34 protein-coding genes (1 of these 34 running past the window's edge) are annotated in these 57,671 nt (G+C 44.6%); 15 read left to right on the top strand and 19 right to left on the bottom strand.

The features are described from left to right. Together F0228_RS16620 and F0228_RS16615 are read right to left on the bottom strand one after the other, a co-directional pair. On the bottom strand, positions 1 to 1,552 hold the 5' portion of the coding sequence (locus F0228_RS16620) for a transporter (protein ID WP_171730816.1). Its footprint begins 227 nt before the window's first position; 1,552 of the gene's 1,779 nt are visible here — the first part of the coding sequence; the start codon lies at positions 1,550 to 1,552; the stop codon falls past the left edge of the window. 732 nt (positions 1,553 to 2,284) lie between these two features. Beyond that, a complete protein-coding gene (locus F0228_RS16615; RefSeq protein WP_171730817.1) occupies positions 2,285 to 3,004 on the bottom strand; it encodes a FadR/GntR family transcriptional regulator in 720 nt (239 codons plus the stop codon). A 266-nt stretch (positions 3,005 to 3,270) separates the two neighbouring features. Here F0228_RS16615 and phnD point away from each other — a divergent pair, with 266 nt between their 5' ends. The 3 genes from phnD to phnE all read left to right on the top strand — a co-directional run bounded on the left by phnD (position 3,271) and on the right by phnE (position 6,643). Continuing rightward, complete coding sequence (phnD, locus tag F0228_RS16610; RefSeq protein WP_171730818.1) at positions 3,271 to 4,227, top strand: phosphate/phosphite/phosphonate ABC transporter substrate-binding protein; 957 nt, start codon at positions 3,271 to 3,273, stop codon at positions 4,225 to 4,227. A 69-nt stretch (positions 4,228 to 4,296) separates the two neighbouring features. Beyond that, positions 4,297 to 5,802 (top strand): phosphonate ABC transporter ATP-binding protein, encoded by a 1,506-nt coding sequence (phnC, locus tag F0228_RS25970; protein WP_345775985.1) that lies wholly within the window; start codon positions 4,297 to 4,299, stop codon positions 5,800 to 5,802. 10 nt (positions 5,803 to 5,812) lie between these two features. Further along, positions 5,813 to 6,643 (top strand): phosphonate ABC transporter, permease protein PhnE, encoded by an 831-nt coding sequence (phnE, locus tag F0228_RS16600; protein WP_171730820.1) that lies wholly within the window; start codon positions 5,813 to 5,815, stop codon positions 6,641 to 6,643. Between the two features lie 95 nt (positions 6,644 to 6,738). Here the strand turns inward: phnE and F0228_RS16595 are convergent, their stop codons facing one another. From F0228_RS16595 to F0228_RS16585, 3 genes are all read right to left on the bottom strand, one after another. Beyond that, positions 6,739 to 7,539 (bottom strand): fumarylacetoacetate hydrolase family protein, encoded by an 801-nt coding sequence (locus tag F0228_RS16595; RefSeq protein ID WP_162884342.1) that lies wholly within the window; start codon positions 7,537 to 7,539, stop codon positions 6,739 to 6,741. Positions 7,540 to 7,895: 356 nt separating this feature from the next. Then, positions 7,896 to 10,064 (bottom strand): heparinase II/III family protein, encoded by a 2,169-nt coding sequence (locus F0228_RS16590; RefSeq protein WP_171730821.1) that lies wholly within the window; start codon positions 10,062 to 10,064, stop codon positions 7,896 to 7,898. Positions 10,065 to 10,066: 2 nt separating this feature from the next. Further along, the gene (locus F0228_RS16585; protein ID WP_171730822.1) at positions 10,067 to 12,274 is read right to left on the bottom strand and encodes a heparinase II/III family protein; all 2,208 of its coding nucleotides are present in this window, start codon (positions 12,272 to 12,274) and stop codon (positions 10,067 to 10,069) included. Between the two features lie 332 nt (positions 12,275 to 12,606). Between F0228_RS16585 and F0228_RS16580 the strand changes: the two genes are divergently transcribed. The 5 genes from F0228_RS16580 to F0228_RS16560 all read left to right on the top strand — a co-directional run bounded on the left by F0228_RS16580 (position 12,607) and on the right by F0228_RS16560 (position 18,243). Further along, the gene (locus F0228_RS16580) at positions 12,607 to 12,942 is read left to right on the top strand and encodes a cupin domain-containing protein (RefSeq protein WP_009846518.1); all 336 of its coding nucleotides are present in this window, start codon (positions 12,607 to 12,609) and stop codon (positions 12,940 to 12,942) included. Between the two features lie 34 nt (positions 12,943 to 12,976). Then, complete coding sequence (locus F0228_RS16575) at positions 12,977 to 13,909, top strand: sugar kinase (RefSeq protein WP_105057255.1); 933 nt, start codon at positions 12,977 to 12,979, stop codon at positions 13,907 to 13,909. A gap of 71 nt (positions 13,910 to 13,980) precedes the next feature. Next, entirely contained in the window at positions 13,981 to 14,607 is a 627-nt protein-coding gene (locus tag F0228_RS16570) for a bifunctional 4-hydroxy-2-oxoglutarate aldolase/2-dehydro-3-deoxy-phosphogluconate aldolase (RefSeq protein WP_171730823.1), read from the top strand. Between the two features lie 805 nt (positions 14,608 to 15,412). Continuing rightward, a complete protein-coding gene (locus F0228_RS16565) occupies positions 15,413 to 17,179 on the top strand; it encodes a transporter (protein WP_061032724.1) in 1,767 nt (588 codons plus the stop codon). 299 nt (positions 17,180 to 17,478) lie between these two features. Further along, entirely contained in the window at positions 17,479 to 18,243 is a 765-nt protein-coding gene (locus tag F0228_RS16560) for a transporter substrate-binding domain-containing protein (protein WP_171730824.1), read from the top strand. A gap of 70 nt (positions 18,244 to 18,313) precedes the next feature. On the opposite strand, the gene F0228_RS16555 is transcribed toward F0228_RS16560, so the two are convergent. The 3 genes from F0228_RS16555 to speA form a co-directional block, all read right to left on the bottom strand. After that, positions 18,314 to 36,232 carry a retention module-containing protein gene (locus F0228_RS16555; protein WP_171762488.1) on the bottom strand — a complete coding sequence of 5,973 codons (17,919 nt, stop codon included), beginning with the start codon at positions 36,230 to 36,232 and terminating at the stop codon, positions 18,314 to 18,316. A 659-nt stretch (positions 36,233 to 36,891) separates the two neighbouring features. Next, positions 36,892 to 37,821 carry an agmatinase gene (speB, locus tag F0228_RS16550; RefSeq protein ID WP_061032727.1) on the bottom strand — a complete coding sequence of 310 codons (930 nt, stop codon included), beginning with the start codon at positions 37,819 to 37,821 and terminating at the stop codon, positions 36,892 to 36,894. Further along, positions 37,821 to 39,728 (bottom strand): arginine decarboxylase, encoded by a 1,908-nt coding sequence (gene speA, locus F0228_RS16545; RefSeq protein WP_105057850.1) that lies wholly within the window; start codon positions 39,726 to 39,728, stop codon positions 37,821 to 37,823. Before speA ends, speB begins: the two co-directional genes overlap by 1 nt. Positions 39,729 to 40,152: 424 nt before the next feature. Between speA and F0228_RS16540 the strand changes: the two genes are divergently transcribed. The 5 genes from F0228_RS16540 (at position 40,153) to F0228_RS16520 (ending at position 46,488) form a co-directional block, all read left to right on the top strand. Next, positions 40,153 to 40,857 (top strand): methyltransferase domain-containing protein, encoded by a 705-nt coding sequence (locus F0228_RS16540; RefSeq protein ID WP_061032728.1) that lies wholly within the window; start codon positions 40,153 to 40,155, stop codon positions 40,855 to 40,857. Positions 40,858 to 41,046: 189 nt separating this feature from the next. Next, on the top strand, positions 41,047 to 42,483 hold the full coding sequence (locus tag F0228_RS16535) for a coniferyl aldehyde dehydrogenase (protein ID WP_086713539.1): 1,437 nt from the start codon (positions 41,047 to 41,049) through the stop codon (positions 42,481 to 42,483). Beyond that, the gene (locus tag F0228_RS16530) at positions 42,480 to 43,067 is read left to right on the top strand and encodes a TetR/AcrR family transcriptional regulator (protein ID WP_171762487.1); all 588 of its coding nucleotides are present in this window, start codon (positions 42,480 to 42,482) and stop codon (positions 43,065 to 43,067) included. The genes F0228_RS16535 and F0228_RS16530 overlap by 4 nt, the downstream gene beginning before the upstream one ends. 492 nt (positions 43,068 to 43,559) lie before the next feature. Next, positions 43,560 to 45,140 carry an ATP-binding cassette domain-containing protein gene (locus F0228_RS16525; RefSeq protein ID WP_171762486.1) on the top strand — a complete coding sequence of 527 codons (1,581 nt, stop codon included), beginning with the start codon at positions 43,560 to 43,562 and terminating at the stop codon, positions 45,138 to 45,140. 109 nt (positions 45,141 to 45,249) lie between these two features. Continuing rightward, positions 45,250 to 46,488 (top strand): leucine-rich repeat-containing protein kinase family protein, encoded by a 1,239-nt coding sequence (locus F0228_RS16520; RefSeq protein WP_171762485.1) that lies wholly within the window; start codon positions 45,250 to 45,252, stop codon positions 46,486 to 46,488. A gap of 131 nt (positions 46,489 to 46,619) precedes the next feature. Here the strand turns inward: F0228_RS16520 and F0228_RS16515 are convergent, their stop codons facing one another. The 7 genes from F0228_RS16515 to F0228_RS16485 form a co-directional block, all read right to left on the bottom strand. Beyond that, on the bottom strand, positions 46,620 to 47,069 hold the full coding sequence (locus tag F0228_RS16515) for a hypothetical protein (RefSeq protein ID WP_171762484.1): 450 nt from the start codon (positions 47,067 to 47,069) through the stop codon (positions 46,620 to 46,622). 50 nt (positions 47,070 to 47,119) lie between these two features. Then, entirely contained in the window at positions 47,120 to 47,434 is a 315-nt protein-coding gene (gene yqfB / locus F0228_RS16510; RefSeq protein ID WP_008224694.1) for a N(4)-acetylcytidine aminohydrolase, read from the bottom strand. A gap of 208 nt (positions 47,435 to 47,642) precedes the next feature. Next, positions 47,643 to 47,996 carry a 50S ribosomal protein L20 gene (gene rplT, locus F0228_RS16505; RefSeq protein WP_004733517.1) on the bottom strand — a complete coding sequence of 118 codons (354 nt, stop codon included), beginning with the start codon at positions 47,994 to 47,996 and terminating at the stop codon, positions 47,643 to 47,645. 42 nt (positions 47,997 to 48,038) lie between these two features. Then, entirely contained in the window at positions 48,039 to 48,233 is a 195-nt protein-coding gene (rpmI, locus tag F0228_RS16500; RefSeq protein ID WP_004738430.1) for a 50S ribosomal protein L35, read from the bottom strand. 104 nt (positions 48,234 to 48,337) lie between these two features. Continuing rightward, on the bottom strand, positions 48,338 to 48,889 hold the full coding sequence (gene infC, locus F0228_RS16495) for a translation initiation factor IF-3 (RefSeq protein WP_080566530.1): 552 nt from the start codon (positions 48,887 to 48,889) through the stop codon (positions 48,338 to 48,340). A 2-nt stretch (positions 48,890 to 48,891) separates the two neighbouring features. Next, complete coding sequence (gene thrS, locus F0228_RS16490) at positions 48,892 to 50,820, bottom strand: threonine--tRNA ligase (RefSeq protein WP_032549211.1); 1,929 nt, start codon at positions 50,818 to 50,820, stop codon at positions 48,892 to 48,894. Positions 50,821 to 51,081: 261 nt separating this feature from the next. Beyond that, on the bottom strand, positions 51,082 to 51,975 hold the full coding sequence (locus F0228_RS16485) for a hypothetical protein (RefSeq protein ID WP_171762483.1): 894 nt from the start codon (positions 51,973 to 51,975) through the stop codon (positions 51,082 to 51,084). A 431-nt stretch (positions 51,976 to 52,406) separates the two neighbouring features. Between F0228_RS16485 and F0228_RS25725 the strand changes: the two genes are divergently transcribed. Then, a complete protein-coding gene (locus F0228_RS25725; RefSeq protein ID WP_216619357.1) occupies positions 52,407 to 52,994 on the top strand; it encodes a phage antirepressor N-terminal domain-containing protein in 588 nt (195 codons plus the stop codon). 231 nt (positions 52,995 to 53,225) lie between these two features. On the opposite strand, the gene F0228_RS16470 is transcribed toward F0228_RS25725, so the two are convergent. From F0228_RS16470 to F0228_RS16460, 3 genes are read right to left on the bottom strand one after another with little or no spacing between them, the layout of a single operon-like run. After that, the gene (locus F0228_RS16470) at positions 53,226 to 53,894 is read right to left on the bottom strand and encodes a hypothetical protein (protein ID WP_171762482.1); all 669 of its coding nucleotides are present in this window, start codon (positions 53,892 to 53,894) and stop codon (positions 53,226 to 53,228) included. Beyond that, positions 53,891 to 54,514, bottom strand: a complete 624-nt coding sequence (locus F0228_RS16465; RefSeq protein WP_171762481.1) for a 7-cyano-7-deazaguanine synthase — start codon at positions 54,512 to 54,514, stop codon at positions 53,891 to 53,893. Before F0228_RS16465 ends, F0228_RS16470 begins: the two co-directional genes overlap by 4 nt. Position 54,515: 1 nt before the next feature. After that, complete coding sequence (locus F0228_RS16460) at positions 54,516 to 55,826, bottom strand: nucleoside 2-deoxyribosyltransferase (protein ID WP_171762480.1); 1,311 nt, start codon at positions 55,824 to 55,826, stop codon at positions 54,516 to 54,518. Positions 55,827 to 56,744: 918 nt separating this feature from the next. Here F0228_RS16460 and F0228_RS25720 point away from each other — a divergent pair. Then, a complete protein-coding gene (locus tag F0228_RS25720; protein ID WP_216619355.1) occupies positions 56,745 to 57,323 on the top strand; it encodes a phage antirepressor N-terminal domain-containing protein in 579 nt (192 codons plus the stop codon). A 66-nt stretch (positions 57,324 to 57,389) separates the two neighbouring features. On the opposite strand, the gene F0228_RS16445 is transcribed toward F0228_RS25720, so the two are convergent. Beyond that, positions 57,390 to 57,671, bottom strand: a 282-nt coding sequence (locus F0228_RS16445; protein ID WP_171762479.1) for a hypothetical protein, incomplete at its 5' end; no start/stop codon positions are given.

Raw genomic sequence — 57,671 nt, 5'->3', positions numbered from 1 at the left:
CAACAAGTGGCGTTGCTAGGTTGCCGAAGAACTTATCAACGTCAGCCTGACGCTTCTCAGTTAATGGCTTGTAGAACAGAGTTGATAGGATGAAGAAACCACCTGTCAGAGTAATGTGCGCAACCAGACCGATAGCAACCTTAACATCAGACCATTCACGGCTTGTTAGTTCTTCCAGACCGAAGACTGACGACACCATTTCAGCATTAACAACGAAACCTACGTAATAAGAAACGAAACCACCGACAACTAGCGTACCCCAACCAGCCCAGTCCGGTGTCTTCTTAATAAAGAAGCCAAGGAACGCAGGAATTGTCATTGGGAAGCCGATAAGTGCGCCCACATACATCATTGTATCGAACAAGCTCAAACCTTTAAGCGAGTTAATGAACTGTGCGATAAGGATAATAGCGATACCAAACACGGCAGAAGTAATCTTAGAAACCGTTACAAGCTCTTTCTCTGTAGCGTTGCCTTTACGAACGATTGGTTCGTAGAAGTTCTTAACGAAAATACCTGAGTTACGGTTTAGACCAGAATCCATTGAAGACATTGTCGCGGCAAACATAGCAGCAACGAGAAGACCAACCATACCTGCTGGCATGTACTCTTGTACGAAGTATAGGTACGCAAAGTCACCCGCTTTCTTACCTGCTTCTGGGTAAGCTGCTGCTAGGTCGACACCTTGACCTGCAATGTACCAAGAAGGCATAAACCAGATGAATACACCACAAAGCATTAGCACACACGCCAGTAGCGCTGCTTTCTTCGCGTTCTTTGAGTCTTTAGCCGCAAGGTAACGGTAAGAGTTAAGCATGTTGTTAGTAATAGAGAACTGCTTAACGAAGATGAAGAATGCCCAAATACTGAAGATGCTTAGGTAGTTAATGTTGTTACCAGAAAGGAAAGAACCGCCTTCCGCTACTGGGAAGTTATTTACGATTTCACCAACACCGCCACCTTGAACAACAGCAACAACAGCACATGTCACGGTTACTGCCATGATGATAACCATCTGCATGAAGTCAGATGCGATTACCGCCCATGAACCACCTGTTACTGACATCGCCAATACAACCAAACCAGTAATCCAGATTGTGGCTGTCATGTCGAAGCCGAAGATACCAGAAGCGATGATTGCCAGTGCGTTTAGCCATACACCCGCAGAAACAACACTGTTCGGCATTGAAGACCAAGTGAATACTTGCTCGTTCGTCGTACCAAAACGCATACGAATAGCTTCGATTACAGTTACTACGCGTAGTTGACGGAATTTTGGAGCGAAGTATGCAAAGTTCATGAAGTAGCCAAATGCATTCGCTACGAAGATAACCGCGACGGCAAAACCATCGTTATACGCTTTACCAGCCGCACCGGTGAATGTCCATGCACTAAACTGGGTCATAAAGGCGGTTGCACCAACCATCCACCACAACATGTTACCGCCCCCGCGGAAGTAGTCACTGGTGGTACTTGTAAATGTTCTAAACATCCAACCTATCGCGATCAAGAATAGGAAATAAATGCCGACAATAATCGTGTTGAGTTCCATCGTGTATCCTTTGTCCGTTGTATTTTGTTACGAGGACTATAGGAAATCCCAAACTTTATTTGTAGTACAATAATCCAAATAAGTGATGGCAATCTTATTTTGATTGATTAAGTTAATTATATATATGACATAGGATGGAATATGGCCAATCCATTAAGGAAATTACTGGTGTTTGAGGTAAAAACTCAAAAAACCAAGACCAAAGAACATAATAACCATCAAAATCAAAGGCTTATAACAAAATGAGACTTTGCACACTTATTAACAAATACAACCAAACACATATAAATATAAAATTCTCAAAAATAATAAAAGCCAAACCAGAGCTGAACTCCCCCTCATTTATCACACAATAAACCAGTGTTTTTTATCTATTGAGAGTGGATAATTTCATTAGAATTCAACTTAAATTAATCCATATTGAAGCGGCATATCCTGTTCAAACGATGGCGGATTCAAAATATACAAAAATGAAAAATCATGGATGACGCATAATTATATGAGGGGAGTTCGAGTGTCTAAAAACGAATATCGAGCGTAATATTATTGTTATTTTGATGGTAAAGAGAACGACCGCTAGGCGTATACAAGAAGGAATTAACTTAAGAAGGAGCTAAAAGCGAGGATGAACCAAAACAGTGCCACACATGGTGCAACACGCTTTCTAAAAACAAAAAAGGCATGCACTTGGCATACCTTTTTGACTGGTTCAAATGAAGTTGAAAACCGTCTTTAGCTTGCAGTCGCCAAGCGGTGGTTAGCATCTTGCAAGTGAGCAGCTGACATTGTACGCGCTTTTTCACTGTCGCCAGCCATGATCGCTTCATAAATTCTGCGGTGTTCATTGATACATGTGCTGCCCTCTTCAGAAGAGTGCACGATGAAGTTCATGAACATGGTCGTCAGAATGTTGCCAAATGGCAGGTAGAAGTCGTTACCAGTTGCATTGAAGATCAAGCTGTGGAAACGAATGTCGATGTTTGTCCAGCTTTCTTGGTCAAATACTTCAGCAGCATCCACTTCTACCATCTTTTGAAAGATCTCTGAAAGCTCGATGCGTTGCTCAGCAGTTGCAAACCTTGCTGCCAATGCACATGCCTCTGGTTCAATCGCACGACGAAGGCCTAAGAACTGAGAACAGAATTGGTCTATGTCGGTTAGGCCGTCCATCCATTCAATCAGTTGAGGATCAAGAAAGTTCCAGTACGCACGGTCGACTACGCGAGTACCAATTTTTGGGCGCGACTCTAACAAGCCTTTAGAAGTCAAAAGCTTAACAGCTTCACGAAGCGCCGTTCGGCTGATACCAAATTGTTCACACAACGCCATTTCACCAGGAATAATAGAACCTTGAGGCAGATCGCCAGACAAGATCCCACGAGCTATCTCACGCGCTACTTGAACGTGCAGGCTGCGCTTCGAGCCCGAAATTGAATTAAAACAGCTAACCATAAGTTCACTTATTTTATATGTTATGTTTATGTATTATTTAAGGATCACTATAACAGTATTTCAACCTATCGCCAATTAAGTAAAATCTCAAACCCTAATAGCCTACTATTTTACTCAACTAATCAAACACTTAGAAAGCATCCAAATTCAGGCACTCAGAAACAATATGTTACACCACTCATAAATCCGTCATCAAAACGCATCGGTTCTGTCATCCTCGATTTCTATACTCCCTCCCCAACAAATCACTCAATTGGACTGAAATAATGAAACCGACAAAAACGAATCTTACGCTTAAAAGCGCTATTACTGCTGCGCTGATTTTTTCTGGTTCTGCATTAGCAATGGATACACGATACGAAGATCGTACTGGCAACTTGGTCGCGGATATTCCTCAAGACGAATCGCAATGGGTTGATCCAAACACGCTAATTTTTGCTTATACACCAGTTGAAGATCCAGCAGTATACGCTGATGTGTGGAGCGAGTTTTTGAGCCACCTTGAAAAAACAACGGAAAAGACGGTTCGTTTCTTTCCTGTTCAAAATAACGCAGCTCAAATCGAAGCTATGCGTTCAGGTCGTCTGCATATCGCAGGTTTCAACACAGGTTCTACACCACTAGCGGTTAACTGCGCAGGCTTTGCCCCATTCACCATGATGGCCGCGGAAGATGGCTCTTTCGGTTACGAAATGGAAATCATCACTCATCCGGGTTCTGGTATTGAAAACGTGGAAGATCTAAAAGGTAAAAATTTAGCGTTCACATCACAAACATCGAACTCTGGCTTTAAAGCACCTTCTGCCATTTTGGACGCGGAATACCAACTTCAACCTGACCGTGATTTCAAACCTGCATTCTCTGGTGCGCACGACAACTCTATATTAGGTGTGGCGCACAAAGACTACGATGCAGCAGCGGTAGCGAACTCAGTATTGAACCGCATGCTTTCACGCGAAGTGGTGAAAGAAGATCAAATCAAGAGCATCTACAAGTCTCAAACCTTCCCAACAACGGCTTACGGCACAGCGCATAACCTAACGCCAGAGCTGCAAGAGAAGATTCAAAAAGCCTTCTTCACTTTCGACTGGGAAGGCACAAAGCTTCAAGAAGAATTTGAGCGTAACGGCGAAGCGAAGTTTGTTCCAATCACTTACCAAGAGCATTGGGAAGTCATTCGCACTATCGATACAGCAAACAAAGTGTCTTACACCTGTAGCTAAACGACTCAAACGCTAAACCAGTACCACACAGATAAACCCGTAACACACACTAAAACTAGCTGCAGGTACATGTGCCTGCAGTTACTCACCACTTTCAGCGGTTTACTTCCCATTTCAGCCTCAGGCGAACGCTTAGTACACCGGTCTTATAGGAATACTATGTCTACTCTTACCCTAAAAGGGCTTACCAAGCACTACTCCAGTTCTGATAAAGCCTTGACCAACGTTAGCTTGTCGGTGAATGCCGGCGAAGTGGTTGGATTGATTGGCCCATCTGGTGCCGGAAAATCAACGCTTATTCGTTGTATTAACCGGCTCACCGAACCCACCAGCGGCGAAGTAATCTTTTCCAATACCAATCTAGAAACGCTTTCCAAGCGCCAACTAAGACAATCACGCCGCGAGATTGGGATGATCTTCCAAGAGTACGCGCTGATTGAACGTTTAACGGTAATGGAAAACGTGCTTTCAGGCCGTTTAGGGTATGTGAATTTCTGGCAAAGCTTCACTCGCCGCTTTCCAGAGTCGGATATCCAAGCAGCCTATGCCCTACTCGATCGTGTGGGGTTATTGGAACACGCAAATAAGAGAGCTGACGCTCTGTCGGGTGGTCAGCGTCAACGTGTTGGTATTGCCCGAGCACTCGCTCAGAAACCCAAGTTACTCTTGATTGACGAACCAACAGCGGCACTTGATCCACGTACGGCACGCCAAATCATGCGCTTGATTAGCGAAATTTGTTCTGAGCAACAACTTCCAGCCATCATTAATATTCACGATGTGCAGTTAGCCAAACAGTGGACAAAGCCACCTTTGATTTCAAGCCCATGGTTACGTTGGAGCTTGATCATCGTAGTCGCGGTTTACTTGTACCTAGCGACACAATCAGTTGATGTCAATTGGGCTCGTATCTACGAAGGTAGCGAGCGTGGTTTACAGTTCATTATGGCCTTCATGAACCCAGATTTCAGCGGACGCTGGGACAACATATATCAAGGCTTAATTGAAAGTCTGACCATGACACTTACCTCAACGGTCGCTGGTGTGATTCTTTCTATTCCATTTGGGCTTGGTGCAGCAAAGAACTTAGCACCAACGCCAATCTACCTATTTTGTCGTGGATTCATTTCTATAGCCCGAAGCTTACAAGAGATCATCGTCGCTATTTTATGTGTTGCGCTATTTGGCTTTGGCACCTTTGCTGGTTTTGTCACGCTAACCTTCGTGACCATAGGCTTTCTTGCAAAACTGTTTGCTGATGAAATCGAAGCCATTGACCCTGCGCCACTCACTGCAATGCGTGCGACTGACGCAAGCTGGCTACAACAAGTGAATTACGCCATTCAAGCACAAGTTATGCCGCGCTTTATTGGCCTTTCGATGTACCGACTTGACATCAACTTCCGTGAGTCTGCCGTGATTGGCATTGTTGGCGCAGGTGGTATTGGCGCAACATTGAATACAGCAATGGACCGCTACGAGTACAGCGCCGCAGTCGCTATCCTATTGATTATTATCGTGATCATGATGTTGTGTGAATATCTATCGACCATCATCCGTAAGCATGTGCAGTAAGGAACGACCAATGAGCACGCTAAATGACACACCTTCAATCGCCATGAATCATACCCAATGGCAGCGTTACGACAGTAAACAGAGTCTGATGCTTTGGATTGGCTGGCTTTGCTTTGTTGCTTTGACCGTTTTTGCATGGCAAGTCATGAACAAGGATACGATTTGGTACTTTGTGACTGACTCACCAAATCAACTTGCTGATATATCTTCACGTATGTGGCCGCCGAGATGGAGCTACTTAGATTCACTTTGGAGCCCGTTGTGGGACACCATTAACATCGCGACACTTGGCACATTGTTGGGGATCGTACTGGCGTTTCCGGTTGCGTTCTTAGCGGCACGTAACACGACACCAAGCATGACGTTTATCAGACCTATTGCGCTCTTTATCATCGCGGCAAGCCGTTCAATTAACTCTTTAATTTGGGCTCTTCTGTTAGTGGCGATCATCGGCCCAGGCTTGTTGGCGGGTATTATCGCGATTGCCCTACGCTCGATTGGTTTCGTGGCTAAGTTGATGTACGAAGCAATTGAAGAAGTGAACGCAACACAAATGTCAGCGATTCAATCGACGGGCGCATCTCCGCTGCAAGTGTTGAACTACGGCATTCTTCCTCAAGTGATGCCAAGCTTTATCGGCACGAGCTTGTTTCGTTGGGATATCAACATTCGGGAATCTACAGTATTAGGATTAGTAGGCGCAGGCGGTATCGGTTTGAAACTGCAAGAATCAATGGCGATGCTGGCATGGCCTCAAGTGACTGTGATTTTCTGTGCGATTCTCGTGACGGTTGTCTTCTCAGAATGGTTGGCTGCCAAAGCTCGAAAAGCCCTCATCTAAATAATAAAACAACGTCAAATTGACGGTTAGCTAAGATCAAAGCCTACTCACAGAGTAGGCTTTTGTTTGTTGAGGTGTTACGGACAAACTCACGCTTAGAAGCGCACTTCATTAACGACCGTCCCTACCCCTTCAATGGTAACACTCACTTTGTCTTTATCGGATAACGCAAACGTTCTGCCCGGTGTGCCCATAAAAATAAGATCGCCCGGCTTAAGGGTAAAATAGTGACTCAAGTAGCTAACCACTTTTCGAGGCTTGTGGATCATGAACGAGGTACTTTCTTGCTGCACAACCTCTCCGTTAACACGAGTGGTCAGTTGCACCTTGTTATAATCGATGCCACGAACAATCGTATTACCAATCGGCCCAAAGCCGTCGGATGCTTTCGCTCGTAACCATTGTAAATCCGTGCCTTGCCAGCTTCTTTCTGTAATATCGTTACCCACAGTGACACCAAAGATCGCTTGTTCGGCTTCTTCTTCATTGGCTCGGCTAAGCTCCTTACCAATCACGACCACCAGCTCTCCTTCAAAGTGGACGTTCTTCGCTTTAGGTGGCATTTGAATCACTTCGCCTGTCAGGATTAAAGAAGAAGGAAGTTTAAGAAACATAGGGGGCGGCGCATTGGCAGGTGATGCTAGGTGACTGGCGAAGTTCATCCCTACCGCAAACACCTTTTCAGGCTTGATAGGCAATAATACTTCGACAGACTCAAGAGGAATCGAGGTTTTTGCGACGGCATACTCACCGAAGATGTCACCGCTGATAGGTAACACATCGCCTTTATCTAACTTCCCATAACTGATTTTGTCTTGATATTGATAGCGTACGAATTCCTTGATGCTGTTCTTAACTACGGTTTCCGCATTGACATAAGCAGCGCTTGAAATCATCAATACCGCCATTAATCCTTTCATACTTGATTCCCTTGTCGATTAATCTCCAATCTAAACTCTAGTCCACTCTGGTTATCTTCGGCCTACTCTGGTTATCTTCGAGCCACTCTAATTCCCCACGGTCAATTCCAGTACGCGTGAAAGAGTGACTCTCAAATCACATACATAAAAAAACCGAGCAACTCGCAACGAGTTACTCGGTTTGACTTATTTCCGATATTCTTTGTCATCGACATTAGTTTCGTTCAGTTATTTAGATGCGAGCACCCTACCAACCGAACATGACGTGGCACTTCGTTCCCGCAAAGCACCACATCAGCACATACCGTCATTAAACGATATATGTTGATCATTTACAGTTGAGCAAATGATCCTTCCCACGAGTATGTCTCACCAGCAAACTCAACAGTGTGAGTTGCTTGCTGCGCGTCTTCAGCTTGGTTTGAAATACCGTAGTGGTAAGTGTTGCCAGATGTCGTTTGAATACGCACAACAGTCCCGACACTGTTATGACCAACAACAGACACCGATTTAACCAGACCACGAGCGCCTACAGAGGCTTCGATAGACTCGTTAAAGTAACCGTGTGTTTCCAATACAGAAGCAAACACATGGTTTTGACCAGACTGACGTAAGATGAACGCAGGCTCACTCTTAAGATTGAAGTCTGGATCGTTAGCACCAGTGCGAGCAAAGATAACTTCGCTGCCCACATTAGCGCTGGTTACTAGGCTGTAGTAGCTGCTGTCATGTAGCCAGCTTACTAGAGAACCTTCTTCGTTCACTTTGCCTGAAGCCACGTTCCATAGGTGTTGGTAACCGTTGTCTTCACCTAGTGGCTTAAGCGTTTTTTCCATGTTGTAATCGAAGTCAGTACGGATGATTTGACCAGAGTGGTGAACTGGTAAGTCGTACTGGTGCTCAGCGTCAGCTTCGATGCGGTAAACATCAATCACTAGCGGCTTTTCGAACTCAGGAAGATCTGCAAGAATCACGCTGCGCTGCATGTCTACGCCAGTGTAGTACTCAGAAATCGTGCCGCTCATACCTTGTAGAGACTGATCGTCTGCTACGAAGAAGTGCTTCTGACCAAACTTAGACTCAGCCAATGCTGTGTTGAAGTTGTTCTGGGTTTTCTGATCAACCGTTACTGTGTTGTGAGCAACCGTCTGCTTACAGTAAGACTTGTTCTCTGGAATGTAACGACCACCAAACTTAGGCTCAACGTTTACCCAGCGACCAAAGCCGTAATCGTGCAGCACTTCGTGGCCACGGTTGAATACGCTTAGATGCAGGCCGTCGTAGTGACCGTGGTCTAGCGCAGAGTGGTACTGGTGGTCGCTGCCGTGTTGACCAAACCAAATCAACGCCATGGTATCTGCGGTCTTAGGGTCGCCGTCTTTTTCGTCACGGTGACGAAGAATGCTTACGCCGCCTTTTTCACCTTCAGGGCCATCCGTTACAAACAGGCTACCCCAGTTGAATGCTTTGATGTCGTCTGCTGCATCAACCGCATCAGACAGTGTTTTACCAGAAGCATGAACCCAAACGTCTTGTTGGTGATCAGCCATACCAAGCAGAGTTTCAGTCTGCTCGTAACGGTGGTAACACACAGACGTCGCCATGATCACGCCTTCATCGTTGATAGAGATCGTCTTCGATGAATCGTTCAGAGCTGGCAATGTGCCGTCTGGGAAGGCTGTTTTGAATACAGAGTAAGAGGTTGTCTTGATCACTGAATCGTTAAATTGGTAAATACCGACCTCTGGTTGACGACGTTCAATCGCTTCTGCGAATAGGTAGATTGGACGCAGAGAGAAACGGTGGTAGTAAGGACCTTCCATGTAGTAGCCGTCTGGCGAGAACAGTTGATCAAGTTGCGCTAAGAAACCGCCGCTTACTTTGTCCAGTTTTAAGCCGTACAGTGCTTTGTCTACTGACTCTTGGTCGTTGATCGCGTAACCACAGATGCCAACCGCAGCCACAGCCCATAGACCGTGGTTGTGTACGATGTCGAAGTCATGACCGTAAGTCACGACGAATAGGTCGATCATTTGCTTAAACAAGTCGTTTTCGATCAGTGTTTTTTGATCTTCAGAAATCGTGTGGTAAACACAGCTATACGCACACGAAGCGTACAGCATCCACATGTTTTCATTCAATGTTTGGTGGAAGATCTTACCCGGTGGGTTAGTGTCACGGCTTGTGTTGCTCTCTAACGTTGGGTAAACCTTCGCGTACGCAGTTAGCATATCTACGATGTAATCACGGTACTTCGATTCCTCAGTGATAAGGAACAAACGACCCGCTAGATCCATGTGGATGTAGTTTTGCTTATGACGGTTATGTTCGTAACCGCCGCCTTCACCATGACCTGGTACTTCAATGCCAACTTCAGCCATGTAAGCGTCAGTTTGTTTAATGTCACGAGTCAGTGCGTTACCTAAAAGGCTATCCTTGCCAAGTTCTTTACGAAGCTCTGCTGCTTCATCAAAGTTAAGTAAAAGTGGTTGATAGCTCATTATTATTTCCCCTGCTCTGCAGTGCTAAGTTCTTCTGAATTTGTTTCTTGTAGAGTTGTCTCTACTGAGTAGAAGCCTGTCCAGCTGTATACTTTGCCGTTCAGTTCTACCTTGTGTTCTGTGCTGTCAGTCGCGCCAAGTTGGTTGCTGATCATCACTGTCACGTTTGATTTCTCTGTGCTGATTTCGATGACTGAACCCACATTTGTATGCGCGACAACCTTGATGTTTTTCACAACGCCGCGAGCATTGACTGATTGCTCGAACTCTTCGTTGAAGTAACCGTGCGTTTCTAGAACAGAAGCGAACAGTGTTGTTTCACCCTTGCTACGTAGAATGAAAGCAGGCTCTGAGCGTAGGTTGAAGCTTGGGTCATTCGCGCCAGTGCGAGTAAAGATAACTTCAGCATTGTCGTTAGACGTTGCACCTAACCATGTGTAGTAGGTGTTGTTTTGTAGCCAGCTCACAAGTGCCGTGCCATCCACATCACCGCTTGCTACGTTCCATAGGTGTTGGTAACCGAAGTCACTACCCAGCGTGTTCAACTCTTTGTTCGCTTGGTATTCAAAGTTAGTACGAACAATCTGACCGACATATTGGTGCGAGTAATCGTATTGGTGTTCGCCTTCGCCACCTTTCTCAGAATCTAAACGGTAAAGATCCAATAGTAGCGGAGATTCCAACTCTTCAAGATTTAGCATGAACACGCTGCGTTGCATGTCAAAACCTTGGTAGTGATCGTTAGCAAACGCACTCATCCCGTTGATTTGCTCGTCTTCTACTTTGAAGAAGTGTGGTAAGCCGTGTACGGCGTCTGCACGTTCAACATCAAAGTTGTTTTGGCATTTTTCATCAATCGTTACTGCATTGTGAGCAATCGTTTGACGAGCGTAAGATTTGTTTTCATCTAGGTAGCGGCCACCAAATTTTGGCTCCACGTTAACCCAACGACAGAAACCGTATTCACGTAACACTTCTTGACCGCGGTTGAAGAAAGAAATACCCAGCGTATCGAAGTTGCCGTGACCCATGCCGTGTTGACCGTAGTTCATCACTAACTGAGAAACGTCGCCTTTCTTATCCTGCATACGAATAAAGCCTTGTGCGCCGTTGTGGCCTTCAGGACCTTCGTTCAATTCAACACTTGGCCAGAAAGGCATGCCGATTTCTTGCTCAGCAGACGCCGCTTCATAAGCTTTAGATAGCTCAAGACCACATGGGTGCATCCAAACTGCGTCTTGAATCTTCGCCATACCAAGAATGTTTTGGTCAACGCCGTTTTCAGATGAGTAATGTTTGCTGTAAACGCTCACTGCCACCTGAACACCCATGTCTGTAATGCCCATTGTGCGAGATGCATCGTTCAGAGCTGGGAATTCACCGTTCGGGTACGCTGTCGCCAGCATCGCTTGTACCGTGTTACCAATCACACCACCTTTGTAGTTGTAGATATCCACTTCAGGCATATGACGGTGAATCACTTCCGCGAATACACAAGTTGGGCGAATCGCGTAACGGTGGTAGTAAGGACCTTCCATGTAGTAGCCAGAAGGTGCAAACAGTTGAGAGATTTGCGCTAAGAAACCGCCAGTGTCGTTACGGTCAATGCCGTAGACTGACATTTCAAGGTACTCACGCTTACCAAGAGCAAGACCACAGATACCTACAGCGGCTACAGCCCAAATACCATGATTGTGGATACGGTCAAAGTCATGTGCGTATTTCACTGTGAACATTTCTAGCATTGGTTCGAAGATACGAGACTCAATGTTGTCACGTTGCTCTTGTGTCAATGTTGAAGCAATACAAGAGTAAGCCAAGCTTGAGAACATTAACCAGCAGTGTTCGTTCAAGATTTGGTGGAACAAACGACCGGTAGGGTTAGTGTTTTTCTGTACGTGGAAATCAAACGTTAGGTATTTGTCTGCGTACTCTTCTAGTAATTCTGTAACAAAGTCAGCGTACTTTTGCTCTTTAGTGATCAAGAACATGCGACCAGCTAAATTCATGTACGTGTAGTTTTGCTTATGGCGGTTGTGTTCATAACCACCCGCTTCTCCATGACCAGGAACATCAATAGGTAAGCGCATGAACGCTTCTAGGTCTTTCGCGTTCGCTGCAATGGTTTTACCCATTAAGCTAGAACGGCCTACTTCAAGGTGAAGTTGCTCTATTTCAGCTTCAGTCAACAATACTGGTTTAGTCGTCATATTCTTTGCCACCCTCAATAAAGAGTTTATCTGCTTAAACTTTGATTAAATTTTCAAACTCCATATAAAGTAATACAATATGAGCTTTAATTATAGCTATTCAGTGCGAAATGATGAGTAGAATCACATAAATCACTGTAAGTCATTGATGTAGATAGTGAATGGCGAATAACAGGCGTTTGTTAAGTTGTTGATTTATTTAGGCTATATAAAGTATCACTTGATCGTCATCACACAATTCTAGATATATTGTATTACAATTGAAGTCATTACCTTATGATGAACACAGTTAAGTAACACTTAAAAGATTTAAACAGATTAGGAGATACACAATGAACTCTTTCTTTATTCTAGATGAAAACCCATGGGAAGAACTTGGCGGCGGCATTAAGCGTAAAATCGTTGCTTACACTGACGATCTTATGGCTGTTCATCTATGTTTTGATAAAGGCGCGATTGGCCACCCTCATACTCATGAGATTCACGACCAAATCGGTTACGTAGTTCGTGGTAGTTTCGAAGCTGAAATCGAAGGCGAAAAGAAAGTGCTTAAAGAAGGCGATGCTTACTTTGCTCGTAAACACATGATGCACGGTGCGGTTGCTCTAGAGCAAGACAGCATCCTTCTTGATATCTTCAACCCTGCGCGTGAAGATTTCCTAAAATAATGAATAGCGCAACCTCAGTTGCTAAGGTAAGCATATGAAATCATTAAACATCGCGGTCATTGGCGAGTGCATGGTTGAGCTACAAAAGAAACAAGACGGGCTTAAGCAAAGTTTTGGTGGCGATACACTAAATACAGCACTTTACCTGTCACGCTTAACTAAAGAGCAAGATATCAACACCAGCTATGTTACGGCATTAGGCACTGACCCATTCAGTACTGACATGTTAGAAAAGTGGCAATCAGAAGGTATCGATACTAGTTTAATTGCTCGACTTGATCACAAACAGCCAGGGCTTTATTACATCGAAACCGATGAAACTGGTGAACGTAGCTTCCATTACTGGCGTAGTGATGCTGCTGCAAAATTCATGTTTGACCAAGAAGACACTCCAGCTCTGCTTGATAAGCTATTCTCTTTTGATGCGGTTTACCTAAGTGGTATTACGCTAGCTATCCTGACAGAGCATGGACGTACACAGCTATTCACCTTCTTAGACAAATTTAAAGCGCAAGGCGGCCAAGTATTCTTCGACAATAACTACCGTCCAAAGCTTTGGGAAAGCCAACAAGAAGCGATTTCTTGGTACTTAAAAATGCTTAAGTACACAGATACAGCACTGCTTACGTTCGATGATGAGCAAGAGTTGTACGGCGACGAAAGCATTGAACAGTGCATTGCACGTACGTCTGAGTCTGGTGTGAAAGAGATCATCATTAAGCGCGGTGCAAAAGACTGTTTAGTTGTTGAAAGCCAGGGCGCTCAATACGTTGCACCAAACCCAGTAGACAACATCGTTGACACGACAGCGGCTGGAGACTCGTTCAGCGCAGGTTTCCTTGCTAAACGCTTGAGCGGTGGCAATGCTCGTGATGCAGCGTTTGCTGGTCATATTGTGGCAGGAACCGTAATTCAGCATCCAGGTGCGATTATTCCGCTAGAAGCGACGCCTGATCTGTCTCTATAATTAGATACTTTATATATTAATCAAGGGCTTGCTTTTTTAAGCAAGCCCACAATTAACGTGAGAAAGAATTCATGACTACATTAAATGAACAACTAGCAAACCTGAAAGTAATCCCTGTAATCGCGATCAACCGTGCTGAAGATGCTATCCCCCTAGGCAAAGCACTCGTTGAAAACGGCATGCCATGTGCAGAAATCACACTACGTACGGAATGTGCAATCGAAGCGATTCGCATCATGCGTAAAGAATTCCCAGACATGCTAATCGGTTCGGGTACTGTACTGACTAACGAGCAAGTTGACGCATCTATCGAAGCTGGTGTTGATTTCATCGTTAGCCCAGGTTTCAACCCTCGTACAGTTCAATACTGCATCGACAAAGGTGTTGCGATCGTACCAGGTGTTAACAACCCAAGCCTAGTTGAGCAAGCATTGGAAATGGGTCTTCGTACGTTGAAGTTCTTCCCGGCTGAGCCTTCAGGCGGTACTGGCATGCTTAAAGCACTAACTGCGGTTTACCCTGTTAAATTCATGCCTACTGGTGGCGTGAGCTTGAAGAATGTAGACGAATACCTATCTATCCCTTCTGTACTTGCGTGTGGCGGTACTTGGATGGTTCCAACTAACCTTATCGACGAAGGTAAATGGGACGAGCTAGGCAAACTAGTACGTGATGCAGTTGAACACGTTAACGCTTAATCTGTTTTAGATTTGCTGATAAAGCCTCACTTCGGTGGGGCTTTTTGTTGTCTACGCTTTAGCTTACCGCTCCCACTAGGCGTTGGTATGGTCATTTACACTCAAGCGCTAATATATGCTAAAGCCCCTAGCTTTTGTCGTACAAACCTATCTACATCTAATTCACCACGCTACATCTAATTCACCACGAACCACTTTAACTTTCTCCTAAGCGCTCCACCACTTCCCCCTACTTATTGACCACTTTAATTCACCATTGCTAGGCCCCAACTCTCAAATGAGTAGCCAGCTTGCATTTTAAGAGCACTATTCGAACAAAATACTAGTTACCTTCACTGATATTGAAATCAAAAGAAACTATGGGCGGTGCTACAGCTCATAAGAATCAAATAATCAAATAATCAAATAATCAAATAAGCACTTAAAAACAACAAGCTACCTCTGCGTTAACCACGTGATGGTTGATAATTATGTCGTAATTTTAATTATGAGAGCTGTCGCAAAATTGGGCTCATTTGTAGCACATTTGTTACGGTTATAACTAAAGTCTTATGGGTGACCTCTGTTATTGTTTTTTGGTTTATATTGTAATACATATGTACATTTATTGGGTCGTTAAACATCAAACAAAACCAAAATTAGATGCCAATTAAAATCATTAAAAACAATAACTTAATTTAGCCACTAATATTAAAGAAAAAATCAATGCGACCTAGATCATACTAAAGACATATTGTAGTACAAATAAACCTTTGTACGCGTTAATCTAAGCCCAGTTAATTATGATATTTAAAAGGCTGAAAAGATGACTATTGATACTTTTGTTGTTCTCGCCTACTTCTTCTTTTTAATCGCGATTGGTTGGATGTTCCGTAAGTTCACCACCTCAACAAGTGATTACTTTAGAGGGGGCGGCAAAATGTTGTGGTGGATGGTTGGTGCAACTGCCTTTATGACACAGTTTTCAGCATGGACGTTTACAGGTGCCGCAGGACGCGCGTTCAATGACGGTTTCGTTATTGTAATCCTATTCTTAGCCAATGCTTTTGGCTACTTCATGAACTATATGTACTTCGCTCCAAAGTTCCGCCAACTTCGTGTGGTAACGGCGATCGAAGCTATTCGTCAGCGCTTTGGTAAAACGTCTGAACAGTTCTTCACATGGGCAGGTATGCCGGACAGCCTTATCTCTGCAGGTATCTGGCTAAACGGTCTAGCTATCTTTGTAGCAGCGGTATTCAATATCCCAATGGAAGCTACCATTGTGGTAACGGGTATGGTTCTAGTATTGATGGCAGTAACGGGCGGCTCTTGGGCGGTTGTTGCTTCTGACTTCATGCAAATGCTTGTAATCATGGCCGTGACAATCACTTGTGCGGTAGCAGCTTACTTCCACGGTGGCGGCTTAACTAACATCGTTGCTAACTTCGACGGCGACTTCATGTTAGGTAACAACCTAAACTACATGAGCATCTTCATCCTTTGGGTTGTATTCATCTTCGTGAAGCAGTTCGGTGTAATGAACAACAGCATCAATGCTTACCGTTACCTATGTGCAAAAGACAGTGAAAACGCACGTAAAGCGGCAGGCCTAGCATGTATCCTTATGGTTGTTGGCCCACTAATTTGGTTCCTACCACCTTGGTACGTAAGTGCATTCATGCCTGAGTTTGCGGATCAATACGCATCAATGGGCGATAAAGCGGGTGATGCTGCTTACCTAGCATTCGTACAAAACGTAATGCCTGCAGGTATGGTTGGTCTTCTAATGTCTGCAATGTTCGCTGCAACGATGTCTTCTATGGATTCAGGTTTGAACCGTAACGCTGGTATCTTCGTGATGAACTTCTACAGCCCTATTGTTCGTAAAAACGCGACACAAAAAGAGCTGGTTATTGTAAGTAAGCTAACAACCATCATGATGGGTATCATCATTATCTCGATTGGTTTGTTCATCAACTCTCTACGTCACTTGAGCCTATTCGACATCGTAATGAATGTTGGTGCATTGATTGGCTTCCCAATGCTTATCCCTGTACTACTTGGTATGTGGATTCGTAAGACGCCAGACTGGGCGGGTTGGTCAACACTAGTTGTAGGTGGTTTCGTTTCTTACATCTTCGGTATTTCGCTTCAAGCAGAAGACATCGAAAACCTATTTGGTCTAGAAACAGCCCTTACAGGCCGTGAATGGAGCGACTTGAAGGTAGGTCTAAGCTTAGCAGCTCACGTAGTGTTCACGGGTGGTTACTTCATCCTAACGTCTCGCTTCTACAAAGGCCTAACGCCAGAGCGTGAGAAAGAAGTTGACCAACTATTCACTAACTGGAACACGCCGTTAGTAGCGGAAGGTGAAGAGCAGCAGAACCTAGATACTAAACAGCGTTCAATGCTTGGTAAGCTTATCAGCACGGCAGGTTTCGGTATCCTCGCAATGGCTCTGATTCCAAACGAACCAACAGGACGCTTATTGTTCCTACTATGTGGTTCGATGGTACTAACCGTTGGTATCCTTCTGGTTAACGCATCTAAAGCTCCAGCTAAGATGAACAACGAGTCAGTTGCTAAATAGCTAAACAGCTAAACAGCTAAACAGCTAAACAGCTAAACAGCTAAACAGCTAAACAGCTAAACAGCTAACAAGATAAACCACAATGAAGCCCATGTTATTCGATAACATGGGCTTTTTATTTGCCTTCGCTTTATCAAATTAGAATATGAAACGCATCTCGATTAATGCTCACAAACCATAGAAATGCCTATCTCCTGCCCTCGTTTTATCTTATTTTCCAACCTTTCCAATGGTTTGATCTCTTTCTCAGATTGTTTCTGTTACTTTGAATGACAACACAAACACAACAGATAATTACAATGAAAAAAACATCACTATTACTTGCTTCCATTGCTCTGACACTTTCTGGTGTCGCACAAGCTGACCAGTTAGAAGACATTCAAAAATCCGGTACCCTTCGTGTGGGCACCACTGGCGACTATAAGCCATTTTCTTACTTTGATGGTAAAGGCTACTCTGGCTACGATATCGATGTTGCACAGCACATCGCGGAGCAATTAGGCGTTGAATTGAAGATTGTTCGTACCACATGGAAAGATCTGCTGACCGACCTAGACGACGATAAGTACGACATCGCGATGGGAGGCATTACACGTAAAATGCAGCGTCAGCTAAACGCAGAACAAACTCAAGGCTACATGACGTTTGGTAAGTGTTTCTTAGTCGCTAAAGGTAAAGCAGAAAAGTACAACAGCATCGAGAAAGTGAATCTATCTTCGGTCCGTGTTGGCGTAAATATCGGTGGCACTAACGAGATGTTTGCAGATGCTCATTTACAGAATGCAAGCTTCACTCGCTACGAAAACAACTTAGATGTACCGCAAGCCGTTGCGGAAGGCAAAGTTGATGTAATGGTGACTGAAACTCCGGAAGGCCTATTCTACCAAGTGACGGACGAACGCCTTGAAGCAGCTCGCTGTGAAACACCATTTACCAACAGCCAATTCGGCTACCTCATTCCTAAAGGTGAGCAACGTTTGCTGAACACTGTGAACTTCATTATGGATGAGATGAAACTGAAAGGTGTTGAAGAAGAGTTCCTGATTCACAACTCTCTTAAATAATTTTCTAAAGTTTTAGATAAAAAATAGGCCAGCATTGCTGGCCTATTTCGTTATGGTTTAATGTTTCGCTTTAACCGTGAGTTATCACATTTTGCTGCACAAGCGCGTCCAGAATATCTGAAGGCATAGTACCGCTTAACGTCAACTGAGGTGCGAGGTCTTCAACCACTATCACTTGCTCTGTGGTACCTAGGCCATCAGGATTGATGGTTAACTCAACATCATTCCCTTCTAACTTGGCATCAACATGCTGCAACAATGTGGTCATATTCACATTCGCGTCTTTCAGTTCAGGTAATACTTCACGCAAGTCAATCTGGTCACCTTCGGCTAAATTGAAGTCAGTGATCGTATCTTCGACACCATCCTCAATGTTCAGCCAGACAAATGAATCCATACCATCACCACCGGTCAGGATGTCTGAGCCTCCACCACCGATCAGGGTGTCGTTTCCATCGCCACCAACAAGCGTATCATCTCCTGAACCGCCCTCAAGACGATCATTGCCAGATCCACCAGTAAGGTTGGTATCAAAGCTACTCGCTAAAAGTTGCACATCCTCTGTTTCAGAAGACAGATCGAGGTCTCTTGGGTTCGCGACAATATTGAGGTTGAGATCAATGTTTTGAGATATCGCAATATCGTTATTGTCCGTTTCCTCAGATACCGCCTCAACCTTCAATGTGTAGTTACCAGGAGTTAACGGCTTACCAACGGATGGTTGCTCGACGAGTCTGAGACTATCAATCGCATCAGCCGTCGCTATCCAAGTGTCACCTACTAGCGAAACTGCACCCGCATCACTGGTTACGTCAACACCGTCCGGAACATCACTGATCTTCAGCGTCAACTCTTCAGTAATATCCGTCAATGCAGCGACAATTCCGACTAAAGCGACTCCACTATTAGCGACCACTGATGAGCTCGTTGTAATGTTTCTCACGTAGTTGAATGCCGGGTCAATCAACAAGGTTGGCGCATTCGCCACTGGTGTCACCGCGATGTTATAAACAACCGGTGCCGTTTCAATAGCGATACCAGAAGGATTACCGCTGTCTTTGGCGGTGACCTCTAAGCCGATGTTGTTGGTTGGAGCCAAGCTTGCATCAAGGTAAACCCCATTCGGGCTGGTCGGTGTGTCAATCAAGGCATTCAGATCGCTCAGCGTCCCTACTAACGTCACCGAACCACTATTGTCACCATTAACGGTCACACTAGTACCAGCAGGTAATGATACGGAAAGTGTTCCGTAATCAACGGTCAGCGTTACTGTCATCAAGTCATTAGCAAAACTATCGACATAATCAGGGTCACTGACATTAATACCACTAAGCAGTTGTCCTGCGTCTTCATCAATCAACGTAGTGACACTGTCACCATTAACAACAGGAGTATCGTTCACTCCTTGCACCACGGCAGTGATTTCAGCGGTATCGGTTAGGAAATCATTAACGCCATTCGTTGTCCCGTCATCCTCTACGGTATAAGTAAACTTAACATCACCGTTGTATTCATCTGCTGCGGTAAATACCCAGTAAGGGCCAGTAATCGTAGCATCATCTGCCCCACCGACGTTTTCAAAGCGTTGCAGTGTGCCTTGGCCTTGATCGAGCACCAGATTAGTCACGGTAATCGTGTCATTTTCCGGATCGGTCGTCGCTGCAATCAAATCCTCTTCCTTGATGATCAATTGACCTTCTTCGAGGATGGTGCCCAAGTCGATATCCGTAGCATCTGGTTGATCATTCACTTCCGTCACGACAGCACTGATCTCAGCACTGTCGGTTAAGAAGTCATTGGCGCCATTGGTGGTACCATCATCCTCTACGGTATAAGTGAATTTCACGTCGCCGTTATATTCATCCGCAGCGGTAAATACCCAGTATGGACCTGTAATCGTCGCATCATCCACGCCACCTACATTTTCAAAGCGTTGCAGTGTGCCTTGACCTTGATCGAGCACCAGATTCGTCACGGTAATCGTGTCATTTTCTGGGTCTGTCGTCGCTGCAATCAAATCCTCTTCCTTGATGATCAACTGACCTTCTTCAAGGATGGTGCCTAGGTCGATATCCGCTGCGACAGGTGCATCATTCACTTCCGTTACGACGAGGCTAATTTCAGCACTGTCGGTTTGGAAATCATCCACGCCATTGGTTGTGCCATCATCGATAATGGAGTAATTGAATTTAACATCGCCGTTAAAATCGTTGTCGGCGACAAATAGCCAGAATGGACCGGTAATCGCTGCGTTGTCAGCGCCACCAGCATTTTCAAAGCGCGTTAACTGACCTTGTCCCTGAGTCAGGGTGACACCTGTTACCGTGAGGTTGTGGTTTTCAGGGTCAGAACTTGCTGCAATCAAATCACCTTCAACAATGACTATCTGACCATCTTCAGCAATCGAGCCTAAATCAACGTCTGTCGCGATAGGCGCGTCGTTTACTTCCGTCACCTTAATCGTGAAAGTCGTCTGGTTAGTCTGTGCAGTATTCGGATCCGCTGGGTCAATAAGACCATTGTTACCGCCGTCATCGAGTGTTGCGTTGATTGTCACCAACCCACTCTGGTTGAGGTAGTTCTGGTCTGGATCCGGCTTAAAGGTCACCGCACCATTGGTCAATGCCGTATTGATGTCAGCTTCTTTACCGGTGATGACCAGTGAACCGTCAGGTTGCAGTACAAACGTCACATCTGGAGAACTTGTAAACTCAAAGACACCCTGTGCTCCTGGCAGTGTTTGGTCAATCTCCAACGTCAGCGTATACGGTGCATCTGGGTTATCAAAACTTGCGTCTACGTCGTAGATACTAAAGTTATTAATCGCCACACCAGTTGAGTCTTCTTGCGTTTCAATATTGGTAACGTTGACGAACGTTGGTTGATCGTTGATAGGGTCAATCACTAAATCAACATCGAAGCTGGTTGGTGTACCCAGGTATTCGGTGTTGTCTGCATCTGTGTCCACAGAGCGAACCGTGATTTGTAATGGACCAGTAATACCCAACGCATTACCTGTATCGCTGTTGTGTTGACCAGAATTGAATACGATCTTATCGAGTGACTGAGCCGAAACATCCAGTGTCCAAATCTGTGTGACAGGATCGTAGCTAGCCAACGTCGTACCGTCTGGGTAGTAGATAGAGGCATCTTGAGGCACACCAGCCACCTCAACACGAAGTGTCTCTGGCGCATTTTCGGTATAGGTGCCGCTGCCTGTTGCAGATAGCTCTTTATCCAAAATAGTCGCATTGATTTCGATATCAATGTTTTGGCCTTCATTGCCAGTAACAGAATCGGTTGGGTTGGTATCAACATCATCACCCACTGGCACCACATGCAGCTTAAAGCTTGGCAAATTCGATGCTGCAGTTGGCACGCCTAACAAGGATTCTTGAGTAAAGACAGCAACGCCAAATTCCGCCGTACCACTGAAGTTTTTAGGCGGTAGGATCGAAATCTCACTCAAATCAAATGACAACCCTGATGCTTGAGGAAGCTGAACACTCCACTCACCACCACCATTGTTCTTCACTGTATAAGCGGAGCTCGGATCTGCACTCATTAAGAAACCATCAGGCACACCAGTGAATTTAATCGAAACGAACTGCTCTGAGCCGTCTAGGTCAGTGAGCGCAATAGAAACAGGCCCCGTTCCCGATAGAGAAATAGCTTGATCTTCATTGCCCGTGATCTCAATGACATCAGGATCACTACCCGGCCCTGTTACAAGCACATCATCAACCACAGGGACAACTTCAAAGCTAACACTGGTGTTGAACGTATCAGTATCGGTTGCCGTTCCAACGGGAGACGAGGCGTCATTGTAAGTAGCGGTATCGGTTATTGTTCCGCTGATATTCACCTGTACTTGGTTAATATCATTCCCCGTTGGGTAGTTGAGAGCAGGACGGAACAATACATTGTCCAGAGCGCCGGCATTAATTTCCGCTTCATTGAAGGTCACGGACGTGCCAAGCGATACACCCGCGCTTGTGTAAAACGCACCGACGCTTGTGTCATCCAAAGTCAGCGTAATAGATGTGAATTTTTCGTCACCACCCTCAACCCCACTGACTTGGTCAGTAATGGTCGTGCTGAAATCAAGCTGAATGTAAGTATCTTCGTAACCCACCGGATCTTGTCCCGGTTGACCATCAGTATCAACAGGATTAAACGAGTCATCGAGCGAACCAACAACCGTTACATCAATGTCCGGGTTACCTTCAACGTCAGGAGCGACTTTAATCACGACATCGGTCACCAAGGTTTTCTCATCACCAGACAGTGTATCTTTGGTGACTATTGTGATTGGTAACCTAAAGTCGCCAGAATAGTCAGCAGGCAGATTAAGTAGCAGGCCAGAGAAATCCGTTGGAACACCCTGATCGACCGTTGTTTCAAATACATACTTCCCGTTTACGAAGTCAACATCACTGCCTCCTCCTAAACTGATTGGGAAAGTTATTCCTGGGGGAATGGTCACAGAGTCATCAATAATGATAGTTACTTGGTCTGTTGAAGCGTCTTCACCGGAAAATGTGATCAGACTATTTAGTGCCGTTCCCAAGTCTAACTGTGTATCCTCTACAGCATCGACAACGCTATCTGGTGTCATCGTAATATCTGCAGCCACCTCGTTCCCGCCAACAAGCACTTCTGGGAATGACAAGTTCACTTCGCCTTCCCTCTGAACCGCAGCTGATGACTCAGTTTCAGCGCCATCACCTCGATCAATCACGGTACTATAGATGGTCATCTTGATGTCATTGAAAACGCCTGGAACACCAGAAACTGGCGGAAACGCAAGGCCGCTTGGTGCACTAATACTAAACAGGTCTTCATTGGTTACCACCCAACGACCATTGCCTTCATAAGCAGCACCCATCACAACTAACTGATTGAGGACAGCATCTGATAACGCCGAGTCGTCCACATTAGTCAGTTGAATCACTAGCTGGTCAACCTCTTCGATAGCAGACGAAGCATCAGTTTCTTGGTATCGAATAACGAACTCATCCGTAACCGATGTGTTATCACTGTTGGTTGTGAATTTAAGAACACCAGTTAGAGCATTCGCGACCACTGTACTCAAGTCCGTAAGACCCGCGACCTCATCGACCACCAGTTTGTTACTCGCATCTTCAGGCTCAACCACAGGTCGCACACGAACATCAATTGAGCCCGTGATTGTCGCTGTTGCAATACCCTGACCTGGGTCAGTTGCGTCAACATATTCATGATCGCGTTCTTCAATCATGACAACCGTATTAAGCGTAAAATCGGTGCTCGAGTCTTGTTCCGGTGTTATCTGAATAAAATTATTGTTCAGTGCTATCTGAGTGAACGCTTCTGGAGTCTGCCCAGCCTTAGGTGTGATGGTTAGCGTTCCGGCCACGGCATCGTAGTTCCAAATCACATCACCGTTTACAACCACACTGGCAACACCACTTGGAATGCCACTGATGACGATTGAAGTGAAGTGCTCATCATCGTCAATGTAATCAGTGCCCTCTGGGTGCCAATCAATGTTGATCGCCGTATCTTCGTCCCCACGAGTCACAGTATTGTAGGTTGCAGATGTATCAATCCTAGGCTCAACTAATATGCGAATTTCCTGATCAAAAGAGAGCGTATGGCCATCATTCTCTGTCACGATCACTTTACCTTGGATATGAATATTCTCCGTTGACGAATCAACAGGTCTAATACGGATACCTGAAGTTTTCCCCGCTTCAGTGATGTTCGCTTCGTAGATAGGTTTAGATAGATCAGGGCTACCGCCCGGTCCCGTTTCATAACCAACAAAGTTCAAGTCAATCACTGTACCATCGCCATCTTCCAGAATAACGCCGTCTGGGATGCCTGAAAGAATAACCGTTATCGACTCTGAACCATCGTCCGGTAATGGTGTTGTACCGCTATCTGGTCTTCTCTCGCCCGACAATACAGTGAAATCGAGCTCAGCAAAGCTATCGCCATTTTGGCTCTCTTGAATTGTGGTTTGAACGCCAGATGTTGTGCCATCGGTGATTGCTGTCCAAGCCGTACCGTTTGTACCGCCATAAGGAGTATCAGCAACACCTTTCACTTCAACGTTTACCGTTTTAGTTCCTAATATTTCTTCATCGACCTGAGGCCCAGAAGAAAGGTTCGCGGTATCTTTGACAACACCAGTAACCTCAAACGTAAAGTCGACATTGCTGTGTTTAGCCGGAACGATCTCTACATTGGCTAAGTCGGAATACGCCACTTCCTGATAATCGACACCATTAATGGTGATTGTAGGAACCGGAGTAGTGGTTCCTAGGAAATAAAGCACCGCTCCTTCGGTAATATTGCTGATGCGAACAAACAGCTCTTCGGAGCCATCAGCGTCCACCGAGCCATTCATGGTGATCACTTCATCCAACGTGAAGGCATCTTTGTTGGCCAGAGGACCTAGGTAGTCTGGATCAGCAATATTGTCTTCATTAATACGAATTCGATTAACGCTGAACGAGCCAGGGTCCGCATCGGCTGTCACATCAATGATAATGTTTTGCTCTACAGAGCGAGCCGTTGTCTTATCATTTGCCCCGCCGTTAGCCGAATCATCGTATGGGTTGAGCGTCTCCTCAGTAATTGCGGTTGCTTTGAACTCAATTTGTCCAGAGAAGTTGTCGATTGGATTAACCACGGTGCTATTGATATCTGCGGCAGCAATCGTGTAGACACCATTGACCGGCGTTAACACATTGCCATTTTGATCCAACAGCTCAAACTTCCCATCACCCTGAATCGCTTCAAGCTCATAGGTAATGGTCTCGGTACGGCTGTTATCTTGTGACTCTGCGTTCAGCTGCAGCGTCACATTGTCTTCATCTTCATTCACTTGATATTGATACGTGCTATTCACATCATCCCAAGTGGCGATGTCGGCTACCGCTTCAATTTCAATTCTAAAGTTTGAGGTTACGGTGTGGTCTAGCGAACCATTATTATCAATCTCAAGTTCGTAGTTGATTCGCACACCATTGTCATTCGAACCGTAGTTTTGGTCTGGAACAAAGAACAAATTATCGATTGTCGCGATGATGTCTAATGGTTGGTTCGTGCTTGGAGCAAAGCTCTGCTGCATTTGAGGTGGACCAAACAAGATATCACCGTTTGGTTCTGCGACTAACTTGTGATACTCCACGCCGTCAAAGTAATAGAACGTCCCTCTGTGATTACCACTTTGAATCGTCAGTTGGCCGATAGACTCGCTGTTATCTTGGTCCTTCAGGTTAACCTGCAGCGCAATTTGTGCAGGGGCATCAGGCAAACCGCTTTGATTATCTTGAATATTCTCTAGGCTTGGAGCATCGCCCGTTGCGTAAGGGATTGTCGAATCTCTACCCGCATCCTCAAACGTAGTCACCTTGAGCGATACTGCTGAAGACTCTTCATCGGTGATCGTGATATTCAAAGGCGTTGATGACGTATCTAAATCACCGTCTGTCGCAATCACATTGATCGAGAAGTCGATGGTGTCTCCATCATGATCGAGATAATTAGTGGCTCTAAACTCCACTTCACCATTTGAATTAATACGTAATCTACCAAGCTCACGAGTATCTATACCGCCACTACCATCATCGGTTTGTTCATACACTCGTACTTGCTGGACACCACTGTTTAAATCAAAGCTGCTACTGTATGGCCCATTGTTTCCTGTTCGGAACACGATGTCTGCGCCATTGCTGGTAATACCCTCTATGCGAGTCAGCGCTGCATCATCTGCGCCCACATCTGTCGCATTCGCAAACATGTTAACTTTGGAATTACCATAACCTTGGCCTTCAATTCGAGTGATCGATTGAGTAGTCACCAATGGCACATCATCGGTTACCGTAATAGTCAGATCGATCGCGTTCGATTTGTCTTGGTCAAAATCTTCGGCCACGACGGAAAAATCAAGCTCGATGGTGTTTTCATTCGCGCCATCAGGGTGCTTAAGCGGTTTAAACAGCTCAAATTGATAACTGTTGTTTGAGGTATCGAAAATGATTTCAAACACAGGTTGATTGCTGGTTACCGTCTGAGCAACATAAGTGAAGGTTGTGCCATTTTGTGAAACAGGCAGCCACTCCAGGCTTTCGCCATCAGAGGTTAAGCCTGCGATAACTAAGTTTTCATCGACCAGTTCATACTTAACAACGCCATCTGCACCTTCGTCGACTGTAAATAGACCATTGATAATGGTGTCTTCAGATTGATCCGAGCCAATCCCAGCAAGATCATCTTCATCAACCACCGTCTCACCCGTTGGCGCACTCATTACGGGCACGTCATCGAGTACTTCGATTGGCAATACATACTGATTAGAATCGTCACCATCGCCATCAACAGCCACCACATCAAATGGAATCGTCAAGGTATTGGAATTTGGGCTTGTTGGATGGTTCAGAGGACCTAGCAACGTAAACGTATAAGAGCCATCATTCGCTAGTGCGAGCGTGAAGATAGGAGTTCCGCTTGTCGTCGTACCTTGATAGGTCGTTGTGTTCGCAGCTCCAGTGACTTCTGTAATAGAAATCGCTTCAGTTCCAGAGGTCAATGTCGCTTCAAGAGCAGAGATATTACGCAGTTCGTAAACCTCAACTTGGTCAGCACCTTCTGTGGTAACAAATGCACCTGTTGCTTGAGAAACCACGGATCCAAGATCATCCTCATCAACCATAAATGTGCTAGTCGCTGTCGTATCGGTAATGACAGGCACATCATCGGTGATAGTAACGGTCAGAGGTTTCATCACAGAATCGGTATTGTCTTGGTCGACTGCGATCACTGGTAAAGTGAAGATTTGATCGTTGTTGCCTTGTACAGGCAGATGATCGAGCTCTTCCAACAAAGTGAAGGTGTATTCGCCTAGCACCACACTACTAAAAGTGATGGTAAAGATATCCGTTTGAACACCTCCACTTTCAACGAAGCCAATATAGGTTCCGCTGTTGGCTGGTTCTTCTTTAAGCTGAACCACTAAGCCATCCGATTTCAATTCACCAGACGTGTTGAACTGAGTGGTATCAATACGGAAATGACTCACATCATCACTTCCTGCTGTGAAAGTAATGGTTTCAGTTTGGCTCACAGGTAAGCTCGGAGATGAGCCATCCACGAGATTCGCTTCTTCCAATGCAACCGTTGGAACCGTATCAATTACCGGTGGAGCACCATCTGAAATCGTCAGTGTCACTGTCGAAGTAACAATATCGCCGTCTTTATCTTCTGATGTCACGGTAATCGTCTTAACGATGTCACCACCAGAATGATTCAGATTTCGATTAGGCTCAAAGCGCACATCGCCTTCAAGCGTGATAAACAACGAACCTTCTGTAAATACGAACTCTTGCTCACCAGTATTGGTTTGCACTAGAGATTCTTCAGGCTGACTACCATAAGTAAATTTGGTTATGGTGGCGCCATCAGCACTTTGCGCAGGCATCACATCAAATGTCGTTGTAGTTGGCGTACCCGTACTTGGCTCTGTGATGCTAACAGCACCAGATTGCATCAATTGAACATCATCACTGATGGTCACAGAAAGCGGTTTAGACGCTGAAATATCGCCATCAGTGTCTTGTGCATATACCGACAAGTCAAAGCTGAGGTCGTTGTTTCCTAATCCGTCGACATGATCCAAACGCTCTAACAAAGTAAACGTGTACTCACTCGGGTTAGTGTTATCAAATTCTAAGGTGAAGATAACTTTCTCAGCGCCCGAGCCATCCGTTGTGAATGCTATGTAATCACCTGAACCAGCAGGCTCTTCACGCAAGCTCAATTCAAGACCATCAGACTTCAATACACCACTGGTATTAAACAGCCCTACTTCGACGACAATCTTCTCGATGTCATCACTGCTCGCGAGTGAAGTAATGGTTTGAGTCACGCTGACTGGGCTGCCACTCGGTGTTGAACCATCAGCCAGTAAGCTTTCAGACAAGCTAACACTCGGCACGACATTTAACGTTGGTCCATCACCATCAACGATAGTGAGTGTGACCGTTGAAGAGGAAATATCCTTATCAAAATCAGATGAAGTAAACTCAATCAGCTTAACAATGTCGCCCGCTGAGTGGTCAAGATTACGATTTGGTTCAAACCTTACATCGCCATCCAAAGTGACAAACAGCGAACCTTCAGTGAAAACAAATTCCTGCTCACCGCTGATGTTTTGATTTAAGGTAATCGCAGACCCACCGTCATAAGTGAACTGTGTAATGGTCGCCCCATCAGCACTTTGCGTAGGTAAAACATCAACCGTCGAGGTAGTTGGTGTGCCAGTATTTGGCTCTGTGATGGTTAACGTGCCATCTTGCATCTGTTGAAGGTCATCTTGAATGGTGACAACAACATCACGCTTAACTGAGTCATCACCATCAGTATCAACCGCATAAACAGGTAAGTTGAAGTTAAGGTTGTTATTAAGTGCACCATCAAGGTGGTCGAGTGCCTCAATCAGCGTGAAGGTGAACTGACCTTTGTTAACACTATCAAAATCAATGGTGAATACATTAGTTACGTTACCAGCCCCATCATCAGTAAACCCGATGTAGTCGCCAGGTGAAGCAGGATCTTCTTTTAGCTGAACAACAAGACCGTTTGATTTCAGCACATCACCTGGGTTGAATTCGTTGGTCGCGATTCTGAAGTGGCTTAAGTCATCACTGCCCACAGTGTAGGTAATGGTTTGTGTTGAACTCACCGCAGAACCACTCGGCGTTGAGCCATCTGCTAGGTTCACTTCCGATAAGTTCACGCTAGGAACAACATCGATGACCGGATCAATCCCGTCTTGGATCGTCAATGTGACATCCGCGGTATCAGTATCGTTATCAAAGTCGCTGGTCGTTACAACAATCGTTCTAACAATATCACCCGCTGAATGATCTAGGTTTCGATTTGGCTCAAAACGAACTTCGCCTTCAATCGTGATGTACAGTAAACCATCGGTTACAGTAAACACCTGCTCTGTCGATACATTCGGATCCAAGGTGACAGCAGTACCACCATCGTAAATAAATTGGGTGACCTTTGCGCCATCAGCACTTTGAGTCGGCATTACATCGATGGTTGGCGTAGTTGGAGTACCTGCCACTAGATCAGCCAGTGACGGCTCAACAATATTCAATGACCCGTCTTGTACACCTTGTACATCATCGGTAATGGTCACTGTCATTGGTGACATCGCAGACTCATCACCATCGGTATCCACTGCTAAAACAGGTACATCGAAGTTTAACGTGTTGTTCTGTAAGCCATCCACATGGTCTAACGCTTCAAGCAGTGTAAACGTGTATTGACCTAAATTGGTGGTTGAGAAACTGATCGTGAAGACGTTGGTTTCTACGTTAGCACCGTCTTTTACAAAGCCAATGTAGTTACCAGAGTTCGCTGGCTGCTCTTTAATCTCAACCTCTAATCCATTCGACTTCAAAGCCCCCGAAGTATTGAACTGAGCAGGGTCAATTCTGAAATGACTAACATCATCACTACCCTCGGTATAGGTAATCACTTGAGTCATCGATACTGGATTGCCCGTTGGCGCAGAGCCATCAGCCAGATCGACTTCAGAAAGACTCACACCAGGGATGACGTTGATGATTGGCAGATCGCCATCGGTAATGGTTAGCGTTACTGTCGAAGTCACCACATCACTATCAGAATCACTTGAACTGACCACTATCGACTTAACGATATCCCCGCCCGAGTGATTAAGATCGCGGTTCGGTTCAAAGCGAACATCGCCTTGCAGCGTGATATAGAGCGAGCCTTCAGCAACCACAAACTTCTGCTCTCCCGTAATGCTCTGGTCAAGCGTAAACACTGTGCCGTTGTCGTAATTGATTTGGGTGATTGTCGTGCCGTCTGCCCCTTCTTGATCAAGAACATTCACAGTCGTGGTTGTCGGCGTACCCGCGGCTAAATCAGCTACAGTCGGCTCTTCAATCGTAAACGCGCCATCTACCATGACTTGGATATCATCGGTAATCGTCACAGCAAGTGGCGACATGAGAGAATCATCGCCATCGCTATCGACCGCGTACACTGGCAAGTTAAACGTTAGGTCGTTATTACCTTGAATTGGTGTATGGTCAATCGCTTCGATAAGCGTGAAGGTGTATTCACCTAAAGTCGTGCTGCTAAATGCAAGAGTGAAGACTGTAGTTTCTACATTTGAAATGTCTGTGGTGAAGCCAATGTAGTTACCTGAACCCGCTGGCTCTTCTCGAATCTCAATAACCAAGCCATCAGATTTCAGCGTACCGCCGGTATTAAACTCACTCGGCTCTAAACGGAATTTCTCCACATCATCACTTTGATTAGTGAAAGTGATGGTTTCTGTTTGGCTAACCGCACTGCCGCTTGGTGATGAGCCATCAGCCAGATCCGCTTCTTCAAGAGCAACACTCGGCACCGCATCGATAGTCGGGTTATCGCCATCGGTTATGGTCAACGTAACAGTCGCGGTCACCGGATCATTATCAAAGTCATTGGATGTCACGACTATCGACTTAACAATGTCCTCGCTCGCGGAATGGTCTAAGTTACGATTGGGTTCAAAGCGCATCTCACCTTGAAGGGTGATGTACAACTCACCTTCTGTGAAACTGAATTTCTGCTCGCCTACGATACTCTGATCCAACGTTTTAACGATGCCACCAAAAGAAAACTCAGTAACTGTCGCACCATCGGCACTTTGGTTTGGCATTACATCAATGGTATTGGTTGTTACCGTACCATCAGCCAGATTTGGCTCAACAATATCTAACGTACCGTCTTGCATGATTTGAACATCATCGCCGATGGTTACATTCAGTTGAGACACCAAAGAGTCATCGCCATCGCTGTCTACCGCATAAACCGGAAGATCAAAGCTCAGATCATTGTTCGCTAGGCCATCTGCATGGTCTAACGCTTCCAATAGAGTAAAGGTGTATTCACCAAGGTTCGAGGTCGAAAAGCTAATCGTGAACACTGGAATTTCAGTGTTTGAACCATCGGTAATGAAACCGATATAAGTGCCCGGATTCGCTGAATCTTCTTTTATCTCGACCGCAAAACCATTCGATTTCAGTGCCCCACCAACATTGAACTCGGTAGGTTCAATACGGAAACGGGTCACATCATCACTTTGATTAGTAAAAGTAATCGTCTCAGTTTGACCTACAGCACCGCTACTTGGCGCTGAGCCATCAGCAAGGTTGGTTTCAGACAGAGTAACACTTGGCACCGTATCAATGGTCGGGATATCACCATCGGTAATCGTCAGGGTGACTGTCGAGGTCACTGTATCTTTATCGAAGTCACTTGAGGTGACCTCGATCTGTTTAACGATATCTCCGCCAGTATGGTCGAGATTACGGTTCGGCTCGAAGCGAAGCTCACCTTGGATAGTGATATACAGTGAACCTTCAGCAACAACGAACTTCTGCTCGCCAGTATTGTTCTGGTCAAGCGTTAATACAGCCCCGCCATCATAAGTAAATTGTGTGATGGTCGCGCCGTCTGCCCCTTCTTGATCAAATACATTAACGGTAGTTGTCGAAGGTGTACCCGCAGCCAAATCAGCAACCGTTGGCTCGACAATATTTAGAGCTCCGTCTTGCATGATTTGAACATCATCACCGATGGTCACATTCAACTGTGACACCAATGAATCGTCGCCATCGGTGTCTACCGCATAAACAGGAAGGTTAAAGCTAAGATCGTTGTTCGCTAAACCATCCACATGGTCTAACGCTTCCAATAACGTGAAAGTGTATTGGCCGAGGGTAGTACTAGAGAAACTGATCGTGAACACGTTGGTTTCGACGTTCGAACCATCAGTCACAAAGCCGATGTAACCACCTGGTTTGCTTGGGTCTGCTTTTAGCTCAACCACCAGCCCATTTGATTTGAGCGACCCACCAACATTGAATTCTGTCGGTTCAATACGGAAGCTCGCCACATCATCACTTTGATTGGTAAAGGTAATAGTCTCAGTTTGACTTACCGCGGCACCGCTTGGCGTAGAACCATCACTCAAATTAGTTTCAGATAAAGTAACGCTCGGTACATTGTCGATCGTTGGAATGTCACCATCAGTAATAGTCAACGTCACCGTAGAAGTAACAACATCACTATCTGAGTCGCTTGAAGTCACGACTATCGACTTAACAATGTCTCCACTTGTATGGTCGAGGTTACGATTTGGTTCAAAGCGCACATCACCTTGCAGCGTGACATAAAGCGAACCTTCAGCAACCACAAACTTCTGCTCTCCCGTATTGCTCTGGTCAAGCGTAAACACGGTGCCGTTGTCATAATTGATTTGGGTGATAGTCGTGCCGTCTGCCCCTTCTTCATCAAGAACATTCACAGTCGTGGTTGTCGGCGTACCCGCTGCTAAATCAGCGACAGTCGGCTCTTCAATCGTAAACGCGCCATCTACCATGACTTGGATATCATCGGTGATCGTCACAGCAAGTGGCGACATTAGAGAATCATCGCCGTCGCTATCAACCGCGTACACTGGCAAGTTAAACGTTAGGCCGTTATTACCTTGAATTGGTGTGTGATCAATCGCTTCTATAAGCGTAAAGGTGTACTCACCTAAAGTCGTGCTGCTAAATGCAAGTGTGAAGACAGTAGTCTCGACATTTGAAGTGTCTGTGGTGAAGCCGATGTAGTTACCAGAACCCGCAGGCTCTTCTCGGATCTCAATCACCAAGCCATCAGACTTCAGAGTACCACCAGTATTAAACTCAGTCGGCTCCAAACGGAATTTTTCAACATCATCACTTTGGTTGGTAAAAGTGATAGTTTCTGTTTGGCTAACCGCACTGCCGCTTGGTGATGAGCCATCAGCCAGATCCGCTTCTTCAAGAGCAACACTCGGTACCGCATCGATAGTCGGGTTATCACCATCAGTAATAGTCAAAGTAACGGTTGATGTCACCGGGTCGTTATCAAAGTCATTCGACGTCACGACTATGGACTTAACAATGTCTTCGCTAGCGGAGTGGTCTAGATTACGGTTTGGTTCAAAGCGCATGTCACCTTGAAGCGTGATGTACAACTCACCCTCTGTGAAGCTGAATTGCTGCTCCCCCGTGTCATTTTGGTCAAGCGTTCGAAGTTGACCGTCATAGGTGAACTGAGTAATCGTCGCGCCATCGGCACTTTGGTTTGGCATCACATCAATGGTGTTGGTGGTCACCGTACCGTCAGCAAGATTAGGCTCGACGATATCTAAGGTGCCATCTTGCATGATTTGAACATCATCACCGATAGTCACATTCAGTTGAGACACAACAGAATCATCACCATCGCTGTCTACCGCATATACTGGAAGATCAAAGCTCAGATCATTGTTCGCTAGGCCATCCACATGGTCTAGCGCTTCAAGTAAAGTAAAGGTGTATTCGCCAAGCGTGGTGGACGAGAAGCTAATGGTGAACACTGGGATTTCAGAGCCAGAGCCGTTAGTAATAAAACCGATATAAGTACCCGGATTAGAAGAATCTTCTTTTATCTCGACTGCAAGCCCTTGGGACGTCAGTGCACCGCCGACATTGAACTCGGTTGGCTCAATGCGGAAATTCGCCACATCATCACTACCAGAAGTAAAGGTGATCGTGTTGGTTGCGCTTACTGCACTTCCACTTGGTGAAGAGCCATCAGCAAGATTGGTTTCAGATAAAGTAACAGGTGGAATCAGATTGATTGCCGGATTTTGACCATCGGTAATACTTAACTCAAGCGTTGATGTATCAGTGTCGCCATCACCGTCTTCGGCTAAGAATGAAAACTGTTTGATGATAGTTTCGCTACTTGAATGATCGATATCACGAGCAACCTCAAAACTGAAATCACCGTTAAGCGAGATAGTGACCACGCCCTCAGTGAAACTGAAGGTTTGAGGAGCATAAGGCAGTAAGCTTTGATCTAGTGAATAATCAACACCATCGTAGTTGAATGATTGAATTGTCGAACCATCCGCACCTTCGAAATTAAACAGGTTATACGAAACAATAGTATCGCCCGCTAAAGTTGGCTCAGTAACTGACTCAACCTTATCAACGAGCTCAACAACATCATCTGTGACATTGACGAGAATCTCAGCGGCTTCTGGTGTACTCGAACCGCCAGATAGTGCTGAACGGTCTCCATCCGCGTCAACGGCATAAATAGGCAGAGCAAAGGTCAACAACGCGTCTTCAGCGCCTTGGTGAGAAAGCTCTTCGTACAGAGTGAATTCATAGTTCCCCAATGACGGACTATCAACTTTAACGTCAAAGACCGTAATTCTAGAGCCATTGACTTCAACATAGCCTTCGTAAGTTCTTACACCGTTAGTTTCATCAATAAGCTCAAGCAATACGGCTTCGCCATTAGACGTTAAAGAACCACCAGTATTAAACTCCGTAGGTTCAAGCTCGTAATGATCGATGATGTCGCTTTCAAAAATATCGGCAGTGATGCTTCCGCTACCCGCTACGGGCGCGGTTCCCTCTTGAGACCCACCAACAATACCAGCTTCATCAACATCAATACTGTCGACATTGGTAATGACTGGTTTATCACCATCAGAAATAGCGAGGTTGATGGTATTGGTTACGATATCTTGGTCAAAATCGGTAACCGTGATTGGCAAAGAGAAAGACAACGAATCAGTACCAACTTGCTCTATTGGTCTCAATTGCTCAAATCGATAGGTGCCGTCAGTATCTAAGCTAACGGTTAAAATAACATCGCTACTACCTTGGATTGACAGTGTGATGGTACTTCCATCAGCAGACAAAGATGCAACGGTCGCCTGATTGTCACTGAGTACGCCATCAAACTGTTCTAATGCACTTGCATCGAAGACTGCTGATTGAAGGTTATCACTACCAATATTTGAAAACGTGCCTTCAATTGCAGCACTGCTTGTTTCAACGTTACTGATATTCACACTTTCAGCAGACGGATCTACCCCGTCAAAGACGGTCACTTGCGCATTGATAGGTGTGACAAGCTGATTACCTGCGGTATCTTGGCCCTGTATGTCAAAGGCGATGTTGATTTGGTCGCCCGTAAAGGAAACCTGACCGCCACCAATCGACGGAACATGATCTATCGGTTGGGAAACAGTTGTGGTCAGCGATAATTCAACGTCATTTCCAACACTCACGGCATCAATATCGATGCGCAGTACTTCATCTGTACCTTGAACACCAATAATCGAATTGGAGGCTGAATCAAACGTAAAAGTTACCGGTTGGCCACTAGAGGTAATGTCGCTATTAAGTTCACTAAGGAGCGAAGCGAGAGAAAGTGTTTCTGGAGCAAAAGAATCTGGGTCAAGCGCTAAGCTACCCGCAACAACGGTATCAGTAACCGTCACCGATTGAGGGTAAGTATTGCCTGAAATGGAACCTTCTGTCAGTGTTTCAGCGATGGATTGACCACCCGATGAGAGCGTGATCGATCTGAGCTCTTCTCTGTCTTCATCAACAGATTGATCTTCTAGACCAGAAGTTTCAAAGAAAGTCGAAGGATGAGTTTCTATGTAGGTGTAATCTATAGTAACAAAGCCTGCGTTTGCAGAACCCTGACCGCCACCAGCAGCCGTTGCTTCTAGGATTTGAGTTGGATCGGCACCGGCTAAAATGGCATCTTGAATCGCCGCAAGGTCGTCATCGTTAAATAATTCATCGTCAGCTTGTGCCAAGTCAATATTCACTTCTCCGGCGATTGGCGCATCTGCCCATGCCAACTCGGGGTCGACACAACCGACACAATTCTCACCAACCTCAACAACGCCATTAGGTACGCCTAAGAAAAGTTCTGCATCATGTGCAGTAATAACAATCTCGTTTTCACGGATGATATCGCCAACCGAAACTTTTCTGGCACTGCCGTCAGGCTTAACTACAACCACATTTCCGCTAGTAGCTTCAACAACTACAGTCTGACGCGAAACTTCGATATCCATATATCCCCCGATGTCACAAATCGCTTCTTAAAGAGCGGTGAACATTATTTGTAATAGCAATCTCAGGTTTGATTAACTTATCTCTCACTTCTACTAATCACCTTCAGATGATTAGTAGAAGTGGCAGAAAAGAGAATAAATTTCACCTGTTTTTTTATAGTTTACTTACCTTTAAGCCTAGTCTTCCCCATAAAAAATGCCATGTCTGTGCTAGTAGACGCCTTCTTACAAAGAAGTCTATTTTCTAAGGGTTTCCAGAACACTAGTTAAAAGTTAATAGGGTACTGATTTATATGCAAATAAACTCACAACAATACGCACCTCTGAATTTCATAAATTTATACCGCAATAAAGTTAACAAATCATTAGCGAAAATAAGGCATTAATTGAAGTGAGCTATGCATCAACAACTAAACAGCAACAATTCCCATCTTTGAGACAGTAAGCAGGCTATTGATTTATAGAAACCACAAAAAACCAATAAAATAAGTTGCATAAGAGATATTTGGCAGCAGATTAACCAACTTTTCCCATAAGCGTTATGGGGCTTTGTGATAGCTCAGTCAGTTGGATGGTTAGAAAACAAAAAAAGCCCACTAAGTTGAACCTTAGTGGGCTTTAGAACCAGTATATAGCGTTATGCTGTTACCGATGAAACATTATGATTTAGCGAGGCGATTTGCAGTCCAAACATAAAGCAGCTCAAGCGCAATCGTCGCACCAGCTAACGCTGTAATTTCGCTTTGGTCATACGCTGGAGAAACCTCTACAACGTCCATACCAACCATGTTGATGCCCTGCAAACCGCGGATGATTTTCAGAACTTTATCTGAGTTCAAACCACCACACACTGGCGTGCCAGTACCCGGCGCAAATGCAGGATCCAGACAGTCGATATCAAACGTCAGATACACTGGCTTGTCACCAACAATACCTTTCACTTGAGCAATGATCTCGTCTACGCTCATGTCGTTAGCTTGCATCGCGTTAATTACGTTGAAGCCATGACCTTCTTGTTTGTACTCGGTACGAATGCCGATCTGCACCGAATGTTCTGGCGAGATAAGGCCTTCGTTTGGTGCATGGTAGAACATGGTGCCATGGTCGTAACGGCTGCCTTGATTGTAGGTGTCTGTATGTGCATCGAAGTGGATCAACGCCATCTCACCGTACTTCTTGCCGTATGCTCTTAGCAAGGGCAATGTAATGAAGTGATCACCACCTAAACCAAGCAATGTTTTTCCACTGCTTAAAATCGCATCAGCTGCAGCTTCCAAACGCTGAGTTAGGTCTTCTGCGTCACCGCAATCAAACACAAGGTCGCCAGCGTCAATCACCGAGGTATGTTCAAATACATTGAAGTCCCACGGGAATTTCTTACCTTCCCACGCCAAGTTTACCGATGCACGACGAATCGCATCAGGGCCCATGCGAGCGCCCGGACGACCAGATGTCGCCATATCTAGCGGCGCACCTAATACAACCACATCAGCATCATTATCGATTGGGTTTTGCACCAAAGGACGACGCATAAATGTCATCGCATTGGAGTACAGCGAGTAATCTGGTTTCGTAAATAGATCGTTCATTAAAAATCCTCAAGATAGGTGTAACCCATCAAGCCTTGCTCTAACTCTTCAAGTACGCTTTGCTGCTCTTGCGCTGGTACTTTCGCCGTTACCAATTCTTTGTAGTTCTGACGAATTAGGTCCATATCAATGTGAACGTAACGCATCATGTCTTCTACTGTGTCGCCTTCGTTGATGTAATCGATGTTCGCTTCACCGCTTTCGTCAACGTTGACCACTACACTGTGCGTATCTCCAAATAGGTTATGCATATCTCCCAAGATCTCTTGGTACGCCCCAACTAGGAAGAAGCCCATTAGGTATGGTTCATCTGGATTCCACGCTGGCACTGGCAATGTTGTTTCAATGCCTTGACCATCAACATACTGGTCAATCGTACCGTCAGAGTCACAAGTGATGTCCAATACAACAGCGCGACGCTCATCCGCATTGTCTAAACCGCTCAATGGCAATACAGGGAATACCTGATCAATACCCCAAGCGTCTGGCAATGACTGGAATAGTGAGAAGTTCACGAAGAACTTGTCTGCTAAACGCTCACTCAACTCATCCAAAATTGGACGGTGGTAACGGTTCTTAGTACTCATACGAGTGCTAAGCTCGTAGTTGATACGCAAAGACATCTGCTCAGCCCAAGCACGGTGCTGAAGGTTCAGCATACCGGTCGCAAATTGGTTGTGCGCTTCTGCAATATCACTCTGCGTATCGTTGTAGATCTCTATCAACGCACGGTCGTCGTTACCAGCATCGAGTTCTAAGAAGTTCTTCCACATGTTGTTAAGCAACAGCGGTGCGTCTGCTTCTGGCGCTGCCATGTCTTCCGGTGAGTAGCTTTCAGTACCAATCACGTTGGTGATCAACACAGCATGGTGCGCAGTCAGTGAGCGACCAGACTCCGAAATAATCACAGGTTGTGGCTGATTGTAGAGTTTACAAATATCCCCTACTGTCATCACGATGTTACGAGCGTACTCAAGCAAGCCGTAATTCATTGAGTTTGAAGATTGGCTACGTGTGCCGTCGTAATCGACTGCCAAGCCACCACCAACATCTAAGAACTTCAGTTGAGCGCCAATATCACGCAGTTCACAGTAGAAACGAGCCGCTTCACTCACGCCATTTCGCACGTCACGAATGTTTGCCATTTGTGAACCTAGGTGGAAGTGCACAAGTTCAAGAACGTCCAGTTGGTCTTCTGCTTTCAAGCGTTCAATAACGGTCAATACTTGTGATGCAGACAAACCGAATTTCGACTTCTCACCACCACTTGCTTGCCATTTACCTGCACCTTGAGAAGCAAGACGAATACGTAAACCCAAACGAGGTTTTACGCCAAGTGCTTTCGCTTCAGAAAGAACAAGATCAAGCTCTGACAACTTCTCTAGAACGATAAATACTTTGTGCCCTAGCTTTTCGCCAATCAGAGCAAGACGGATGTATTCTCTGTCTTTGTAACCGTTACACACGATCACAGAACTCGCTTTTTGAGCCAGCGCCAATACCGCTAATAGTTCAGGTTTGCTGCCCGCCTCTAGACCTAGCTGCTTTTGCTCTAATTGAGCTTGGCTCGCTAAGATCTCATCAACCACTTCTTTTTGCTGGTTAACTTTAATCGGATAAACCAGTAGGTAGCGGTTGTCGTACTGATATTCTTCAATCGCTTGGTTAAATGCGTTACAGATATTGTGCACACGCTGATGCACTATTTGAGGAAAACGCACAAGAGCAGGTAAACCAATATTTCTTTGCTCTAACTGTTTTACGATCTTACTTAGTGGGACTTGATGATCCGTTTCGCTTGGTGAAACATACACTTCACCGTTGTCATCAATTCCATAAAAACCTTGGCTCCAGTGCTTTACATTATACTCAGCACGGATGCGTTCCAAATTAACCGAATTTTCCAATTCTAGAGACCTCACACTATAGGGCCATCGACAGAAGATACCTCTTTGGAATAGCGAGGTATAACCCAACAAAAAACGCTCAAAAACGATTTGTTGGCTGCATTAACCGATATTATGAAGAGCGAGTCCAACCATTGATATTTGTGGTTACGATTACGTTTTTTTATCGACATATCGACTAAAAGTGACAGGTAAGGAATTACAAGGTTTTAGGGCAAAAAGCAGGCTGAAGCGCATTAAATATAAAGCACTTTCTCATAAAAAATCAGGTGAATAAAATAGCATTCACACCTAAAATTCTTGGCTATTTTGGTGATGTTAAGTCAGGTTTGTGACAAATATCGGCACTTCAATATCACAACTCTCGCTATCACTAAGATAGTCAGTATCCTGTTCTTCCATACCTATTGATGAGTGTTAAATCATGTCCGAAATGTACACCACCTACGCAAAGCAATACGACTCTGCTGCTCGCGATAATATTTATAATGCCCTATTAGAACGCCCATCAACCATAGCCTTACTAGACGATGTTAAAGGGCTCGATATTGTCGACCTTGGTTGCGGCTCAGGTATATACGCACAGTGGTTTATCGACCAAGGTGCCAACAAAGTCACGTGTACCGACCTGTCTCAAGATATGGTTGACCTAGTGAACGGAAAACAAATCCCCAATGTGACCGCATACGCGCAAGATGCTGCTCTTGGTTTACCTAAGGAAGCTGATAACAGCGCTGATGTCATCGTGTGCCCATTGGTACTGCATTACATTGAAGATCTAAAGCCTGTCTTTGATGACGTGTATCGCGTTTTGAAACCGGGAGGCTACATCGTGTTTTCCACTCACCACCCTTTTGCGGATTTTGAGTGCACCCTTTCAGGTAACTACTTTGAGCGCGAATTCATTCGAGAAGAGTGGAACACGGTTGGAACCCCCGTTCAGGTAAGCTTCTACCGCCGTTCATTAACCGAGCTTTGCCAAGCTGTCAGTCAATCTGGCTTGCTGATTTCACAAATCACCGAAGGCACAATCGACGAGAAGGCCAAAGCCATCTCAGAAGAAACGTACGAGCGTCTATCGAAAAACGTTAACTTCATCTTTATGCGTTGCGAGAAAGTCTCAGCCTAACCCGCAATCAAATCGCGTGTGCCTTTGATTGCCCCAAAGGCACCTTTTATCTCCCTAACCAGTTCAACTCAGCACCTGCTCAACTGAACAAAAAACAAACTTTTCTTGTCCATATCTTGTATTCGATCCTAACTTCTTGTAATTTTAACTGACCAACCAATCGGTCAGCTTTCGAATTTAGGGGATACTATGAGCCATAATCTAGACCTTGAACCAAACACGTCGAGCACCAACGACATGGATCAAATATTCAACCGACAACAAGATCACTACCGTAACAACGTTAATCCAACACTTGAGCAGAGACGAAATGATCTCTCAGTCTTAAAAAAGCTATTAATGCGCTATCAAGAGCAGTTAATTGAAGCGGTATCTGAAGATTATGGCCATCGAGCAAAGCACGACAGCTTAATTGCTGACATCACCCCTTCCCTACACCAGATTAATTACAGTGATAAAAATCTTAAGAAGTGGTTGAAGCCTTCACGTCGTAAAGCCGGCTTGATGCTAACACCAGCCAAGATTACTGTGCATTATCAGCCAGTAGGTGTAGTTGGCATCATCGTGCCTTGGAACTTCCCAGTTATGCTCTCTTTGGGTCCTCTCATCACAGCATTGGCTGCAGGTAACACTGCAATGCTCAAGATGTCTGAGTTTACTCCTGCAACAAACCGTGTTTTGAAAGCGATGTTGGCCGAAGGTTTCAGTGAAGAACAAGTGGCGATCATCGAAGGTGAAGCCGACGTTTCTGCTAAGTTTAGCCAGCTGCCGTTTGACCATATCCTGTTTACAGGCTCAACCTCTGTTGGTAAGCACGTAATGAAAGCGGCAGCTGCTAACCTAACGCCGGTTACACTTGAGCTAGGCGGAAAGTCTCCGACCATCATTGCGCCTGATTTCGATGTCGCTGACGCGGTTGAACGTATCTTGTTTGCCAAGAGCTTAAATGCAGGTCAAATCTGTGTCGCACCGGATTACATCTTGCTTCCACGAGAGAAAGTCGATGCATTTATCACCGCTTACAAGCGCTACTTCAAGAAGCTTTATAAAGCAGGAATTGAGAGCAAAGACTTAACCTCAGTGGTTAATATGCGCCAGTACAATCGATTAAAAGGTGTAGTTGAAGATGCGAAGTCAAAAGGTGCTGTGATACACACCGTTACCGAGCAGGCACAAGACGACGTGAACCACAGAATGACACCGCACCTTCTCACCGAAGTGAATGATGACATGGTGGCAATGCAAGAAGAGTTGTTTGGTCCTGTGCTTCCTATCGTGCCGTATGATTCAATTGACGAAGCGATAAGCTACATCACAACAAGAGAACGTCCACTTGCGCTGTACCTAATGAGTCACGACAAGAAAACCCAAGACCGATTCCTATCGGACACTCATTCAGGCGGCGTTTGTATCAATGACTCTTTGGTGCATGTAGCAGCAGAAGACGCACCGTTTGGTGGTATTGGCCCTTCAGGCATGGGACACTACCACGGTATTGAAGGCTTCAAGACCTTTAGCCATGCAAAAACCGTGTTGACTCGAGGCAAGATCAACTTCACTAAGTTGATGCACCCTCCATACAACAACCCAATCAAAAAAATGATGTTCAAAGTACTGAATCGATGATTACAAAAAGGCAAAAAATCCTAGATGCTGCGCTCCTACTCTTTTCCCAACAAGGGTTAGAGGGCACATCTACTGGGCAAATAGCGAAGACCGCCGGTGTAGCAAAAGCGACACTGTTTCATCACTTTGAGAACAAATCTCTACTGATTGATGAACTGTTTCGTGAATTGAAAGTAGAGCTATTTTCTACTCTGGCTCAACACACAGAAATCGCTGAACAAAATCGCTATCAAGCCTTTAAATTCATGTGGATGACCGGAATTGAGTGGGCATTGGAAAACCCAGTCGCCATGAAATTCTTCACCAATGTGCACTTTGACCCAACGACTCAAACTCGTGAAGTCATTGTTTCACAAATGTTTGCGTCACTCGATGACATCATTTTGAAAGGACAACAAGCCGAAGAATTGATGGTGTTAGACATTAATCTCGTTAGACACTTCATCCATAGCCACTTTTTGATCTGTGCGAATTGGCTTGTTGATCAGCAAGAGCCGCAGCCAGAGCAGTCAGAAAAGTACATCAACGACAGTTTTGATATGTGCTGGCGTGCTATTGGTGGTCAAGCGCAGCCGTCCTGTTAGCTAGACTATCAGCGGGCTATAAGCTAGATACCCTGCTATTAAGTAGCGTCAAGTTTCATCGAATCAATAAAAGCGTCTCATCGGCGCTTTTATTATTTGGGTACATTTTAATCACTTCACCCTGTTGACTTTCTAAGCTCGCATTCAGTACCATTCCACCATCATTTCAAAAGAGAATAACGCCATAATGAAGTACTAACATCCTGACATCCGATTTATTTTTTAAAAATCATTTGGACACTCGGGGTTAGTGGGCGTTACTTCGTCATCTATTTTCGCGACATATTAAGCTCTTAAAGATCCGCCGATTAACGGCCTGCATCTTCCAGAGCACACCTAAAAGACAGAAACCATCTCAATACCGCTTTCTCTCTTTCATAGGTCATCTATCTAAGTAACGCCTATGGCGATCTGTTGTTAGCATCCAGCTGGATCTTGCACGAAAAGCGCCTCGCCCCTTTTACTCGTTTATACGTAAAGGGAGGTATTTTTATGCCTACTATCTTAGCCAATAATCTCTCATTCCAGCTCGATACTGGTGAGTGGCTATTTAAAGACATCACCTTCAATTTGAACTCGCGACTGACTGGCTTAGTTGGAAGAAACGGAGCCGGAAAATCGTTGTTACTTTCATTGCTCACAGGGCAAGTACAGCCGACATCTGGGAGTGTGTCTAGACAAGGCTCGGTTGGTTTCTACTCACAGTTGCCTTCAGAACTTTTGGATAGCACGATCAGCATTGCTGATTTCTTAGGTATCACGAATAAACTCAATGCCTTGCGAGCTATCGAACAAGGCAGCTGCGAGCTTCAACATTTTGACATCGTTGGTGACGATTGGGATTTGCAAGAAAACACTCAGAGGCTGTTAGCCAATCTGAAAATAACCAGCGAGTTGGCCACGCCATGCAACACATTAAGCGGTGGGCAACTTGCCCTTTTACAGCTTCATCAACTGTTTACGTCAGACCACAACATACTGATTCTCGATGAGCCGTCGAATCATTTAGACAGTGACGGGCACAGCTGGTTAATAGAACAGTGCCAACAGTTTGAAGGCAAAATACTGATGGTTAGCCATAACCGAAGCCTGTTGAGACACATGGAAGGGATCTACCACCTCAACAGTTTGGGGTTACGTTTCTATAAAGGAAACTACGATGACTACTTCAAACAAATGTCGAATCAGGCCGATGCACTAGATAAACAGATTGCTCATCACCAATCAGAAAAGAAACGACTGGATCGCCAAGCTCAAGCCAATAAAGAAAAAGCGCAACAGCGAGAGGCGCAAGGAAACCGACTGCGAAAATCCGGCAGTCAGCCAAAGATCTTAATGGATGCGATGAAAGACAAAGCCGGACGAACACAAGCAGCATCAGCCACTAGCCAAAATAACTTAAAGGAACAAAATCAAGATAAGCTTCAATCTCTTAAAGAACAAAAAGAGCAACTGAAACCGCAGGCCTTGTATCTACAACAGAGCAATAGCAAAAAAAAGAATTCGCTGTTAACGGTTGAAGATTGCCGACTTGAATATGGGTCTGGTACTGCTATCAATTTTTCTCTGTCACAAGGTGAACGCTGTTATCTCAGCGGCGCAAACGGCTGTGGTAAATCGACACTGTTGAAAGCGATTCACAACGAGCACTCGCACTACACCGGTACCATCAAACGCTTAGGATCTACGGTATACCTTGATCAACACTTTGGTTTACTGGATACCCATAACACCATGTTCGATAGCCTCATGACACATAGCGACGGGCTCACAGAGAGTGATGCTCGGACATTGTTAGCAGGCATCGGCTTTAGGCGTGATTCTGTGTACCGCAAAGTCGCTCACCTGAGTGGTGGAGAGAAAATGAAGCTAGCAATGTTGATTGTCAGCCACAAGCAAGACTCCCCATCACTGCTGCTTGATGAGCCAGATAATCATTTAGATATCGACTCAAAGCAGATATTGGCGTCAGCTTTGCGTGAATACCAAGGGGCTTTTATCTTAGTCAGTCATGACTTGGATTTTGTTGAGGAGGTCGGCGTTAGCCAAAATCGTATTCAGCTTGAACCTTGATACCAACGACCACTGAGCTTAGATAGGCGAGTATTGTTGCGGATACTCGCCTTTCTCGATTGAGACAAGTACACTACGCGCCTCGAACATCTAATCATAAGGCTAAGGTTTGCATACTCTAGAACAATTAAAATCAGGGCAACTTAAAGGTATTAAGCGCTTAAAGCTATCAGAAGGTCTCACTGAGTTTCCATTAGAAATCTTGGATCTAGCCGATTCACTAGAGATTCTCGATCTTTCGGGGAATCAGCTATCAGACTTACCTGAAGAGTTATCACAGCTTACTCACCTGCGTATCATCTTTGCGTCGAATAACCTGTTCACGCACCTTCCTGATGTTCTTGGGTCACTTCCTAAGCTTGAAATGATCGGTTTCAAGACCAACCAAATCAAAACCGTGAGCGAAGCGTCTCTACCACCTCAATTGCGCTGGTTGATCCTAACCGACAACGCCATCGAAGTTCTACCGAACTCACTGGGTGAAAGACCACGACTGCAAAAGCTGGCACTCGCAGGCAACCAGCTTCGCGCTTTACCTGAGAGTATGGAAAACCTGTCCAACCTCGAACTGGTCCGCTTGTCTGCAAACCAACTAACGGAATTCCCAGAGTTCCTTATCAAGCTACCAAAACTGGCTTGGCTAGCGTTTGCGGGCAACCCGTTTTGCAAACACCCTAGCAGCTTAGATAGCGTATCTGCGGTTAGCTCTCAAAGCTACTCGCTAAATCAAGTTCTTGGTCAAGGCGCGTCTGGCGTGATCTATCATGCAAGCTGGCTAAACAGCGACTTTGATTTCCCACAGGAAGTGGCGGTTAAAGTGTTTAAGGGTGAAGTCACCAGTGACGGCTACCCACATGATGAACTGGAAGCGTGCCTTCAAGCTGGCCACCATAACAACTTGGTAAAATCTATCGCCCAAGTAGAGGAACAAGATTACCTAGCTTTGGTGATGGAACTCATTCCAAGCAGCTACTATAACCTAGGGCTACCACCGACACTCGAAACTTGCACACGTGATACTTTCCCAGAAGGTTTTCAACTTCCAATCTCGCAAATCGACAACATCGTGACCCAGATGATCGATGTATTTAATCACCTGCATGACAACAAGGTTTGTCACGGTGATTTGTACGCGCACAACACCCTAGTCAATGAGCAAGGCCAAATGATCTTTGGTGATTTTGGAGCAGCGACCATCTACGGTTACCTAACTGAAGAGCAGCAACAAGGCATTCGACGCATCGAGGCTCGCGCTCTCAAGTACTTTATTGATGACCTACTAACGGTTTGTGCCAAGCAAGATGTTGGAAGTGAACTGCACTCACACTTAACAAACTTTGAAGCATAGACGCAGCAGATAAACCGAGTTGATAGAATGCTAACGCTCGGTTAGCTTCACAAGAAACAACAAAGCCAACATCACTGTTGGCTTTTTGTTTTTTGGAAAGTCGCTCGCTGAATCAAGCTCGGCGAAAAGAGTTAACGCTCAGCTTGCACCAACTTCAGATACGAATGAAGCTCACCGTTCTTAAATTCCACCGCAGAGTGGATATTAAGGTCTGCTCGAGCTACAACCGCAAATTCATATCGGTTATCGCCCTTAGTAATCTCAACGTGCAGTAAGCCGTCTTCTAACTGCCACCGCCCTACCGTCTTAAAGCGGTCAAACAAACGGTACTCAGATAGAGTGCCATCCGCTTTAAAATGCACTTCAGTAATGTAGCCAGCCGGACAGCTTTTTACCCAAACACGACTTTCAATATCACGGATAACAAAATCGCGCTTAGTTTCGCGCCAAGCAAAAAAGCCTTCGCTGTCATACAGAGATATATCGAGATCGGCACGAGGAATTAAAGGCTGCTCCATTTGTTCACGACAATAAAGCTGAAGCAAGATTTGCTGTTTAGTGTCGCTCGATAACTCAGTCATTAATCCTTCCTATCTATCCAAGAAAAGCACTACAGGTTCGTTGTTAGCGATTAAACCAGCTCGTAAGAAACAACGTAAAGCTGAGAGATACCTGGGTAGATATCTTGAATCACATCTTTCAACACTTGCAGCGTCATGTTCTCTTGTTGTGCATGGAACTCGCCCAGCTCATCAAACAGAATCGGTTCTACGCTGATGATCTTAAGATTACAGAATACGCGCCCTTCTTCTAACGTTGATACTTCAACAACGCTACCCGGTTGGTAATCACGCTCTGATTCATCGCGAATGGTGATGGTCTTTTTGCCAGAAAGGATGTCAGCTTCAAAACGTTCGAAGAACGTCATAGTGGTTGGTGCGGTCATTTATTCAGTCGCTTAGCATTATAAGGTTAGGTAGATGTTTATATACCAGAATGCCTGTTCAAGCGAATAAAAATTAGATGCGGAAGTTTACTCGTCATTCCCAAGACTGACGGAGGAAGGAGTTGGGAATCTCTAGAGGATAAATTACAGGCAATAAAAAAGGAGAACCGAAGTTCTCCTTTTCTTAAACCTTAAAGCTAACTCTAAATTATAGAGATGCTTTCGCTTTTTCAACTAGAACAGCGAATGCTGCTTTGTCGAATACTGCGATGTCAGCAAGAATCTTACGATCGATCTCGATAGATGCTTTCTTAAGACCGTTGATGAAACGGCTGTAAGATAGACCATTTTGACGAGATGCCGCGTTGATACGTGCAATCCAAAGTTGACGGAATTGACGTTTCTTGTTACGACGGTCACGGTAAGCGTATTGACCAGCTTTGGTAACTGCTTGGAAAGCTACGCGGTAAACACGTGAACGTGCACCGTAGTAACCTTTAGCTTGTTTTAGAACTTTCTTATGACGTGCACGAGCTTGTACACCACGTTTTACGCGAGGCATTATGCTTCTCCTAAACTAAACGAATTTATAAACTAAAAAGAATTAAGCGTATGGCATCATACGTAGAACTTGAGCAACTTCACACTTAGGAAGGATCGAGTTCGGACGTAGCTGACGCTTGTTCTTAGTAGTACGCTTAGTCAGGATGTGACGTTTACCAGCGTGCTTAAACTTAATACCACCAGCAGTTTTCTGGAAACGCTTAGCAGCACCTTTGTTGGTTTTCATCTTAGGCATGATGAATAACTCCGCATTGTTGAGTTGTTAATAACATAGTAATTAGGGCGAATAAAACCCCGCAACCAGAGGCTGCAGGGTTCAATTACTTGCAAAGCCGTTAATTACTTCTTTTTAGGGGCCAATACCATGATCATCTGGCGACCTTCAATTCTCGTTGGGAAAGATTCGACTACTGCAAATTCTTCAGTATCCGCTTTCAAACGATTAAGAACGTCAACACCGATGTCTTGGTGAGCCATTTCGCGGCCACGGAAGCGAATTGTTACCTTCACTTTGTTGCCGTCTTCAAGGAAACCAGTCAGGTTGCGTAGTTTTACCTGATAGTCTCCAATATCAGTTCCAGGGCGGAATTTAACTTCCTTAATCTGAACCTGCTTTTGCTTTTTCTTCTGCTCTTTCGCAGCTTTGCTCTTCTCGAAGAGGAACTTACCGTAGTCCATCACACGACAAACTGGCGGCTCGGCGTTAGGGCTGATCTCTACTAGATCCATACCAGCTTCATTTGCAGCTTCCATCGCTTCTGCGATTGATACTACACCAACAGCTTCGCCGTCTGCGCCAGTTAGACGCACTTCACGAACGCCACGAATGTCACCGTTTAAACGGTGCTGGTTTTGTTTGGCCGGTTGCTGGCCACGTCTTCCGCCTTTAATAGCTATTCCTCCAGATTGAGCTTACGGCTTGAAACCTCAGCTTGGATGTATGAAATAAAGTCATCCACTTTAAACTTGCCAAGGTCTTTACCTTTACGTGTACGTACTGCAATTTCGCCGGCTTCCATTTCTTGGTCACCACACACAAGCATGAACGGTACACGTTTCAAAGTATGTTCGCGGATTTTAAAGCCAATCTTCTCATTTCTCAAGTCTGCTTTGACTCTAAATCCACTTTTTTGCAGTTTTTTCGTAATTTCTTGTACATATTCAGACTGTTTGTCTGTAATGCCCATTACAACTGCTTGTTCTGGCGCCAACCACGTTGGGAAGAAGCCAGCGTATTCTTCAATAAGAATACCGATGAAACGCTCTAGTGAACCTAAAATCGCGCGGTGGATCATAACTGGCGTGTGACGCTCGTTATCTTCACCTACGTAAGTTGCACCTAAACGCTCTGGTAATGCAAAATCGAGCTGCACTGTACCACATTGCCATGCACGGTCCAAACAATCATGCAAAGTAAATTCAATCTTAGGTCCGTAGAATGCACCCTCGCCTTCTTGAATCTCGTATGCAATCTCCATTGACTCTAGTGCAAGCTTAAGGTCAGCCTCAGCACGGTCCCACATTTCGTCAGAACCTACACGTTGCTCTGGACGAGTAGACAGCTTAACAACGATGTTTTCGAAACCGAAAGTTGTGTAAGTGTCGTAAACCATTTCAATACAAGCTTTAACTTCTTGTTGAACTTGGTCTTCAGTACAGAATACGTGAGCGTCATCTTGAGTAAAGCCACGAACACGCATGATGCCGTGAAGTGCGCCAGACGGCTCGTTACGGTGACATGAGCCGAACTCAGCCATACGTAGCGGTAGATCACGGTATGATTTAAGACCTTGGTTGAAGATCTGTACGTGACCCGGGCAGTTCATTGGCTTGATAGCGTATTCACGGTTCTCTGAAGACGTTGTGAACATCGCTTCTGCGTATTTGTCCCAGTGACCAGAACGTTCCCAAAGTACACGGTCCATCATTAGTGGGCCTTTTACTTCTTGGTAATCGTACTCAGTAAGTTTTTGACGTACGAACACTTCTAGTTCACGGAAAATAGTCCAACCGTTGTGGTGCCAGAACACCATGCCTGGTGCTTCTTGCTGCATGTGGAATAGATCCAATGCTTTACCAATCTTACGGTGGTCACGCTTAGCCGCTTCTTCTAGACGAACTAGGTGAGCTTTAAGCGCTTTTTTATCATGGAATGCAGTACCGTAGATACGTTGAAGCATCTTGTTGTCACTGTTACCACGCCAGTAAGCACCCGCTACGTTTAGTAGTGTGAAGTGCTGACAGAAACCCATATGTGGTACGTGTGGACCACGACACATATCGATGTATTCTTCATGGTGGTATAGGCCTGGACGGTCGTCTTTAGAAACGTTCTCGTCTAGGATTTCCATCTTGTATGTTTCGCCGCGAGCTTCGAAAGCATCACGCGCTTCCTGCCAGCTAACTTTCTTCTTAACAACCTGGTACTTGGTCTTCGCTAGCTCTTTCATGCGCTTTTCGATCTTTTCTAGATCTTCTTGCGTTAGAGAGTGCTCAAGGTCGATATCGTAGTAGAAACCGTTATCGATGGTAGGACCGATCGCCATTTTCGCTTCTGGAAAAAGCTGCTTAACCGCGTGGCCTAAAAGGTGAGCACAAGAGTGACGAACGATCTCAAGACCATCAACTTCATCTTTAGCAGTGATGATTTCTAGACTTGCATCGTTTTCGATAAGATCACAAGCATCAACACGCTCGCCGTCTACACGACCAGCAATGGTTGCTTTCGCAAGACCAGGACCGATTGATAGGGCAACATCTAGAGTTGATACAGGGTTGTCAAATTGACGCTGACTACCGTCAGGAAGAGTAATAATTGGCATTATTTGTCCTTTACAGTGGTGTTGCACACCAAGCAACACATGAAAATTATTTAATATATTCAATTCAAAAAGTTAGAAAACTTAATGGGGATATATGTAAGAATTGGTACAAATTTAGGCACAAATACAGATGCGCCTTTATAAGTACCGGGGCATTGTAGCGAATTAACATGAAATAACAATGCTGCACTTAAAGCAAAGCATGAGAACTATGTCTTTATTTCTTTCTAGGCTAAATCATGTTTCAGCAAGTATTGTACTCTATTGGGAAGAAGTTTCTTCTACAGCAGGGTCGGTTTTGGAATTGGCCCTCTCGCGATAGTTAATGAAGTTCATATACTTAGGCATAGTCGATCGCAACAAGACACCACCATTTTTCTTCTCTCCCGCGACACCGAACATAATAAAGTGAGAGCCCTTAAATCGTTCTAAGGAATTCAGCTTATAAACTCTCATAACGTCTTCTTTTAGCTCTTTTGGCAAGATTAGAGATGGATCTTTAGGCCCCCCATAATTGAGAAATAGGGTCCCATCTTTATTCTCTTTATAGTTATTAATCTCTCCCCAAAAAATCTGCTGAGTTCTAAAGTCATCTTCTTTGATTTTTGAGACTTCAACTAAGTTGTCCCTAAGCATACCATTGAGAAGCTCACGCCCTGAGTCGGCGGTAATCTTAATAGTTTTACCTTCACCATATTCTGGGTTTTTAACCAAATAACTTAATATCTGACGTAAAGATTTACTATCCGGAAAATCACTATTCTTACCTCCTGCTTTTACGGCTTGTGGAGACGGGGTCCAATTATGTTCCTCATCTTGATGCTTGTCCGCTGGCGTTGATACTTCAATAGAGTCATGTTTAGTTTTATCAAGGTTTACATGTATATCGGTATTACTTTTTTCCAGATCATCGTCGTGAGCTTCATTTTCCATATCTTCAGCAACTAACATCGATGTTGCCTTCTCACACCCTTTTAGATGATGTGCATTAAAGCAGGCAGCGCGAGTTACCTCTCGAACTGTATAAGATTTGGTGTGCCAAGCTTTCTTTTTGCACTCTAAGCATCTAATCAAGCCTTGATACTTATCGATATCTTTCTCGAAAGTTTCGGTATCAACTACTGAACCATCAGATTCAAATTCCACATATCTCATACACAGCCCCTAAAAATCATCTACATGCATATATAACCAAAACGAAATGAATACATCTAGTTTCATACATTTATATAATTTTAAAAAACTGTGTCGATCACAATTTGAGCTAATCCTTAAACTCACTCTTTAAACTCAATCTCTTGATTTAATGCCTTCCTAGCCTCATAATTAGACTTCACTGGCAAAATCCAGTGGCGGGATTGGTCCCCCGTTTAGAGTTAAATCTCATTGTACAGGCGCATAGACGCCAGCTTATTGCTGGTTTTTTTATGCGTGCGATTCAGCACACCCAAATAATGGTGGGCTGATCGGGGCAGCTTCGGCTGGCCGTTCCCTGTGCAGCGGTAGGACCAACCTCGGTCAGTTCACCACCCAAAGATTGGTCCCTTTGTGTGGTGGTTAATACCTGCTATACACAGGAGGCAATCATGCCTAACCAAATCAATGTACCTTTCCACGGTTCAAACCTAATCGTTATCAACCACGATAGCGAGGCCCACATACCAATGAAGCCAATTGTTGAAGGTATGGGTTTAGATTGGAGTTACCAATCCCGCAAACTTGGTAGTAATAAAGAGAGATGGAGTGTTGCTGTTATAGCAACAGTTGCTCAAGATTCTAAAAACCGCGATTTACTCTGCATCCCGCTTCGAAAACTCTTCGGCTGGCTCCAAACACTCCAACCTAATCGAGTCCGCAAAGAAATCCGCGACAAAGTGATCCAATACCAAAATGAATGTGATGATGTTCTTTGGCGATACTGGAACCAAGAAACCAACCAACTCCCCACCCCAAGTACAATCCCTGTTACCACCAAATTTTTAATGACATTAGAAAATGGCCGCGTGATCGGTAATGTCCCGATGGGTGATGATGTGATGGTATTCGAGCGTTCAAGGCTTCCAGAATTGCTACGTGAGCCTGGTTACTTTTCTATTGAGGATTACGCGAAAATTGCTGAGACGGCGAATTCTAGGTTGGCAATGTTGTTAGCGGCGAAGGGAAAAAATTGTTGAATTGAATAGATAAAGGCGCCAATTGGTGCCTTAGTCGTTTGTATGACTCTTCTGCTTTCAACAAATCAACAAAAAAGCTAGCTACTCTATTGAGTGCTTCTCAACCACGGGCTTTATTGGATGCTTATCAAGTTTGGCGCTTGACTCTGGCTTAACATCAACAGTCACCGTTTTTTGCTTTGTCTACATCCACAGTTATTAGATTATGTAAAAGTAGAGTATCTGGTGTAATCAAAAAATGAATGACTGCTGGGGATTTTTCGACGTAGCAAGAGTACTCCATACCCACGAATCAAAACTTCTACGAGATATCGATAGTAAATCAGCAGCAGAACAAAATGATTTATGCAAAAACTCATAGTCCTTCTGCACAATCCCTGCTTCTTGCGCAAAAGTTCGAATATGGCGGTCAACCGCTACAGAATCTATTCCAACTAGACACTTCATGTAATCGACAGTTTTAGGTCCAACTCCATCTAATTCCAGAAGCTCAATTCCAAAACTATCTATTTCTAATTTTTCTCGTAGATCTGCCGAAGTATTTACATTATTTGAGTACATGAAACGAACGATACTCTCGAACCGATTGATTTTTGTTGTATGTGACCAGTTAAGAAAATCTGCCGTTTGTTGATTATCAATCATTTCAATAAGAGTATATGACGTTCTTTTTTCTGAATGCGAGTTAAGAATAGATTCAACTCTGGGCTTTACAACAGATGCATAATTTAGCCCAGCCTGAAGGATAGAATCAGCCAATATAGCTCCCATATGATCATATACAGGACGGTGCTCACGCTCCTCTTGAGAAACACCTAACTCAATGGCGTAATCTGCTAACTGTCTAGCAGATTTCAATATATCAACCGCATATTCAATTGTTTTTAAATTAGTTTTCATATCTCAATAAATTCAGAAAGCGCGTTTAGACGCTCGACACAATTTGGGCAAGCGCCACAAGGAAATGAACTTGAAGCCTGGCATGAGAATGTCCTCCCAATGGGAACATCCAGTTTAAGAGCTGCACTAACTACATCAGCTTTACTTGCGAACCTAAAAGGTGAATGGAATCTAACAGGTCCAATTGATTCTGTCAGTCCATCTAATTTATTCATAAAAGCAGAAGTACAATCGATCTCTTTTGCATGATTACTGTTTATAAAGCCAGTAAATACATTGAAAATGTCCAATGTTTGAGCTCGTGCAGCTGCGGCGGCGAAAAATAACATAGTTCTATATGGTATGTATAGGTCTTCATCTATAACATTTTCATTCCATAAATCAGCTTCTTTTATAAGCCTTGATTGAGAGCCTTCAAATATTTGACTTATATCAACTCTTTCTGGTTTCACTACAAGCTCCAGAGGGATTACCTCGTTAAGCCTTGCCCACTCTGTTTCCACACAATGCTGACCATAGTCAAAAAATAGGGGGTACACTTCTATACCTTTAGCTATGAGCTGATACACAACCGTCGTGGAATCTAAACCACCAGATGTTAGTACTATTGCTTTTTCCATTTTATTCATTTTCCATGCCCGAAAGAATATCAAATATAGAATTAAGGCTTGAATCAAGGTCCGTTGAGTATGAGTTACTACCCATGATTACCATATTATTATCATTTTCCGCCTTCGGATCATAAGTAACAACGGGTTTTTGAGTCGCTTGAGCTATACCAATTTCAATCAATGTTCCAGGATCACGATTTAAAGGAATAGCGAACACTACATCGCATTCTTCAATAAGTTTTACATCCTGAAAATATGTCTGTTTTCTCTCAAGCTCTGAAGACTCTTCATTTAGTTCACCGTTCTCAACAATTGGTCTACGGAGCGTGAAATTATGATATTCCATACTCGCTATAGCATAGTCTAGATCCTTTCTATCTATATATGAGAAATCCGGTGCCGCAAGGTATATGTTGTATTTAGGTCTTTCATGCCAAGGTAAACATACTCCGCCTAGTCCTTTCGAAACATTTAATGGTAGAGATAGATTTCTTTGCACATCACGTTTGAAATCGTCTGGGAAAGTTGTTTGAGAGTAACTAGTGGCGGCAATAGATGCTATCCATGCTGCATTCTCCCAACCTAAATCTTTATGCGCTATAGCTGCAGCAGAGTAGACATCTCCAACCCCTACAGAATTTTGAGTTCTCCCTAACTTTGCGGGTATTCTTTTTGAGGTATCAGAAGTCAAATCAAATACTCGACTTCCTCCTCGATTTTCTTTCAGTATGAAACATTCAACGGACAAAGAAGAAGCTAAGTCTATAAGTGGTGTAATATCTTGTTTAGCATTAGATTCAAATAATTCGGAGGATGTAGATGTAAGCAAAAGGGAAATTCTTCCACGATAGAAATCTAGTTCTGAAAAAGATTCTATTCCATAAGCTATATCAAAACTAAATTTTGCCTTACTAGAGAATTGCTCAAATAACTCTTCGAGATTAAAACTCCCTGGAAAAATCAACACATCTTCAAAACTATCAAGTTGTTGAGGGACGAACTTAAGTTTAATCTTCTTATTATCCCTCAATAAGTCCTCATAACCTTGATGTGCTAACTCTTTTACATCAGAGATAGAGATAACATTAGGTGACCCAGTAATATCCCCGAGAATAATGACTTCTTCACATCCATGTGCAATTAGGTAACTTTGTGCTTCTTTTTGCAAGTATTCTGGGCAAATTATGGCCGCGCTATAACGTTTATCACTAGCCCAGAGACCTCGACATGCATGAACAACTCCTCCGAGTCTTATTTTGCATTTCTCGTTAAAGGTTGAAAGTGTGTAATCAACAAAAACCTCTCCAACAACTAGAACCATGAGTTCATCCTCTAGATTTAAATGTGTCGAACATCAAGTTGAATCAATGGCAATGGGGTTGTTGTAACACTAGTAACTATCCCTACATATGAATGCCCATCATTCATGCACGCTGCTAGATAATTAAACTGTGTAGGAAGAGCTCCACACTCTAAAGCACTCTGACTATGAACTGCTACAATTCGTGGTTGACCTAGTTGAATCAATACAGTGGTACCAATAGTTGGTAGTGAACTATGCGTACTGTAGTAGCTCGCTTGTCCCACATCTTCGAGAATACATGAAAAGGATAGTTCGCATTTGTCCGTCCCACTTTCACCACCCGTTTGACCTGTAGCATTTCTCACACCCGTATAATCCGTAAAACGTCCAGAGCCTGTACTTCCCATATAAAAATCCTTTCACTAACAATATCAACGCGTAGCGTCGTAGAAGCACTGACTATAACGTAACAAACAAATACCCTCTCTGATGCATATCTCATATTCTCCAACACGCATAACTAGAACAAAAGGTAATTACCTAGCAATTTTCGTCAAACTTTCCTTAACTTGTGCCTTGTCGTTTTGATTGGTTTCTGGATAGGCATGCTTGCATACTTTGGAATAAACAACTAGGAGCTGACAGCCCTACAGTTGTTTTTTGCTATATACCCCCTTATACTGAAAACTCACTGGCAAAATCCAGTGACAGGTTTGGTCACCTGAAATTTACACAGGCGTATAGACGCCAGCTTGTTGCTGGTTTTTTTATGCGTGCGGTTTAGCACACCCAAATTATGGTGGGCTGGATGGAGTCGCTTCGGCGAGCCGTTTTCTGTGTAGACGGTATGACCAAACTCTGTTCAGCTCATCACCCAATGTTTGGTCATGTTGTGTGATGAGAAATCAACTCAAATTACACAAGATGGAGGCGCCTATGCCTAACCAAATCAAAGTCCCTTTCTACGGAGCAAATTTATTCGTTGTTGAACACAACGGTGAACCTTACACTCCAATGAAATCTATCGTGGAAGGTATGGGGATGTCATGGCAGGGACAACACGAAAAGATTAAATCTAATCCAGAACGTTGGAGGATCAAGGTAATCCTGATACCTACTTCTAGCGGTCAGCAAGAAATGATATGCCTCCCTCTTAGAAAGCTATGCGGATGGCTCCAAACACTCCAACCTAATCGAATCCGCAAAGAAATCCGCGACAAAGTAATCCAATACCAAAACGAATGTGATGATGTTCTTTGGCAATACTGGAACAAAGAAACCAACCAGTTCCCTGCCCCAACTCCAGCCCGTGTTACCACCAAACTTTTAATGACGTTAGAAAACGGCCGCATAATCGGCACTGTTCCAGTTGGTAATGATGTGATGGTGTTTGAGCATTCAAGAATTCCAGAACTGTTGCGTGAGCCTGGTTACTTTTCTATTGAGGATTACTTGGAGATCGCCAAGGTAGCGAATGAGAAAGTGTCTGAATTGGTTAAGTGGAAGTTGGGTTGATAAATCAAGGTGGCGGGAATCCCCACCACCGGTAACCTCGTGGCTATAATGTAAACTTCATGAAGTTTATTTGTCATCATCTTTATCTGAAGAATATGAGTGGGGCTCTATTTTAGCCACAGCATCCTCTAGAGCTGATGAATATGGACGGTGCCCCATTTTCGCCACAGCATCCTCTAGAGCTGATGAATATGGATAGTGCCCCATTTTCGCCACAGCATCCTCTAGAGCTGATGAATATGGATGGTGCCCCATTTTCGCCACAGCATCCTCTAGAGCTGATGAATATGGATGGTGCCCCATTTTCGCCACAGCATCCTCTAGAGCTGATGAATATGGTTGGTGCCC

This window comes from Vibrio sp. 99K-1, assembly GCF_013114585.1.
In the GTDB taxonomy this organism is placed as follows: domain Bacteria; phylum Pseudomonadota; class Gammaproteobacteria; order Enterobacterales; family Vibrionaceae; genus Vibrio; species Vibrio chagasii_B.
Note: the sequence above shows the minus strand (reverse complement) of the source record. Positions and strands in the feature narration are given on the sequence as shown.

Excerpts from the sequence above, each read along its gene's own strand:
- F0228_RS16615 (WP_171730817.1), bottom strand. The coding sequence starts at position 3,004 with ATGGTTAGCTGTTTTAATTCAATTTCGGGCTCGAAGCGCAGCCTGCAC.
- phnD (WP_171730818.1), top strand. The coding sequence starts at position 3,271 with ATGAAACCGACAAAAACGAATCTTACGCTTAAAAGCGCTATTACTGCT.
- phnC (WP_345775985.1), top strand. The coding sequence starts at position 4,297 with ATGTGCCTGCAGTTACTCACCACTTTCAGCGGTTTACTTCCCATTTCA.
- phnE (WP_171730820.1), top strand. The coding sequence starts at position 5,813 with ATGAGCACGCTAAATGACACACCTTCAATCGCCATGAATCATACCCAA.
- F0228_RS16595 (WP_162884342.1), bottom strand. The coding sequence starts at position 7,539 with ATGATTTCAAGCGCTGCTTATGTCAATGCGGAAACCGTAGTTAAGAAC.
- F0228_RS16590 (WP_171730821.1), bottom strand. The coding sequence starts at position 10,064 with ATGAGCTATCAACCACTTTTACTTAACTTTGATGAAGCAGCAGAGCTT.
- F0228_RS16585 (WP_171730822.1), bottom strand. The coding sequence starts at position 12,274 with ATGACGACTAAACCAGTATTGTTGACTGAAGCTGAAATAGAGCAACTT.
- F0228_RS16580 (WP_009846518.1), top strand. The coding sequence starts at position 12,607 with ATGAACTCTTTCTTTATTCTAGATGAAAACCCATGGGAAGAACTTGGC.
- F0228_RS16575 (WP_105057255.1), top strand. The coding sequence starts at position 12,977 with ATGAAATCATTAAACATCGCGGTCATTGGCGAGTGCATGGTTGAGCTA.
- F0228_RS16570 (WP_171730823.1), top strand. The coding sequence starts at position 13,981 with ATGACTACATTAAATGAACAACTAGCAAACCTGAAAGTAATCCCTGTA.
- F0228_RS16565 (WP_061032724.1), top strand. The coding sequence starts at position 15,413 with ATGACTATTGATACTTTTGTTGTTCTCGCCTACTTCTTCTTTTTAATC.
- F0228_RS16560 (WP_171730824.1), top strand. The coding sequence starts at position 17,479 with ATGAAAAAAACATCACTATTACTTGCTTCCATTGCTCTGACACTTTCT.
- F0228_RS16555 (WP_171762488.1), bottom strand. The coding sequence starts at position 36,232 with ATGGATATCGAAGTTTCGCGTCAGACTGTAGTTGTTGAAGCTACTAGC.
- speB (WP_061032727.1), bottom strand. The coding sequence starts at position 37,821 with ATGAACGATCTATTTACGAAACCAGATTACTCGCTGTACTCCAATGCG.
- F0228_RS16540 (WP_061032728.1), top strand. The coding sequence starts at position 40,153 with ATGTCCGAAATGTACACCACCTACGCAAAGCAATACGACTCTGCTGCT.
- F0228_RS16535 (WP_086713539.1), top strand. The coding sequence starts at position 41,047 with ATGAGCCATAATCTAGACCTTGAACCAAACACGTCGAGCACCAACGAC.
- F0228_RS16530 (WP_171762487.1), top strand. The coding sequence starts at position 42,480 with ATGATTACAAAAAGGCAAAAAATCCTAGATGCTGCGCTCCTACTCTTT.
- F0228_RS16525 (WP_171762486.1), top strand. The coding sequence starts at position 43,560 with ATGCCTACTATCTTAGCCAATAATCTCTCATTCCAGCTCGATACTGGT.
- F0228_RS16515 (WP_171762484.1), bottom strand. The coding sequence starts at position 47,069 with ATGACTGAGTTATCGAGCGACACTAAACAGCAAATCTTGCTTCAGCTT.
- yqfB (WP_008224694.1), bottom strand. The coding sequence starts at position 47,434 with ATGACCGCACCAACCACTATGACGTTCTTCGAACGTTTTGAAGCTGAC.
- rplT (WP_004733517.1), bottom strand. The coding sequence starts at position 47,996 with ATGCCTCGCGTAAAACGTGGTGTACAAGCTCGTGCACGTCATAAGAAA.
- rpmI (WP_004738430.1), bottom strand. The coding sequence starts at position 48,233 with ATGCCTAAGATGAAAACCAACAAAGGTGCTGCTAAGCGTTTCCAGAAA.
- thrS (WP_032549211.1), bottom strand. The coding sequence starts at position 50,820 with ATGCCAATTATTACTCTTCCTGACGGTAGTCAGCGTCAATTTGACAAC.
- F0228_RS16485 (WP_171762483.1), bottom strand. The coding sequence starts at position 51,975 with ATGAGATATGTGGAATTTGAATCTGATGGTTCAGTAGTTGATACCGAA.
- F0228_RS25725 (WP_216619357.1), top strand. The coding sequence starts at position 52,407 with ATGCCTAACCAAATCAATGTACCTTTCCACGGTTCAAACCTAATCGTT.
- F0228_RS16470 (WP_171762482.1), bottom strand. The coding sequence starts at position 53,894 with ATGAAAACTAATTTAAAAACAATTGAATATGCGGTTGATATATTGAAA.
- F0228_RS16465 (WP_171762481.1), bottom strand. The coding sequence starts at position 54,514 with ATGGAAAAAGCAATAGTACTAACATCTGGTGGTTTAGATTCCACGACG.
- F0228_RS16460 (WP_171762480.1), bottom strand. The coding sequence starts at position 55,826 with ATGGTTCTAGTTGTTGGAGAGGTTTTTGTTGATTACACACTTTCAACC.
- F0228_RS25720 (WP_216619355.1), top strand. The coding sequence starts at position 56,745 with ATGCCTAACCAAATCAAAGTCCCTTTCTACGGAGCAAATTTATTCGTT.